Here is a 54,441-nt window from a genome sequence, read left to right on the forward strand (position 1 = left end):
TTTTGTTTTTTAATTTTGAAGCTAAAGCAATACCATCGGCAACTCCCAATTGAGGACCTAAATGTGAAATCATTCCAACAATTTTATATTGCTGCGTACCAAAATGAAATGATCTATCTCTGCCCTTAGTAAAGCCCGAAGCTTTCCCTTGCCATTGTGCAAATAATCTGTATAACGGGATTTTTCTGGTGGTAAAAACACCTAAATTTCTATGCATAGGTAAAATATATTCATCACTATGCATAGCCATAGTAACGCCAACCGAAATAGCTTCTTGTCCAATACCCGAAAACCATTTACTAATTTTTCCTTGACGCAACAAAACAAGCATCTTCTCTTCTATTAGTCTTGGTTTCAGCATATTCCTGTATAAGGACAATAATAGCGTTTCGTCTAAATTATTTATAGAATAGTTAAAGTTTACTGAAGAATTTGTTGGTTTCATAATAAAATCCTTATTTCACTATCAAATATAACATAAATAGAATGCATTATTAACAAAAAATGCCTATTACACAGTACAATTAACTTTGAATGTTTTTGTACATTTGTTGTATTCACACCATAAAATAACAGCAATGAATATCATACCAAGTGTTAATTTAAAGGACTTTCTATCTGATGATCCTGCTAGAAAACAAAAGTTTGTTGAAGCCATAGGTAAGGCTTATGAAGATATTGGTTTTGTAGCACTTAAAGGTCATTTTTTAGATGAAGCTTTAGTTGATAATCTATATAAAGAAATTAAAAGCTTTTTTAGTTTACCAACCGAAACTAAACAGAAATACGAAATACCAGGTATTGGTGGCCAGCGTGGTTATGTTTCCTTTGGTAAAGAAAGTGCAAAAGGTAAAAAAGAAGGTGATTTAAAGGAATTTTGGCATTTTGGACAATACGTTGATGACAATGATGCATTAAAAGCAGAATACCCAGAAAATGTTACGGTTAATGAACTTGCTGACTTTAACAAAATTGGCAAAGAAGCGTACCAAATGCTAGAAAAAACAGCAAAGTATGTATTACGTGCTTTAGCATTGCATTTGGATTTAGAAGAAACCTATTTTGATAATTATATCCATAATGGCAACTCTATTTTAAGACCCATACACTACCCACCTATAACAGAAGAACCTAAAGAAGCTGTTAGAGCTGCCGCCCATGGCGATATTAATTTAATAACCCTTTTAATGGGCGCTCAAGGTCGTGGCTTACAAGTACAAAACCACAATGGCGAATGGGTAGATGCTATTGCCGAACCAGACGAGTTAATGATTAATGTTGGCGACATGCTATCTAGACACACCAATAATAAGTTAAAATCGACTATACATCGTGTAATTAACCCGCCTAAAGAACTTTGGGGTACTTCACGCTATTCTATTCCATTTTTTATGCACCCGATTAGCGAAATGAAATTAGATGTTTTAGAAGGCTGTATTGATGAAAACAACCCAAAACAATTTGATGATATTACCGCTGGCGAATTTTTAAACGAACGCTTAATAGAATTAGGACTAAAGAAATAAAATGAAAGCTCTACCTAGCCTTCCCAAAGGGGATGGAATAACTAGTGAAGAAAATAAAAATTAATAATTAGTTAACAATTAAAACATCAAATACCCCATTTGAGTTTCTCCCTTTTGGGGAGATTAAGAGGGGCTAACATGGATTTACAAGATCAACTTAAAAATTTATTTCCAGAGCATGTTGAAGAGGAAACACCTTCTGAAACCAATGATTCTGAAAACATTTGGATGCAAGACGACCCGATACTTTGCAAGTACGAAAAGCGCAAAGGCAAACCAATAACCATACTTGAAGGTTATACAGGAGCAACCGAAGATTTTAAAATATTGGCAAAAGAAATTAAAACAAAACTTAGTGTAGGTGGCAGTTTTAAAGATGATAAAATTATTATTCAAGGGGATTATCGCGATAAAATAATGCAAATGCTAAAGGATAAAGGTTTTAATGTAAAACGTGTAGGCGGCTAAAACATGAACAAATATCCACTGCATATTACAAACGGAGATCATCTTAATAAATATTTAAATGAACTCGAAATTGTAGGCGAAAAATTGGTTTGGCAAGAAATGCTATGTGAAGGTCCAACTAAGGAAGCCATCCACAGTCAAGAGCATATTGAACTAAGACGCCAGTTTTTTAACGATTTTTATAATGTTGAATTGGACCTAGAACAGGTTGATTTCGTTCTAAACGAGCAACTTGCTAATACAGAACGCTATTCTGAAATTGTACTGTGGTTTGAATATGACTTATTTTGCCATATAAACATGATTGCTGTAATTAGTTTACTGCAGTATAAAAAAATAGATCTTCCTATTTATTTGGTTTGTAGCGGGCGTGTTCCAGGAAGTAAAACTTTAAAAGCGTTAACCGAACTTAATACCGAACAACTTCTAGATCATTATAAAAATAAAATAGCTTTAAACAAAAGTGACATTGATATAGCAACCACAGTTTGGGGTATTTACTGCGGAAAAGATCATAATTTATTAAAGCCTTTTATTGTTAAAAATTCATCGTTTAAATATTTAACAAATTGCTTAAAAGCACATTTAAAACGTTTTCCAGATTCTGTTGATGGTTTAAACACCCTAGAACGAAACATTCTAGAAATTGTGAGAGATAACACCATAAAATCAAAACACCATCTTTTAGGTTATGCTTTAAACTACCAAGGGTACTACGGCTTTGGCGATATGCAACTTAAACGTTTAATAGATAAATTAAGTGTTTTTTACACCGAAGAAAACGATGCTTTAGTTTTAAATAGAACAGGTCATGAAACGCTTATTGGCCAATATAATTCTTCATATAAAATTGATAGTAATATGTGTTTTGGCGGCGTAAATAAATACGAATATCAATTCAGTAAAAAACTAAATAAACTAGTTAAAACAATTACTAATGTCGATTAAAGAATCAGAACTTATTTTAAATCCAGATGGTAGTATTTATCATTTAAATTTAAAACCAGAACACATTGCAGAGACCATAATTTTTGTAGGAGACCAAGATCGAGTTAGTAAAGTAACATCGCATTTTGATTCTATAGAATTTGAAACTCAAAAACGCGAATTTAAAACACAAACTGGTTACTATAAAGGCAAACGTATTACCGTAATGTCTACGGGAATAGGTCCCGATAATATAGATATTGTTTTAAATGAATTAGACGCCCTTGTCAACATAGATTTTAAAACAAGAAAAATAAAAGACACCCTTACAAGCTTAAATATCATAAGAATAGGTACTTCTGGATCTTTACAAAAAGACATTGATGTCGATTCGTTTTTAATAAGCACACATGCCCTAGATTTAAATGGCATGTTACAAGCTTATAAAACAGATACAATTAGAACTCCAGATCTTGAAGCCGCCTTTACCAAACAGACCAATTGGCACCAAGACAAAGCAAGCCCTATTATAATTAAAGGGAGCGCAGATTTAGAAAAGCTGTTTCAAGCCAACCATATACATAAAGGATTAACAGCAACCGCTGGTGGGTTTTACGGACCACAAGGACGCGTATTACGTTTGGCCATTCAGGATGATAATCTAAACGGCAAAATGGACGCTTTTAATCATAATGGCATTAGAATTACCAATCTAGAAATGGAAACCTCTGCAATTTATGGACTTTCAAGTCTCTTAGGTCATAAAGCCATTTCACTAAATGCCATTATAGCAAACAGAGCAATAGGTACATTTAGCAAAGATTCTAATACCGTAATTACAAACTTAATTACTTACGCACTAAACAAAATTACAGATAAAACCGATTGATTAATGAAGAAAGTTAATATTGGCGGTGTGCCAGAGCATTTTAATTTAGCTTGGTACTTAACGCTTAAAAATGGCGAATACAAAGACAAAAACATAAACCTACGTTGGCACGATTATTACGGCGGAACAGGTGCCATGTGTAAAGCCCTTAGAGATGGCGATATTGATATTGCTGTTATTTTAACCGAAGGTATTATAAAAGATATTATAGATGGCAACCCTAGTAAAATTGTGCAGACTTACGTGGAGACTCCACTAATTTGGGGTGTGCATGTGGCTCACAATTCAGACTACACAAACGTAGAAGATTTAAAAGGTACTAAGGCTGCTATTAGCAGATATGGTTCTGGATCTCATTTAATGGCTTACATAAATGCCGAAAATCATAATTGGGATTTGGACCAAGATTTAGATTTTGAAGTTATAAAAAACCTTGATGGCGCAGTTGAAGGATTAACCGATGGACAAGCTGATTATTTTTTATGGGAAAAATTCACAACAAAGCCCATAGTAGATAATGGTGTGTTTAGACGTATAGACAACTGCCCATCTCCTTGGCCATGTTTTGTTATAGCTGTTAGAAATGAATTTATTGAGAATAATAGTGAAGAGTTAAAAACCATTTTAGACATTATTAATCAAACTACTTCAGATTTTAAAGACATTCCTAATATTGATAAAACCATTGCAAATCGTTACGAACAAAAATTAGAAGATGTGCAAGAATGGTTAGGACTTACGGAATGGTCGCAAACACTAATAGAAAAAGAAACCGTTATGAATGTTCAAAAAGAACTGTTTGCCTTAAATATTATTCCAGAAATTGTAGACTATGAAAAGCTAACGCATAAACTATAACCCTACATTTATAATAAATGTTAATTAAAAATCAATTTAACATACAAAACTCAGGTATTTTCTATTTTTGAATCCTGAAAACCTATAACAATGAAAAAACTACTTTTAATAGCGCTTGCAATTAGCGTATTTAATTGCAAAAAAGAAATAAAAACTGCAACCGAAAATCATGCGATTATTTCTGGAAAAATAACAAACAAGCAACCCGGAGAACTTACCATTAACAGCGAAGATCGTACTTTTTCAGCGCCTATAAAAGTTGCTGCAGATGGTACTTTTACTGATACTTTAAGCACAGACATAAAATCTTATGTATTGTATGACGGTAAAAATCCAGTGTTTTTAAATTTAGCTCCAGGCTTTAATTTAAATATAACTTACGATGCTACAAATTTTGATAATACTATTGCAATTTCGGGTAATGGCTCTAAAATAAACAACTATTTTGTAGCCAAAAGAAAAGCAGAAATGGAGCTTGCCAAAAAAAGTGCAGAAATTTTTGTACTTGACGAAGCTAGTTATAAAGCTAAAATGTTAGAGTTTAAAAACACCCAGAAGAATATTTTAAGTAATGCTAAAGATTTACCTTCAGATTTTATTTCAAAAGAAAAAAGAAGCATTAATTATGGCTATTTAAGCAGCCTTAGTAATTTTGAAAGAGCGCATCAATACTTTACAAAAAATAATGACTTTAAAGTTTCAGAAGACTTCTTAAATGATTTAGATGGTATGGATTTTTCAAATGCCGAAGATTTTGAGTTTTCTAGTCATTACAAAGGTATTGTTAACGATCATTATGCTAGTAAAGCTCGCGAATTACAAACTAAAGATTCTATTGCTTACGATTTAGCATTTCTTAAAACCGTAAGTGCCGTAGAAAGTGAACCGATAAAAAACACTTTATTATTTGAGTTCGTAAACTTCAACCTAACGTATTCAAATGATGTAGATGCTTTATATAACACTTTTTTAAAGAATTCTACTAACGAAAAAAACAACACTACTGTAACTGAAAAATACAACAAGCTTACTGCATTAAAAAAGGGGAAACCATCGCCTAAATTTACTAATTACGAAAATCATTCTGGTGGTAAAACATCTTTAGAAGATTTAAAAGGAAAGTATGTTTATATCGATGTTTGGGCTACTTGGTGCGGACCTTGCATCCAACAAATACCACATTTACAAAAAATTGAAAAACAATATTTTGGTAAAAACATTGAGTTTGTAAGTATTTCTATTGATAAGGATAGAGATTACGAAAAATGGAAAACGATGGTGGTTGAAAAAGATTTAGGTGGCATTCAATTATTCGCAGATAGCGATTGGACTTCTGCTTTTATACAAGACTACCAAATTCAAGGTATTCCAAAATTTATTTTAGTGGACCCACAAGGCAATATTGTAGATGCTAATGCACCGAGACCTTCAAGCCCTCAGTTAATCGAATTGTTTAACGAGCTGAATATTTAAACGCTAATTTCGTTATAAAAAAAGCCCTCACTAAAGTTTAAAACTTTAGTGAGGGCTTTTTCTTTTTATAGCTATTGGGCTTGCTGTTTTGCTCCCTCTTCTTGTTGAGGTGGTTGTTCAGGTTGTTTAAATAAATCTAAATAGGCTTCACCTAAATAATCTATAACATGGCTAGCTATTAAACTTTGATATCCAAAATCTTCAACAGCTATATCTGCCGATTTACCATGTAAATACACGCCAAAAATAGCAGCAACCAAAGGATTATACCCTTGCGACACTAAACCCGCAATAATACCCGTTAAAACATCGCCACTACCCGCTGTAGATAATCCAGAGTTTCCTGTAGTATTTACATATAATTTATCATCAAATATCGTAATACTATTAGCGCCTTTTATAATAACTATTACTTTATGCTTTTTCGAAAACGCTTTAACTTTTTTAAGCTTATCAAAATCATCTTTCCAGGTTCCCATTAAACGCTCTAATTCTCTTGGATGCGGCGTTAAAATTGTAGCTTCAGGTAAAAGTTTTAATAAAGATTTCTTTTTAGCCAGTAAATTAATTCCATCGGCATCAATAACCAAAGGCGCTTTGTTGGTTTTTAAAAAGGCTTCAAATGCACTAGCAGTATCCTTATCTGTCCCTGCTCCTATTCCAAAAGCTATAACAGTTGGTTCTATATTAAATTTAATGTTAGTAATCTTTTCTTCATCGCTATCCGTAATTACCATCGCTTCAGGAAAAGCTGTTTGTAATGGATAATACCCACATTTTGGTACAAATGCAGAAACTAATCCTGCACCCGAAGACAACGCAGCTCTACTAGCCAGTGTAACAGCTCCAATTTTACCATAACTACCGCCAACTATTAACGTATGGCCAAATTGCCCTTTATGCGAATATTTTTCTCTAGGAATGTAATTAGATAATACCTCGTGTTTACCAATAAGTTCTACTTCGGTTTGAGTGGTATACAAAAACTCTTTATCTAAGCCTATATCCAAGACTTCCCATTGCACTGTGTATTTAGCAGTTTCTGGCAAAAAGAACACCAATTTTGGCGATGCAAAACTTAAAGTATACCCCGCCCAAACTACAGCATCTTCATCTTCAATAGCCTTATCAGGAAATAATCCCGAAGGGATATCAATAGCCAAAGTAAACGCTTTACTAGCTCTAAAATGTAAAAACAATTGTTTAACCCATTCATCTACAGGTCTATTTAATCCTATACCAAAAATGGCATCAACTATTATATCTTCAGGGTTTATCGAAGGAAAATCTTCGGCACAATTTAAAAGAACAGGCCATTTTTTAGTCACATTCTTAATTCTATCATAATTCACCAAAAAATCTTTGGATCGCTTATCGCTACAATTAATTATAAAAGTATTTACATTATAACCATGCGTTATTAAATGTCGCGCTAAAACAAGGCCATCGCCTCCATTATTGCCAATTCCGCAAAACACATGAATAGGTACTTGTGCTCCTTGCATTCGTGCATGAATCCAATTAAAAATTTGCGTACCAGCACGCTCCATTAATTCGGTTGAGGTAATATTTTGTCTTTCAGCCGTTAGTTTATCTCCTTCGTAAATCTGTTCTTTAGAAAATAGTTTCATTTGTTCTTTTTAATTATATTTTAAAGGTCACATATAGCTTCCACATAGTTTGAATGTTAAGATTTAACTTTTCGTTATGGAAGTTTCATGTGTTATTATAGATTTTTCAATTCTTATTGCAATTTGTCGTTTTTTTTAAACGAATAGCGATTGAAGATAAGAATATTGTAAAAAAGTTATTTTAGTTTTTTTATAAGCCTAAAAGTAATACTTTTGATGGGTATTATATAACTATAATGAATCATTTCAACCAAAATACACTTCAAACTGTTTCTTTTCTAGTAAAAGGAACTACATCTATTTTTGGTACAATTACAAATACTACAACCCTTTGGGGTTACTAGTTATATATATTCCGCACACTTTTTTTGTAATTTTAAAAAATTACAACATCTCAACTATTATTTTTAATTATATAAGACATTAAAACATGAAAGTTTTAAAATTCGGAGGTACTTCAGTAGGCTCTTCAAAAAATATAAATAACGTTATTAACATACTAGTAGATTATAGTAAAACTGATACTATAGCTTGCGTAGTTTCTGCGGTTGGTGGCATTACAGATAAATTACTTTTAGCAGGTAAACAAGCGCAAAATAAAGAGGAAGCCTTTTTAGAAACGTTTGAAGGTATAAAAGACAGACATTTTAACATTATTAAAGAGCTTAATCCAGACAACCATACTGCTATTTTGGAGTTTGTTGAGAATAAACTTGAAAGCCTAAAAAGTTTATTAGAAGGTATTTATTTAATTAATGAATTATCTCCTAAAACATCAGATAAGCTTGTTAGCTTTGGTGAATTATTATCATCTTTTATCATAGCAGAAACTATGAAAAACAGAAGTTTATCTGCCGATGTTAAAAATTCACAAGAGCTTATAGTTACAAATTCCAACTTTACTAAAGCCGAGGTTGATTATACAGTTACAAATACTAATATTCGTGAGTATTTTAAATCTGCTAATCAAAAAATAACAATTCTTCCTGGGTTTATTTCTAAATCTAAACTAGGAGAAATAACAACGCTAGGTCGTGGTGGTTCAGATTTTACGGCAGCTATAATTGCTGCAGCACTACATGTTGAACAATTAGAAATTTGGACGGATGTAAGCGGTATGTTTACAACCAATCCTAAATTAGTAAAACAAGCTTATCCAATCGATAAAATTTCATATCAAGAAGCTATGGAATTATCGCATTTTGGTGCCAAAGTATTATATCCACCAACGGTTCAACCTGTGTTAAGTCTAGAAATTCCTATTCATATAAAAAACACTTTAGAGCCGAGTGCTGTAGGAACTATAATTTCTAATGAAGAAACAACATCAAGTTCGCCAGTAAAAGGTATAAGTAATATTAGCAATATTGCATTATTGACTTTAGAAGGTACAGGAATGGTTGGCATTCCGGGATTTTCAAAACGTTTGTTTGAAACATTATCACAAGAAAAAATAAACGTGATTATGATTACTCAAGCCTCTTCAGAGCATTCTATTTGCTTAGGAATTGAACATAAAGAAGCCGAAACTGCAAAAACAGCAATTGATACCGCTTTTGAAAATGAAATTGCTTTAGGCAAAATAGAACCTATTATTGTTGAAACAGGATTATCTATAATTGCCTTAGTTGGCGATAGCATGAAAAACCACCAAGGTATTAGCGGTAAAATGTTTAGTACTTTAGGGAAAAATAATATTAATATTAGAGCCATTGCTCAAGGTGCTTCAGAAAAAAATATAACAGCGGTTATTAACGAAAAAGATGTTAAAAAAGCTTTAAACACCTTACACGAGCAGTTTTTCGAGTCTAAAACAAAACAAATTAATGTCTTTATAACGGGTGTTGGAAATGTTGGAGAACGTTTGGTAGAACAAATTAAACAACAGAAAAAATACTTAAAGGACAACCTTAAAATTAAACTACGTGTTGCTGGATTATCGAATTCTAGACACATGATTTTTAATGAAGATGGAATCGATTTAAAAAATTGGAAAGAGCAATTAGCACAAGGCGAAAAAGCATCGTTACAAGGCTTTTTTGAAAATACTAAAGCCTTAAATTTACGTAACAGTATTTTTGTTGATGTAACAGCAAATGCGAATGTTGCCGATTTATATGCTCAATATTTAAAAGAGAGTATTGGTATAGTGGCCTGTAATAAAATAGCTTGTTCAAGTGAATTTAAAAATTATAAAAACCTTAAGCAATTATCTTTAAAATATAACGCACCTTTTCTTTTTGAAACTAATGTTGGTGCAGGTTTACCTGTTATAGACACCTTAAATAATTTAATTGCTTCTGGCGATAAAGTAAACTCAATACAAGCGGTATTATCTGGAAGTTTAAACTTTGTATTTAACAACTTTACAGATAAAACTAAGTTTTACGATGTGGTAAAACAAGCTGGAGCTGAAGGCTATACAGAACCAGATCCAAGAATTGATTTAAGCGGTGTAGATGTTGCCCGTAAAATTTTAATTTTGGCTAGAGAAAGTGGTGTTAAAATGAATTTAGAAGACATTGAAAACACATCATTCTTATCGCAAGCTGGATTAAAAAGTGATTCTGTAGATGATTTTTACAAAACTTTAATTGCAGACGAAGCGCATTACCAAAGCTTATACGCTTCGGCTAAAGCAAACAACTGCCAATTAAAATATGTAGCCAAGTTCGATAACGGAAAAGCAAGCGTGAGCTTACAAGAAATTCCAGAAGGACACCCATTTTATAATTTGGAAGGAAGCGATAATATTGTTATGTTCTACACAGAACGCTATGCTAAGCAACCTATGATTATTAAAGGTGCCGGAGCAGGTGCAGAAGTTACGGCTTCTGGTTTATTTGCAGACATTATTAGGCTAGGAAACGATTAAACAATTAAGCGGTTTGCTTGATTAGATTTCCGCCTTTGCGGAAATGACAAAAGAACTTTTGTAATGAACGAAATAAAAATATTTTCTCCGGCAACAGTAGCTAATGTAGCATGTGGTTTCGATGTTTTAGGGTTTTGCTTAGATAGTGTTGGCGATGACATGGTGATAAGAAAAACCGATAAAAAAGGAATTCATATTACTAAAATTGAGAATTTCGATTTACCATTTGAGACCGAATTAAACGTTGCTGGTGTATCGGCATTAGCCATGTACAATGCCATTGATGTTGATTTTGGTTTCGAAATTGAAATTTATAAAAACATAAAACCAGGAAGCGGTATTGGAAGTAGCGCTGCAAGTGCTGTTGGTAGCGTATTTGGAATGAATGAACTTATTGGAAGACCATTTAACAAAACACAATTAACAGAATTTGCCATTAAAGGTGAAGCAATAGCGAGTAAATGCGAACATGCAGACAACCTCGCTCCCGCTCTTTTTGGTGGTTTTACTTTAGTAAAAAGTATTTCGCCTTTACAAATTTTAGAAATACCATCTCCAAATGATTTGTTTGCTACAATTATACACCCCCAAATAGAAATTAAAACATCGGAGTCTAGAGCTGTATTGCCAAAAGAAGTACCATTAAGTGATGCTATAGAGCAATGGGCAAACTTAGGAAGTTTAGTGCACGCTTTACATACTAGCGATTATAATTTAATTAGCAACTCGTTAAACGATGTTATTGTAGAACCTTACAGAAGCCAACTAATTCCGCACTTTAATGAGGTTAAACAAGCTGCATTACATGCTGGTGCTCTAGGAGCTGGAATTTCAGGTTCTGGTCCGTCCATATTTTCGTTAAGCAAAGGTTTAGAAACAGCAACTAAAGTTAAAGAAGCTATGGCTGCTATTTATTCCAAAACCGATATTGCTTTTGAAATACATGTTACTAAAATTAATAATGAAGGCGTTAAGATAATTAGCTAGAATGCTCATTCTCATTAACAAAATTCTTGCTCTATTAGAGTTTAAAAATTAAAAAAATAAAAATAAATTTTCTTTATTGAAAACCAAATAACACCCGTCTTCCGTCAAAGGTCTTCGGTCAACTTATTAAAACAATGAATTACTACTCACTAAATCATCAAGCTCCAAAAACAACGTTTAAAGATGCGGTTATTAAAGGACTAGCGCCAGATAAAGGCTTATACTTTCCTGAAAGCATAACACCATTACCACAATCGTTTTGGGATAATTTTGATAATTTATCGTATTCTGAAATTGCGTTTGAAGCTATAAAACAATTTGTATCTCCAGAAATTCCAGAAGACGTTTTAAAAACTATTGTTAGCGAAACATTGTCTTTTGATTTTCCTGTTGTAAAGCTAAACGAGAGCATTTCAACTTTAGAGTTATTTCATGGTCCAACCATGGCCTTTAAAGATGTTGGTGCGCGTTTTATGGCGCGTTGTTTAGGCTATTTTAATAAAGATAACACAAACGAAGTTACCGTTTTAGTTGCCACTTCTGGTGATACGGGAGGAGCTGTTGCCAATGGATTTTTAGGTGTTAAAGGTGTAAATGTTGTTATACTCTACCCTAGCGGAAAAGTGAGTGATATTCAAGAAATGCAATTAACTACTTTAGGTCAAAATATTAAAGCTTTAGAAGTTAATGGCACGTTTGATGATTGTCAAGCCATGGTAAAAACAGCATTTTTAGATGAAGCGTTAACAAGCCAAATGCAGTTAACCTCTGCCAATTCCATTAATGTAGCACGTTGGTTACCGCAATTATTCTACTTTATGTTTGCGTATAAACAACTTAAAGCTAGCAATAAAGAGATTGTTTTTTCGGTACCTAGTGGGAATTTTGGTAATGTATGTGCTGGTATGATGGCACAACAACTAGGTTTACCAATTAAGCATTTTGTAGCGTCCAATAATGCAAACAATGTTGTTACACGCTATCTAATTTCGGAGTTATACGAACCAAAACCATCTGTACAAACAATTAGTAATGCTATGGATGTTGGTGCTCCAAGTAACTTTATTCGTATTCAAGAAATTTATAAAAACCAATTTGAAACCTTAAAAGAAAACGTGTCGTCTTACAGTTTTTCTGATGATGAAACTCGCGAAGCCATGTTAGAAATTTATAATAATTACAATTATGTTGCCGATCCTCATGGCGCAGTTGGATATTTAGGCTGTAAATCGCATTTAGAGCAAAATCCGAATGCACATTGTGTATTTTTAGAAACCGCACATCCTACTAAATTTTTAGACGTAGTTGAAGAAGTAATTAAAGAAGAGCAACCTTTACCAGAGCAAATACAAGCTGTAAAGGGCAGAAAAAAGGAAGCAACATTAATTTCTAACTATGAGGATTTAAAATCATTTCTTTTAAACTAATCTGGAATGACCTTTGATGACTGGATTGGTTTTTTAGGCGTATTCCAAATTCTTTTAGCATACTTGCTAAATGTTTTAGGTAAAATAGACAATAAGCATTTAGCCTTTATATTATTAAATCTTGTAGGTGCTTCTATGGCTTGTTTAGCCTCAATTTTAATACAATATTGGCCATTTATTATTTTGGAGGGTATTTGGGCTTTAGTGTCACTCTATAGTTTAATAACACTAAAAAAGGCATAATAAACTTATTCTTTACAACACACTTTTACTATCAAAAACTAAGACTTTGCTCCATAAATGTTGGTGCTTATCAACAAACTCTTGATGTATTTTATGTTTTTGATATATAGCTTCATCCTGTTCATTTGCAAAAATGAGCATTTCGGTAACGGAGTAACTATTTTCAACAACATCTCTTTTCTCGGTTGAAGCTGGAACACCAATATGAATATCGGCCACTTGCTCGATGGTTTTCAATTGTTTTATACCTTCAATAAGTTGTTGCTTATCTTCTAAAGATTCTGGATTTTTCAGCCAGAAAAAAACATGATGTACTAGTGGTCCCATATCTTCAATTAATTACCCTGTAAATTTAATAAAATATATAGTTAAAATGCTTATTATTTATTGCTATGCTTATGGTGTGCTTTTAACAATTCCGCGAAAGCGCTATACCCATATTTAAAAAAAATACAGAAAAGTTTTAATTAATGATTAACAGATTTTTTAAACTGTTGCGGTGTCATCATTTCCATTTTTTTAAACTGCCTATTGAAGTAACTGGTATTGTTAAAGCCAGATTTAAAAGCTATTTCGGACATTCTACTGTTTTTACATTCCTTTATAAGTTTTTTTGAAAACTTAATTTTTTCGGAATTAATATAATCTATTGGCGATACACCAAGCGTGTTTTTAAACTGCTTATGAAAATGCGATGCACTCATGTATGCTTTCTTTGCAAGTAAATCTACACTAATATCCTTATTGGTTAGATTCTCCTTAATAAATTTAATAACGGTGCCAATTCGTGTGTCGTTAAATACCTGATTTTGGTTATTAACAATTAAGGATTTAGCCTTGGTTTGTAGCAACCTTACTATTAATTCTTGTATCATTAAATCTAAAAGCACATCTTTAGATTTATTATTATTTGTAAACGTATATGTGAGGCGCTCAATTAAGTGATTTACATCGGTATTATTAATTAAATGCGAAGATGTAGCATCTAAATCCCATGTGTTATTTTCATTTTCAATGGCCACATGTTCATTAAATTTCTCGACTACTTCGTTAATTTTTACGGCATCGATACCAAGTGCTAAACATTGTGTTGGTTTATTTTTTGTGGCCACAGGAAAGTCAATAATCATTTCTTTGCGACTTGGCATAACCACAGATTCTCCCGGAAAAAAATCGAACGACTCAAAACCTTCTAAATGCATAATCTTTTTCCCTGTTAGCATACTAGCTATTATGGGGAAATCGAATTTTAAAGCCACTTTTTCTGCTACAGCATGCGTTTCAAATATGTTAAGTTCTGCATAATCAGCATTATAAGTCGTTCTGTTTTCCACTAAAGTGGTTAGTTTTCTGTTACTTCTATGTTGATTAATAATGGACTTCATACTCAATAATACAAAATTTTAGCACATAACGGTTTAAATAATAGATATGTTCAAGAATATAATAAATATGTTCAAGACAATTAGAATTTGATAAAATATCTTTATAAAAAACAAATATAACACATTTTATATATTCAATTTTTAACAATTTACTAATTAAATAAGAAATTACATGAGTTATTCGAAACCTAAGTTTAAAGAGAAGTATGGCAATTTTATTAACGGAAAATTTGTTGACCCAATTGGTGGGCAGTATTTTGAAAATACATCGCCAATTGATAATTCATTAATTGCTAAATACCCCCGATCTCAAAAAGAAGATGTAGAATTAGCTTTGGATGCTGCCAATGCCGCAAAAGAATCCTGGGGTAATACATCGGCAACAGAACGTGCTACCTTATTAAATAAAGTGGCTGATATTATAGAGGCTAATTTAGAGGGATTTGCATTGGTTGAAACTTGTGATAACGGTAAACCCATACGAGAAACTTTGAATGCCGATATTCCTTTGGCTGTAGACCACTGGCGTTACTTTGCTGCTTGCATCCGATCGGAAGAAGGTAGTGCTACTGAGTTAGACCAGCATACTTTATCTATGAATATTAAAGAACCTTTAGGGGTTGTTGGACAAATAATTCCGTGGAATTTCCCTTTACTAATGTTATCATGGAAATTACCGCCAGCTTTAGTTACTGGAAATTGTGTGGTTTTAAAACCTGCAGAACAAACACCATCGTCCGCCACATTACTTATGGAAAAAATTGCAGATGTATTCCCTCCTGGTGTTGTAAATATTATACATGGTTTTGGACCCGAAGCAGGTAAACCATTAGCATCGAGCTCTAGAGTTGATAAAGTAGCCTTTACAGGCGAAACCACAACAGGACAATTAATTATGCAATATGCATCAAAAAACCTTAACCCAGTAACTATGGAACTTGGTGGTAAATCGCCAAACGTGTTCTTTAATTCGGTTATGGATCATGACGATGCTTATTTAGATAAAGCTATTGAAGGCGCTGTTCTGTTTGCTTTTAATCAAGGAGAAGTGTGTACCTGCCCATCTAGAATTTTAGTGCAAGAAGATATTTACGATGCTTTTATGAAGCGTGTAATTGAACGAACAAATGCTATTATTCAAGACAATCCATACGATGTAAATACAATGGTTGGTGCGCAAGCCTCTAACGATCAATACCAAAAAATACAATCGTACTTTAAAATTGGTAAAGAGGAAGGCGCAAAAGTATTAACCGGAGGATCTGCTAATAAACTAGATGGTAATTTGGCAAACGGTTTTTATATTAAACCGACCTTATTAGAAGGTCATAATAAAATGCGAGTCTTTCAAGAAGAAATTTTTGGTCCTGTAGCCTGTGTTACAAAGTTTAAAGATGAAGCCGAAGCTATAGAAATTGCTAACGATACATTATACGGTCTTGGAGCTGGTGTTTGGACACGAGATGCACACCAACTTTATCAAATACCAAGAGCCATAAAAGCAGGTCGTGTTTGGGTAAACTGTTACCATGCATACCCAGCGCATGCACCTTTTGGAGGTTATAAAAAATCTGGTTTTGGTAGAGAAAACCATGTGATGATGCTTAACTATTATCGCCAAACAAAAAACATGTTGATTTCTTATGATAAAAACAAATTAGGCTTTTTTTAGTAGAAACCAATTAATAGCACAAAGGCTGGATTTATTTTAAAGATTCAGCCTTTTTAATATATTTAAATTATGGAAAGAGTTGCAATAACAGAAAAGGCTAAAAAAGTATTAGATACATTAAAATCGAAACATGGCGAATTAATTTTTCATCAAAGTGGTGGCTGTTGTGATGGTTCTGCGCCCATGCTATTTGAAAAATATGATATGTATTTAGATGAAAGCGATATCCTTTTAGGCACCGTACATGGTGTTAATTTTTATATGAATCAAGACCAATTTGAATATTGGAAACACACCCATTTAACTGTTGATGTAACAGAAGGTCGTGGTGCTAGTTTTTCGTTAGAAATACCTTTAGGATTGCGCTTTTTAATACACTCCAGACTTTTAACAGATGAAGAAAACGAGGTATTAAACCCTAAATAACGCCTTGTTTATTAATCTAATAACTCAGGGTTATTAAGTATCAATTCTATCTTTTTAATAATAACCGTAATCTGGTCTAATTGCGATTCAATATTTCTAAAAAAGAGGCTAATATCTCTGTTTACCCAACTTTCCGATATTACTCGTGCTCCTAAACTTATTCGTAATACAGCACTTTGCACGCCATTAGTATATTTAACGTTTACAGCCTGCCCAATATGACACTTCTGTGCAGCCAATCTAAATGTTTCAATAGGAGTGCCTTCAAAATGTTGTGAAATATCGGAGTTTAGCAACTTGTATAGCTTTTTTACCTGATCGACAGTCAAAGGATCTTCATTTTTAAGAATAAAAAACGGGAATATGCTACGCATATTTCGAATTCCAAACTCCTTATTATCGTAAGTATTTGCGCGGGTTACAGTACTGTAAACTGGCTGTAAAAACGGAGCGTCGTTTATCGAGTCTTCAACAAAATTGCAAAACATTTCAATACCCATATTTCTATACAGGATTGGTGTTTTAAAATAACGTTCCATTTCTACCATAGCGGCATTCCATCGCATGTAAGAACCATAATTAAAACCATCGGATAAATCTTTTGAACAAATCCAAGATGTTGGCCAATCGGAAGCATTAAAATATTGCACTAAACCTTTTGGTAATTTACTTTTTACACAATCGATTAGTTTACTAACGCGTTCTGGAAAAATTAAGGCTCCTGAATAAGGAGGTCCTGTAAAGAACTTACTACCAGTAATACTAACAATATATCCGTTTTTTAAATAATTTTGAATATCAGATGGATCTAATCGTAATTGTGCGGCATCAATAATAACTTGCATGGATAAATCCTTTATGCTTTTTAAATCCTGCATCATTTTTTTACTTGGCGATTGATAACCTAGTTTTGAATGATCCATAACATGTAACACCACATGGCGCCCCAATTTATTAGTATCTGATATAGCTGTAAACACTTCTTTGTCTAAAGCTTCAGTGGACTTTAATTGCCCTTTTTCATCTCTAAACGGAATTTTAATTAAATCGACATCCCTAAAGCCTTCCATTTGTTCGCCTTTGGTAATAGGAAAATTTAATGCGGTATTATTTTCGAAATGACATCCTTTTAATGCAGCTGACACGCCACTACCCGTCTCGTCTGATGCTACTAAAACATGAGTAATTTCCTTATCGGTAATAATTTGGGTAATGGCCGCTATTTGTAAAGAAGAATCTGTTCCCGATGGCGAAAAAATAATTTCGCAAGCTTCGTTTAGTTTAAAAATTTTTCTAAGATTGGTTTTTAGTAACTCCGAAAAATCGGTAGTACTAGTTTCAAATCCATTTTTAAGACTGTTTTTTATTAAAATACTTCTAGTCTTATCCGTTTTATCGAATGCAAAATTAGAAACACTAGTTGCTGTAGACGATGCAAATGTAAAGGCATCTGGTCTTGGAAACGGTCGACAACCATACTTATTTAACAATTCAACTTCATCTATATTTAATCTAAAATCGCCACCTGCCATTAATAGATATTCGGTAGGTTTTGCTAAATTTTCAACAATAGGTTTCCAAGATTCTTTAAATACTTTATTGCCGCTTGTTAACCCATGAAATGCTTGTAACTCCTTACTCTTCAGTAAAAAATCAACATCGATAGTGCTATCGTTTTTAATTAAATTAATCAGAAAATAATCAAGGTTTTGTAATTTTTCTTTATCTTCTTTAGGTAATAGTTGGTAAAAAATACGAGTAACTTCAAAGGCTGCTACGTCGCATAAAGCGATATCGTCTTTTTTATTTTCTAAGGCCTTATACCAAAGCTGCCATTCTATACCATACCTTAAATATACTAAGGCTAAAACAGGATTTCTTAAATATAACTCCCCTATTATAATAGATTTGTTAGGTACAATTTTAAACACATTTGGTACACTAGTAGAAGTAATAATTTGAATGTTATTTATTTTAGGTACCGTATTAAACCTTTTTAATACATGTACGAGATAATTAACATTTTCTTTTTCAAATAAAGATGTTCTTTTATATTGATCCTCAATAAGTATATTATTCGTCATAAGCACTTTTATTTAAAACCTTCTAAGTTATTGTGTTACTTTAAACAGTTGTTTACTAATAAAATAACAGAAATAGTCATTGATTTTAAGATTATCATAAAACTATATGTTACAATTTAATAATTAAACCTCTAATATTTAGAAAGTATTTAAATTTTTTAAACCGCACGAAAATAAGGTACTTAAACTAAAAGTTTCTAAAATATTTCCTAAAGTTTAATGATGAGCAAAATTTAATATCCTTGTAATTCGTTTTACAGGTATTTAAACGAAAGCTCCTAACTTTAACAAACCTTTTTATCCTTCCGCGAAAGCGTTAATATAAATTTTCAATACATTTGTTTTTATAACTATGGAAGACATTTTAATTGGAATAATTAAATTTTTCGGAAATACAATCGAAGATATTGTTACCGGTTTTAAAAGGAAGAAAGCTTTATTATCGGGATTTATTATTTTATTAATTTGCTTAATTATTGTTTATTTTTTGACTAAAGATTTTTAAATGAAAAACACAGCCTTAACAGAAACTCACAAAGCGCTAGGAGCGAAAATAGTCCCTTTTGCAGGATACAATATGCCTGTACAATATGAAGGTGTAAATGCCGAACATGAAACCGTACGTAATAGTGTTGGCGTATTTGATGTATCGCACATGGGTGAGTTTTTAATTGAAGGTGCACATGCGCTTGATTTAATACAGAAAGTATCGAGTAATGATGCTTCTAAATTAACTATTGGTAAAGCACAATATAGCTGTATGCCTAATGAAGATGGCGGTATTGTTGACGATTTAATTATTTATAAAATTAAAGACGATGCGTATTTACTAGTTGTAAATGCGAGTAATATAGAAAAGGATTGGAACTGGATTAGGTCTAAAAATGATATTGGTGCAACCATGCGCGATTTAAGTGAAGATTACTCTTTACTTGCAATTCAAGGTCCAAAAGCTATTGAAGCCATGCAAAGCCTTACCAGTCATGATTTATCCGCCATTAAGTTTTATAACTTTATTGTAGGTGATTTTGCGGGTATCGAACATGTTATAATTTCGGCAACGGGTTATACTGGTAGCGGTGGTTTTGAAATTTATTGTAAAAACAACGAAGTAAAACAAGTTTGGGATAAGGTTTTAGAAGCAGGTGCCGATTTTGGCATTAAGCCTATTGGACTTGCGGCACGCGATACACTCCGTTTAGAAATGGGGTATTGCCTTTACGGAAATGATATAGATGACACCACTTCGCCTATTGAAGCAGGTTTAGGATGGATTACTAAATTCACTAAAGATTTTACAAACTCTGAAGCTTTAAAGGCCGAAAAAGAACGAGGTACCGAACGTAAACTTATTGCGTTTCAATTGGAAGAACGTGGCATACCACGCCAAGGTTACGATATTGTTGATGGCCAAGGAAAAACTATTGGTGTTGTAACTTCAGGAACCATGAGTCCGTCGTTAGGAAAAGGCATTGGCTTAGGTTATGTTCCTACTGTTTTTGCCGATGTAAATAGTAAAATAAATATACAAATACGTAAAAACGCTGTTCCTGCCACGGTCGTTAAATTGCCGTTCTACAAATAATTATATGACAGATTTTCAAGCCGTATTAAACAGCATTTATCAGGATGCTATTCAAGCTACTGATAAAGGTGTTGTAGCCTCTTACATTCCAGAATTAGCGCACGTAAACAAGGAAAACTTTGCTATTCAATTACGAACAGCTACAGGCGAATGTTATGGCGTTGGCGATTATAATAAACTGTTTTCTATACAAAGTATATCGAAAGTTTTAGCCTTATCCAAGGCCATGTCACTTATTGGAGAAGATATATGGAAACGTGTCGATGTAGAGCCATCTGGACACCCATTTAACCAATTGGCTTTATTAGAAATTGAAAATGGTATTCCTAGAAATCCGTTTATAAATTCTGGGGCTATTGTAATTGCAGATATTTTGGTATCTCATTTAAAAAACCCAAAGGAAGATTTTTTAAATTATGTACGAGAACTAGCTGGCGATGCTTCTATTAATTATAATATTGATGTAGCGCTATCGGAGCAATCTACAGGGTTTAAAAATTTTGCAGCAGCCAATCTTTTAAAATCATTCAAAAACTTAAATAATCCGGTCGATGTTGTATTAGATTTCTATTTCTATCAATGCTCAATAGAAATGACATGCAGCCAATTATCAAACACTTTTTACCTCTTTGCAAATAATGGTAAATGTTTACAGAATAAACTACATATTACCGACAGGCAAGTAAAACGTGTAAACGCTTTAATGCTTACTTGTGGATTTTACGACGAAGCTGGAGAGTTTGCTTTCGAGGTAGGTTTACCCGGAAAAAGCGGTGTTGGTGGTGGCATTGTAGCCCTTTTACCAGACCATTTTGTAATTACAACGTGGTCGCCTGGTCTTAACAAGAAAGGAAATTCTAAACTTGGCATGCAAGCTCTAGAGCAATTTACGACTAAAACTAAGCAGTCCATTTTTTAGTACATCTTCATTGGTGAAATTTGATACATGATAAAGCGAGAAGGTAAACATAGAATACTAATAATAGGCGGAAGCGGGTTTTTAGGAAACTCGATTTACAAAGAGCTCTACCCCTATTTTAGAACCTTTGGAACCTATAATACTGCAAATAATCCATTTGAAAAAAACCATCAATTTTTTCAATATAATATTGAAGAAGATGACATTTACGAAATACTCGACATTGTAAAACCTACTATTATTATTTCTGCTTTACGTGGGGATTTTTCTAAGCAAGTATTAATGCATCAACATCTTGCAGAATATGTACTAATTCATGGTGTAAAAATTATTTTCATTTCATCTGCCAACGTTTTCGATGCTTATATAAAATACCCAAGTTTCGAATACGATAAAACATACAGTAATAGCGTTTATGGGCATTTCAAAATAAAAATTGAAAACATGCTATTACGTTTACCTAAAAAACAAGTCGTTATTTTAAGGTTACCTATGGTATTTGGGGCGCATTCTCCGAGAGTGCAAGACATTATTAAGCTTACCAACGAAAAGGAACCTATTGAGGTTTTTCCTAATTTAATAATGAATGTTACTACGGCATCGAAAATTACACAACAAATTCATTATATCATTAACCGAAATAAATTTGGTATTTACCATCTAGGAAGTAACGATTTGGTACATCATGAAGATTTTATAAAAGAAATAGTAAACTCTTTAGAACTCCTAAGTCAACCTATTTACAAAAGGGTTTATACCACAAATGACGATAGGTATTTAGCTGTTTTACCCAAATTCAACACGCTACCAAAACATTTACAAATTAAGAGTGACGATATTCTAACAGATTTAAAAATATAGTTTATTTTTAATAAGAATTACTAAAACCATAAGTATGAATAAACTATCAGACGACGATATAGAGAAAAAATTACTTCGATTTCCAGATTGGGAATACTACGATAATGCCTTACACGGCGAATTCGAATTCGAAAACTTTAAAGATTGCTTTAGTGCTATGAGCCGAATCGCTTTTGAGTGCGAAGCTTTAAACCATCATCCCAATTGGAGCAACACATATAACGTACTTACCATATCGTTATCAACTCACGATGCCGATGGTGTTACTAATAAAGATTTTTTATTAGCCGAAGCTATAGAGAACATTGTGGAACCAGATGAAGAATAAAGTAACTGGCAACTCTAAACACTAGTTAGTAAATTAAACTTTATAAACATTTAAAGGAGCTCAATTAGTAGATTTTTTTAAATTTGCTACATTGAAAATTTTAAATGAACTTAAATAGTTCTGATTCGTCGGAAATAAAAAATAACTTATATTATTATGGGAAGAGCTTTCGAGTTTAGAAAAGCAAGGAAAATGAAACGTTGGTCTGCTATGAGCAAAGCCTTTACACGTATTGGTAAAGATATTGTAATGGCTGTAAAGGAGGGTGGCCCAGATCCGGATAGTAACTCGCGTTTAAGAGCAGTTATACAGAATGCGAAATCTGTAAACATGCCAAAAGACAACGTTGAGCGCGCTATAAAAAAAGCAAGTGAAAAAGGTCAAGGTGATTATAAAGAGGTTATTTTTGAAGGCTATGCACCACATGGTATTGCAATTTTAGTTGAAACAGCCACCGATAATAATACAAGAACCGTTGCCAATGTGCGTAGTTATTTTAATAAGTGCGATGGTAGTTTAGGAACTTCGGGCTCAGTGGTATTTATGTTCGACCATACTTGTAATTTCCGAATTAATGCCGAAGGATTAGACCCTGAAGAATTAGAACTAGAATTTATAGATTTTGGTGCCGAAGAGGTTTTTGCAGACGACGATGGCATTTTAATATATGCACCTTTTGAAAGCTTTGGAGCTATTCAAGCCGAATTAGAATCTAGAGAGATTGAAATATTATCTTCTGGGTTTGAGCGCATACCGCAAGTCACAAAACCATTAAATGCAGAACAAGCAGCAGATGTTGAGAAACTGCTTGAAAAACTTGAAGAAGATGACGATGTACAGAATGTATATCACACCATGGAAGAAACAACAGAGTAAATTAAATTATAAAGTAATTAAAAAGAGAACTAATCGGTTCTCTTTTTTTAATTTCTAAATTATCAAATTATCAAATTATGAATTGGGGATTTATAGGATGCGGAAGCGTAACCGAGGTTAAAAGCGGACCAGCATATCAACAAACAAAAGATTTTAATGTAGTTGCTGTTATGCGTCGCAACGAAGAAAAATTATTGGATTATGCTAAACGACATAACATACCAACTACGTATACCGATGCCGATGCTTTAATTAACGACCCCAATGTAGATGCCGTGTATATTGCCACACCACCAGATACCCATAAATTCTATGCGCTAAAAATAGCCGCTGCTGGCAAACCTTGTTGTATAGAGAAACCGTTAGCACCTAGTTATATAGATAGTTTAGAGATTCAAAAGGCATTTCAAGAAAAAAACATACCCTTGTTTGTTGCATATTACAGACGTTCACTACCTCGGTTTTTAAAGGTTAAGGAATGGCTAGATAACCAACTTATTGGAGACGTAAGACATATAAACTCACATTTAAGCAAACCCGCAAGCGAACTAGACACCTCGAAAAATTATAACTGGCGAACAGATAACAACATTGCGCCAGCAGGCTATTTTGATGATTTAGCAAGCCATGGTTTAGATTTATTTGCCTTCTTTTTGGGTGATATTAGCAATGCTAAAGGCATTAGTTTAAACCAACAAGATTTATACTCTGCAAAAGATGCCGTTACAGCGTCGTGGCTGCACGACAATGGTATTACGGGTTCGGGAACATGGAATTTTGGATGCCATCAACATATAGATCTAGTAACCATTTATGGCAGCAAAGGCACTATTAAGTTTTCAGTATTTCATGAAAATCCTATTTACTTAGAAACGGATACACTAAAGGAAGAACTTTTTATAGACAACCCAAAACACATCCAAAAATATCATGTACAGAATATGCAAAACTATTTTAAAGACCATGATAAAACCCATCCTTCAACAGGGCAAACAGCCTTACATACCAGTTGGGTTATGGATAAAATTTTAGGTGCTATTTAATATTTAACCAACCAATTTTAATATCATTTTTAGATAAAAATTTTTTATAAAAATATTTTTATTATTTGTAAAACATATTCTAAAAAAGAATAATTTTACTTAAAATCCACATGGGTTTGTTTTACTAAAAATGAACAAATATATTGTTGTAAATCAGACAGATAAATGGAGTTTTTCCATTGAAAATATTAAAGTAATTTCATCACAAGATTACCTTACTAATCCTGATTTTTCAAAAATTAAAAAAGCAAGAATCTTTAATCTCTGTAAAGATTACTCCTACCAATCAAAGGGCTATTATGTATCTCTTTTAGCCGAAGCTCGCGGACATTCAGCCATACCTACAGTTAAAAATATTGTAGATTTAAAAACCATTAAATTGGTTAGAATGGTGTCTGATGAGTTTGAAGAAACAATTCAAAAAAGTTTAAAAGGCATAAAGTCTCAAGAGTTTACCTTAAGTATTTATTTTGGGCAAAACGTAGCTAAAAAATATAAGGAATTAAGCGGCTTATTTTACAAGCATTTTCAAGTGCCCTTTTTAAGGGTGAAGTTTAATTACACTACCAAATGGAACATTCAAAGTATTAAAGCTATTTCAGAATCGCAAATACCCGAAGAGCATATGGAAAGTGTTCATGTATTTGCTAATCAATTCTTTTCTAAAAAACGCTACGATACACCAAAAGTAATCAATTCAGATTTCGATTTAGCCATTTTAGTAGACCCTAATGATCCTGCGCCACCAAGCAACCCTAAGGCTATTAAAAAGTTTATAGATATTGCTGAAAAAATGAATATTTATGCTGAAGTTATTGAGCCAAAGGATTTATCACGCTTAACTTCTTTTGATGCCTTGTTTATAAGACAAAGCACCGATGTAAATAATGAAGCCTATGCCTTTGCTAGAAAAGCCCAACAATTAGGCATTGCTATTGTAGATTACCCAGATGCTATTTTAAAATGCTGCAATAAGGTGTATATGGCCGAAGCTTTACAGAATGCAAATATTGCAACTCCTAAAACTATAATAGTACACAAAGATAATAGAGACACCATTTTAGAACACACGGGTTTACCTTGTGTTTTAAAAGCGCCCGATTCCACATTCTCGTTTGGTGTAAAAAAAGCAAAAAACGAAGCCGAATATAATACGTTGGTAAACAACATGCTTAAGGAATCTGATTTGATTATTGCACAAGAATTTTGCCCTTCTACCTACGATTGGCGCATTGGTATTATAGACGACAAACCCTTTTTTGCTTGTAAATACTATATGGCCAAAGGGCATTGGCAAATCTATAATTGGAATGCCAAGAAAAAAAACGAGCAAGATGGCGATGCGGATTGTTTACCCATAGAAAAAGTGCCTAAAAACATCTTGAACATGGCTATAAAATCGGCTAAACTTATGGGTAAAGGGCTTTACGGAATAGATATAAAAGTCGTTAATAAAAAGCCTATGGTTATAGAAATTAATGATAACCCAAATATAGATTTTGGTGTAGAAGACGAATATTATGGAGACAACATATATATTGAAGTTTTAAATGCCTTAAAAAAGCGATTAGAATAAAACCACTTTATAAGCGGGCAAAACAAACACTAACTCCACAAAACACACACACGAGGTAAATCTCTAAATTTTAAAATTTTAAAAGTAAGGTAATGGGTAAAAAATATCATTTATTTGAAGTTTATGGTATCGAATTAGAATACATGTTAGTCAATCAATCTAACCTAAAGGTAGCGCCTATAGTTGATGCACTTTTAACAAACAAGAATGGTGAGCTAACTTCCGATATTGAAAATGGCGCTATTGCTTGGAGCAACGAATTGGTAGCTCATGTTGTAGAAATAAAAACCAATGGACCAACAGCTAACTTAAATAACTTATCTAAGGAGTTTCATAAAAACATAGTAGAAATCAATGCGTTATTACAACCTTTAAACACGCAATTATTACCAACGGCCTCACATCCGTTAATGAATCCGTTAACCGACACACAACTTTGGAAACACAGTTATAGTGAAGTGTATGAGCTTTACAACAGGATTTTTAATTGTAAAGGTCATGGTTGGAGCAACGTACAAAGCACTCATATTAATTTACCGTTTTACGACGATAATGAATTTGAAAAACTACATGCTGCCATACGAATTCTGCTACCACTTATTCCTGGTTTATGTGCAAGTTCTCCAATTCTTGAAGGGCAATCTACGGGCTTTAAAGATACCCGTTTAGAATATTATCAAACCAACCAAAAGGAAATACCAGAAATGACAGGTTTTGTAATTCCGGAACAAGTTTTTAGTAAATCTGATTATCATAAAACCATTTTCGAACCTATTAAAAAAGCAATCAAACCTTTTGATACCCAAAATATACTGGATCATCATTTTTTAAACTCAAGAGGTGCTATTGCTAGGTTTGATAGAAATGCTATAGAAATTAGGTTAGTAGATATACAAGAATGCCCAAAGGCAGATATGGCTATTTGTGTCCTTATAATTGAAGTTTTAAAACATCTTGTTAATGACGGTTTTACTTCGCTTTCAAATCAAAAAGAATGGTCGAATGTATCCCTTTTTAATCTTTTAAACCCCATTATAAAATCGGGTGAAGCTTATATAGTTTCAGATGTTAATTATTTAGACTTATTTGGAATACATGAACCTTTAAGCATTCAAAATATTTGGAAAAAAATATACGACGACGTAAAACCTAATATTGATACATCTCATTATGAAGCCTTAGATATTATATTAAATGAAGGTACTTTATCAACCAGAATATTAAAAGCAATTGACAATAACTTTTCAGAAGACAACATTAAAACCATTTATTTTGACTTAGCAAATTGTCTACAAACTAACAGCTTGTTTAGAGCATGAAACTCATTTTAACTTGCGAACATGGAGAATGCTTTATTCCAGAAAATTTTCAGAATTATTTTGAAAACGCTCAAGATGTGTTAAATACACACCGAGGTTACGATTTAGGTGCACTAGACCTCTTTACAGCCTTACAACCTCTTGCCTATTTTTCGAAATCTAGTAAGGTAAGTAGGCTTCTTATAGAGCTTAACCGTTCGTTACACCATGCCAAGTTATTTTCAGAATTCAGTAAAAACCTCACAAAGCTTGAAAAAGACAATGTAATAGAGCACTATTATTCTCTGTACAGACATGATGTTGAATCGCAAATAAAGAAGTTAATAAGTGCAAATGACACAGTTCTACATATTTCGGTACATAGCTTCACTCCTATTTTGAATTCTACAGAAAGGCGTTGCGATATTGGTTTGCTATTTGACTCTAGAATTAAAAAAGAAAAGGTCTATTGCACCTTATTAAAAAAGGAAATCAGTAGGCTCTATCCTGATTTTAATGTCCGTTATAATTATCCTTATTTAGGAAAAGCAGACGGTTTTACAACCTATTTACGCAAACAATTTCCTAAAAACTATATTGGTGTTGAATTTGAATTGAATCAAAAATTTGCAAATAATAACAAAGTACCTTTTAATATTAAGCAAGTACTTTACAACGCTATTGAAAGCACTATTTATTCTTAACAAAAATCAATTTGAATCGTCCGTTAGTTTGGTCGCGTTGTTCCAACTCAAATTGTGGCAACGATTTAAAAAGTGGTGTTAATTTTTGAAATCCAAAGTTTCTAGAATCAAAATTAGGTTGTTTTTTAAGGATTAAAGAACCTACATCGCCTAAAAATGCCCAACCATCATCGTCGGCAGCATCATCAACCGAGTTTTTAAGTAATTTAATAACCTTTGGTGTAATGTTGTAAAGATTTGCCTTTTTAGGTTTATTAGATTGCTTGTCCTTTGGATCTTCATCTTCATCAAGAGCTAAAATTTCTAAATAAATAAACTTGTCGCAAGCCACAATAAAAGGATTAGGCGTCTTCTTCTCGCCCATTCCATAAACTACCATAGCAGCTTCTCTTAAACGCGTAGCAAGTTTAGTAAAATCACTATCGGAAGACACTAAGCAAAAACCATTCACCTTTTCGGAATATAAAATATCCATTGCATCAATAATCATTGCAGAATCGGTAGCGTTTTTACCTGTAGTATAGCCATATTGTTGTATGGGTGTAATGGCATTTTCAAGCAATACATTTTTCCATTTAGATAGATGCGGCTTAGTCCAATCTCCATAAATACGTTTAATGGTGGGCGTACCATATTTGGTAATTTCCTCCATCATTTCTGTAATGTATTTTGACGGGATATTATCTCCATCAATTAATACGGCAATTTTAGTGTCTTTAATCATATGGTTAAAGGTAAAAAATAAAAAATTATAGTAAAACCTTACAATAACATTTATTTTAACTTTTATTTTGGTGAAGGAATATTGGTTTATACCTATTTTTACTGCGACTAATTCAAATAACTAGGTGAAATCCTAATAAATCACAAAATCTCCCTATGAAATTAAATCAAATTACTTTTAAGCTTATCCCCATTTCTTTCTTAATCTTACTTCTTTTAGCACCATTTTGTGCAGAAGCTCAAAATAAAAAAAAGAGGAATAAAAAAAATGCTATTGAAGCTACAAAAAACAACCCTATTAAAAAGTTAAAAGAAAAATCTATTGCAGACTTAACAAAATCAAGTAAAAAAATTGAAGGTTTGTTTACTGTTTACCAAGACACTATTACAGGTGAAATACAAATGGTTATAACAAAAAATCAATTAGACAAAGAGTTTATATACTTTAGCCAAATTGCGGATGGTGTTTTAGATGCCGGAAGAATAAATAGAGGCTCTTATAAAGGTTCTAAAGTGTTTACAGTATCAAAATACTTTAATAAAATAGAGTTTACAACTCAAAATACTTCGTTTTATTTCGCCCCTAATAATGCTATTTCAAAATCGAAAGACGCCAATATTAGCCAAGGTATTATGGCCAGCTTAAAAATTGAAGCCACTAACGCGGATGAAGGTTTGTACCTAATAAAAGCTAACGATTTGTTTTTAAAAGAAACATTTTCGCAAATAAAACCATCTTCGAGACCAGGAACATCTCCTAGCTCTTTTAAATTAGGAGGCTTGGATAAAGGAAAGACAAAAATTAATGACATAAAAAACTATCCTGAAAATGTAAATTTAGAGGTGGAATATGTGTATTCGGCTCCATCCGTTTTAAATGGTGGTTCTAGTGCTGTTTCCGATGGCAGAAATGTTAGTATAAAGGTGTTTCATAGTTTAATCGCCATGCCAGAAAATGATTTTGAACCTAGATTCGACGATCCTCGAGTTGGTTACTTCACTACTGAAATCACAGACCAAACTTCAACTAGTGTAACGCCATATCGCGATTTAATAAACCGATGGAACTTAGTTAAGAAAAACCCAGAAGCCGAATTATCTGAACCGGTAAAACCTATTACTTGGTGGATGGAAAACTCAACCCCTATACAATGGCGAGAAACTATAAAAAATGCTGTATTACAATGGAATGTAGCTTTTGAAAAGGCTGGTTTTAAAAACGCAATTGTGGTTAAACAACAACCTGATGATGCCGATTGGGATGCTGGTGATATTAGATATAATGTATTACGATGGACCGCTTCTCCAACACCGCCATTTGGAGGCTATGGGCCAAGTATGAAAAACCCAAAAACTGGTGAAATTTTTGGAGCGGATATCATGCTTGAATATAAACACTTTACAAATCGTGTTTTTTATGAAAAAGTTTTTGAAACCTCTTCGAATGAATCCCTTAATAACACTATAAATCATCAAGAGGACTTGTATTGTTCTTTAGGTCATGAACTGCATAATGAAGTTATGTTTGCAAGTACTGTTGCCTCTGTAGCTGGAGGATCAGATTTAGAAATGGAACGTATTAAAAAAGAGTCTATGACGGCTTTAATTATGCACGAAGTTGGGCATACTTTAGGTTTAAATCATAATATGAAGGCGAGTCAGTTGTTTTCTCCTGAGCAACTTGCAGATGCCGATTTTATTAGGGGAAAATGTTTAACAGCTTCCGTAATGGATTATGCGGCTTTAAATGTTACTAGAGACCGCAGTAAACAAGGTCAATATGATGATGTTGCTGTGGGACCATACGATATTTGGGCCATTCAATTAGGTTACAGACCTTTTAAAACAGAAGCCGAACGTCAAGCCTTATTAAACGAATCGACGAAACCTGAACATATTTTTGGAAACGATGCAGATGACATGCGTTATCCTGGTAAAGCTATTGATCCTAGAGTAAATGTGTCCGATCAATCTAACAATCAAATTAAATGGGCTGTTGATAGAATAGAACTATCTAACGATTTAATGAAAGATTTAAAATTTAAGTTTATAAAAACCGGCGAGTCTTACCAAGAATTAAGATCTGTTTATTATTTATTAAGTGGTCAAAAAGCTTCTGCTACAAATACCATTTCTAGATTTATTGGAGGTGTTTATGTAGATCGTTCTATGGCGGGCCAAGACCAAGCCAGTCAACCTTATACTCCTGTGAGCTTAAAAGACCAAAAAAGAGCCATGAGCGCTTTAAAAATTTATGTATTTGCACCAGATGCCTTTCAAGCTCCAAATGATTTATATAATTATTTAGCAAAACAACGAAGAGGGTTTAATTTTATGAACGCTCCTGAAGACCCTAAAATTCATAACCAAGTTTTGGGTTATCAGAAAAACGTATTAAGTCAACTTTTACACTATAATACATTACAACGAATTACTGATTCTGAGTTATATGGAAATGAATACACCTTATCTTCCTTTATGGTCGATTTAAATAATGCAATTTTTAAATCGGACATCTATGGTTCTGTAAATTCATTTAGACAAAATTTACAATTAGAATATACTAATATGCTAATTGATATGCTTACAGGTAAACAAAATACTAAGTATACAAACACAGCTAAATCAATGGCTCTGTATAATCTTAAAGCGATTAGGTCTATGGCTGCTCCTTCTGGAAATATAGCATCTAGAGCACATAAACAACACTTAAGAACCTTAATTGATAACGCTGTTAAAGAGATAAAATAAGCGAAATAAATAGTAATAAAAAAAAGCTACTTCATTAATGAGGTAGCTTTTGTTGTTTTAGGGAAGCTCATGTTTCTTTTTAGGTACAAATAATTGTTTACTTTATGTTTCATGCGCTTACTTATCAAGAAAACAATAGTTGTGCCAAAATTTAAAAAGTGAATAAAGGATTATGAATAATCAGGCTTTTTTCCAACTACGTCTTTATAGAAATTATGCATAAATTCAAAATCGGCTTCCATATTATCAGTTGGATAAAATGGCTCAGAAATTACATTCTGTTTATTCTTAAAATCAAGTGTAAACATTATAATAGGAACGTTAGCTTGTTTTGCTATATAGTAAAAACCTGTACGCCATTTGTCTACTTTTTTTCTAGTGCCTTCGGGCGCTAAAGTCATTCTAAACTCATCGTGTTGTGCAAATAATTTAGCAATGCTATCGACTTTGTTTTCATTAGATTGCCTATTTAAAGGTGCACCACCTAAAGCCCTAAAAAAATAACCAAATGGAAAAATAAACAACTCCTTTTTGCCTACAAAATTGGTTTTTACACCCGTTACTTTACGCAACAGCACACCAACGTAGAAATCGTGCCAACTTGTATGCGGTACCGCTATTATAACAGCCTTTTTAATAGTATTTTGTGAAAATGAAGTGTTACCAATAACTTGCCAACCTAAAATTTTAAAATATATGAGTTTTGCAAGCCATTTCATACTACATTTTTTGGTATAAAGCTTTCAACTTTTGTTTATTCATAGTTTTTTTCCAATTTTTACCAAGCGCGTTTTCCCAAAGCGGTTCTAGACCCAAGGCAACATCAATCATAATATCGAATTCGCTATCGCTTAAATCGGCACAAATGCCAGTTGGTAGTGTAATGTTATGTTTGGCTTTCATTTGTTTAAAAACCTTAACACCTTCTGGATAAAATTCTTCTAAATGATCAAAAACAATACAATTCCCAATACCGTGTTTAGTACCTAGTAAATAAGATAAACCATAACTCATAGCGTGGGCAACACCTACTTGAGAATATGCAATACTCATTCCTCCATGCCACGAGGCCATCATTAATTTTTCTTGAGACTCCGTGTCTGAAAGACTATCACTTAAAAATATTTCATTACACAACTCCAAGGCCATTTGCCCATAAGTTTCACTAAAGGTATTTAAATACGTACCGGTTAAAGATTCTATGCAATGTACATAACAATCCATACCTGTGTAAAACCATTGATCTTTTGCAACGTCTTTAGTCAATTCTGAATCTAAAATAACTTGATCAAAAGGTGTGTAATCTGAATTTATACCTAATTTTTTATCTGGTCCGGTAAGTACCGTAGTTCTTGAAACTTCGGCTCCTGTTCCAGAAATTGTTGGAATACCCACATGATATATAGCAGGATTTTTTACTAAATCCCAACCTTGATAATCGGCTGCACCACCATCATTAGTAATCATGATAGAAACTGCTTTTGCTAAATCTAATAAGGTACCTCCTCCAATACCAATAATACCAGAAGGACGCTGTTTAGATTGTAATATAATATCTTCAACAAGGGCATCAACTTGAGATGTTTTAGGTTCTTCTTTTGCTGAAACAAAAATTATTCTATCGTCATAAGACAATGATATTCTTGAAGTAATCCATGGATTGCTTTTAAATACATCATCTATTAAAAAAATGAAAGGCGCATGAAGTCCAAGACGTTTTGGGGCCAAAATATCATTTAATTGATTAAAACCACCTCTGCCAAACATAACTTTTGGCACCATTGGAAAGTTCTTATAAGTCATTTATTTAATTTCTTTATAAAAGGTAAAAATACCATTATTTATTTTCTATTGGTTTAAATACTGCTGAAATTTCTCTGAAAAAAGTCCAACATGGTAACCATCTATTAAAGCATGATTAACATTTATAGCTACGTTAATCATTAATTCATTGTCTACCTCTGATATTTTACTAAAAGCAATTTTAGGTACTGATTCAATTTCCCCTGAAACAGGCTCCTTGTGTCCGGTAAAATTTAGCCACGGCATTGCAGAACAATGAATACAATTTAGTCCATTTTTAGGAGGAAACAGATCGTTAGAATTTTTAACGCGTTCTTTTTCTGCTTCCAAATTATCAAGAAATGTACCAAGATTTTCATTATAATCAATAAACGAAAAAGCAATTGTTTTATCCTCCCTCATAATTGTTGAAGAAGCATGAATAACATCGTGCTCTACTACATTCCCGTTCTCGATTCTGTATTTAAAATTCTCAACCTCATTTATGGCTCGCATGCAAGCATGCAAATACTTTCCGAAAAAAGATATTCCTTTTTCTTTAGAAAAATAATACGCTTTAGTAACGTTAAAAGGAATTACTAATCCAAAATAAGGATCTGTTAAAGCAGAAAAATGTTCGTAATGCTGCTTTCTGTTCCAAGTATTTACATCAATAATCTTCATACTATTTAAGAATATTTAATACCTTATCTATTGAAGTTAACGTTTTGTAAGCTTTACCATTTTTTTCGGCCTCGGTAACCTCTTCATGTGCCCAAGTGGTGTGAAACGGTACATGTATAGCATGGGCTTTAATATTTATTAATGGCAAAACATCAGATTTTAAGGAATTACCAATCATTAAAAACTCGGAAGGATTTATATCTAAATGATTCAATAGGTTGGAATAATTAGCTTCTTTTTTATCACTTAACACCTCGATATGATGAAAATAATCTGTTAACCCCGATTTTTCTAACTTGCGTTCCTGATCGAGTAAATCGCCCTTAGTTGCTAAAATTAATCGGTACTTTTTTGATAAAGTTTTTAAGACTTCTTCCACCCCATCTAAAAGTTCGACAGGTTTATTAAGCATAACTTTTCCTATATTTAATATGGCTTCAATGGTTTTTGTAGACACATTATAATTAGAAATCTCCAAAGCCGACTCGACCATTGATAGCGTAAAGGCTTTAACACCATAACCGTATAGCGGCAAATTATCAATTTCCATTCTAAAAAGTTCTTGGTCTATTTTATTAACCGTTTCGTATTTAGATAACAGCTTTGCAAACTCTTTTTCGGCATCGCGAAAATAGGTTTCATTTACCCAAAGCGTATCATCGGCATCAAAACCAATAACCTTAATGTTTTGGTAGTCTATTTCCATAATTTAATTGCACGTTCTAAATCTTCGGGAGTATCAATCTCAATGCCTTCAACATCTGTTTCCACCATTTTTATGCGCTTGCCATATTCTAGATATCGCAACTGTTCTAGCTTTTCTGAAGCCTCTAAAACTTGCATTGGTAGTTTATAAAAGTCTAAGATGGCTTGTTTTCTAAAGGCATAAACCCCTTTATGTTTATAATATTTAACAGCCACACTTTTATCTCTAGGAAACGGTATTGGACTACGTGAAAAATATAATGCAAAGTCAGATTGATCGATAACCACTTTTACTGTATTTGGGTTATTAATCTCTTCGGTATTTGTAATGTGCACCATTAAGGATGCAAGATCGACTTCTTGGTTAGCATCCACTTTAAAAACATCAATAAGTTTAATTAAAGACTCTTTATCGGTAAAAGGTTCATCGCCTTGAACATTAACTACAACATCAATATCCATGTTCTCTACAGCTTCGGCTATTCTGTCGCTGCCGCATTCATGTTCCTTTTTACTCATTATGACGTTACCTCCAATACGCTCTATTTGTTTATAGATTATATCGCTATCGGTAACTACAAAAACATCATCGAATAACTTTGTGGCAACGGTAGCCTCATACGTTCGTTGAATAACCGTTTTACCACCTAAATCTTGCATAAGTTTACCTGGAAAGCGCGATGCTGCATAGCGAGCAGGAATCATGGAAATAATTTTCATCTATTAAGTTTACTGATTTAAATTCTATAAAAACAATTAAAAATACTCATAGTAAGCTCAAAAATACTACAAATAAATAGAGTTTACACTTTTGAGGTTTTAAACTTTTTGTACAGCTTAAAAATTATAAATAAAATTACAATAACCAAAAAGACTGCTAGAAACGGTAAAAAAATGGAAACCACAGACATAACCACTGATGTTCCCGTTTCTACTGTTGAAACTAAAGGGTTAGCAACACCTCCGGTGGTAACTGTTGATGCAAAACGTGCCGTACTTGATGTGCCTGCAACAGCTGCGGCTGTACCTCCGCCAGCAATAATGGCTAAGGCCCAGGTTATAACGGGACTTAAATCGGCCACAGTAGATAGCATAATCGCGGTGCCTGCAAGAGCTGCCAATGGCACAGCAATACTATCTAACACATTATCTATGTAAGGAATAAAATAGGCAAAAACCTCTACTAGTGTTGCAGCACCTAGAGTAATTATAGCGGCAGTACTGCCTATCCATTGCCAAGATTCGTTGAGTTGCCATACATCAAAATAAGATGCCAAGCTTAGTGCAAAAAGAGGTAAAAAGACTCTAAAGCCTACGGATGCGGCTAAACCTACACCTAAACAAATACTAATTATGGTTTCGAATGTCATAGAAGAAGCGCCTAAATCTCCGTAAAGGATTTTTGTTTTTAATTAATAATTATTCAAAGTTACGTAAATTCTTGATTTTTGAAACTTTGGACGAAAATCTGAAAAGTCGAAACGAGAAGGAAAAAATGTAAAATGTTAGTGAACACTGCTATTTATATTAATGTTTAATGTTGGCGGATACCTGCGCCAGGGATAGAAAAGGAAAGCCCACAGCCCGACGTAGGAGGTGCGAGGACTTGTATTGGATAGCCCGACCCTTTGGGTGGCGCCCAAAAATTATTCTTCGAAAAACTCGTCTTTAAACCCTATTAAATATAATTTTTCTTTGGCTCTGGTAACCGCTGTATATAACCAACGTAAATAATCTTTATCGATGCCGTTTGGTAAATAAGGTTGCTCTACAAAAACAGTATCCCACTGGCCACCTTGCGATTTATGACACGTTATGGCGTATGAAAACTTAACTTGTAAGGCGTTAAAATGTTTGTTGCTTTTTACTTTTAAAAACTTTTTATACTTGCTGGTTTCGTCCTCGAAATCTTTCATAACTTCTTGATACAGCCTATTGGAATCCTCGTAAGGTAAGGACGGTGTTTCGGCATCGATAGTATCGAGCATTAAAACGGTTTCGAAGGGTGCCATTTTTGGGTAATCGACCATGCGTATTTTTACCTCGGCAAACCGGAAGCCATATAACTCTTGTATGCCAAAAATTTCAAGCACTTCAATAATATCGCCATTGGCAATAAAACCGGCTTCGGTTGTGGGTTTTATCCAGAAATAGTTGTTTTTTACCACCATTAAATAATCGCCAGCGGTTAGCTCGTGCTCGTTAAATAAAATTCGGTTTCTAATTTGCTGGTTATACAAATTAGCGCGTTTATTACTCCGTACTATAATTGCGGTTTCTTCTTTACCCAACTCGCTATAGGAGTCGTTTATAGCATCCATTATTTCGTAGCCATCAACTAACCTTATAATATCTGCAAAACCCTTAATATCGAACTTAAAAGACTCGAAAAAGTTACTAGACAAGGTATCTCTTAATATAGTTGCATTTACCAAGATACCCGAATCTTGTTCTTGTCGTACTACTTCATCCAATTCCATTCTTGTGACTTCCTTGTCGTAGTTTAAGGCTAGTGTACGCTCATCCAAGGCTGGACTAATATCTAATTTTACAGGAGGCAACTGTGCCGTATCTCCTATTAAAAGTAATTTACAGTTATGGCCACCATATACATATTGAATTAAATCGTCTAGTAACGAGCCACTATCCATTTGTTTAGAATCTGTTGGAGTATCTGGAATCATAGATGCCTCATCTACTATAAAAATGGTGTTTTTATGCTTATTGGGCTGCAAAACAAACTTTACACCACCAGATTTTTCCTTTTTAGGAAAGTATATTTTTTTATGGATGGTAAAGGCTTCTTTTTTGGAATAATTAGAGATAACTTTAGCTGCTCTACCCGTTGGAGCCATTAATACCGCGCTTTTTTTTGCCTTCCATAAATTAGATACTATAGCGCCTACAATGGTTGTTTTTCCTGTACCTGCATAGCCTTTTAATAAATATAAGTCGTTTGAGTTTTTTGAAAAAATAAATTCTGCCAATTGCTGAAGGACAATATTTTGTTTAATCGTAGGTTGAAACGGAAACTGCTGTTTTATAAGGGAATAGAATTGAGATGCTGTCATTAATGATTGTCCTAATTAAAAATTATTCAAATATAGAAATGATTTTTATGTCCTTAGGTTTTAACGATTAAAAAAAAATTGTAGATTTGCTAAAACCATTAACGAATTTTTAATAAATAGATACTATGACATTTTTCTTAATTGCATTAGCAGTGATTCTTGGTACAATTGGCTTGGTAAAGTTAGTTGACAAATTTATCCCGTCTAAACTTAAACCTGTTTTGACTATAGCACTTTGGTTATTAATCGCCTTTTTAGGGTACCAAACTTATATGTCTATTTATGAGCCAATAAAATTTAACAAGGAAAAAAACAAACGCTATGCAGTTGTTATTGAAAGCTTAATTGATATTAGAGATGCTCAATTAGCGCACAGACAAGTTACAGGGAAGTTTGCTAAAACTTTTGATGGCTTAATTAAATTTATTGACACAGCTGAATACACTTTAACACAACGTAGAGATTCTAGTGTTATCGATAAAGAATTAACTAGAAGATATGGTGTAGATACTACAAAAGATATTGTTATTATCGATACTTTAGGTACTGTTCCTGTAAAAGATTCGTTATTTAAATCTTCTAACCGTTACAAAACAATGATGAACGTTCCTGTTGGTCAAGAAGGTGCTAAGTTTAAAATGGATGCTGGATTTGTTGAGCAAAACAACATTAACATTCCAGTTTTTGAAGCTTCTGTAAAAAAGGATGTTTTATTATACGATCAAAACAGAGATTTAGTAATACAAGAAAACCAAATAATATCTGTTGACGGTGTTAATGGAGATGCATTAAAGGTTGGTTCTATGGACGAAGTTAAAACTGGTGGTAACTGGCCAAAAACTTATGGCGATAGCGAATAATATTACTAAAACAAATACTAATATAGAATTGTCCATTCAAATAAGCTTGAGTGGACTTTCTTTTTCTATACTAAATAGAGACTCCAAAACTATTGTGGTTTTTAAGTGCTATAATTTTGAAAAAAAATTAAACCCTATTGAAGTTTTAGATCAATTAAAGCAGCTATTTGCAAGAGAAACTGTTTTACAAGGACACTTCGGTAATATTATTATTATTCATGATAACGACTTATCTACCCTTGTACCAAAATCACTATTTAATGAAAGTCATTTGGCAGATTATTTAAAGTTTAATTCTAAAATTTTAAAATCTGATTTTATAGCCTATGATACCATTAAAGAAAACAACAGCGTCAACGTATATGTACCTTACATAAATATTAATAATTACATTTACGATAAGTTTGGCGCCTTTACTTTTAAGCATGTTTCCACTATTCTAATAGAATCTATTCTACAAACAGAAAAAGAATCGAATACCACTAACATGTATGTTAATGTAGGCGACAATCATTTTGAAATTGTAGTAGTAAGTAACAGTAACCTACAACTATACAATAGGTTTTCGTACCATACTAAGGAAGATTTTATATATTACATTCTGTTTACGGCCGAACAACTAAATTTAAACCCAGAACATTTAAATTTAGTTTTACTTGGCGCTATAACCAAAGAAAACGATTTGTACCATATAGCCTATAAGTACATTCGAAACATAACGTTTGGTGCAAGAAAAGAATCCTATAAATACCTTGGCAGCCAACCATCAAAATATTCTAATTTCACTTTACTAAATAGCTTTTAATGCGCATTATATCAGGTTTATACAAAAGTAGAAAAATAGTAGCACCAAAAAACCTTCCTGTACGCCCTACTACAGATATGGCCAAGGAATCACTATTTAACATTATTAACAACCTGTATTATTTTGATGATATTTCGGTTTTAGATTTGTTTGCCGGCACCGGAAATATAAGCTACGAGTTTGCCTCTAGAGGCACCGAACAAATTACTTGCGTAGACCAAGACTTTGGTTGTATTAAGTTTATAAACAAAACTGCCGAAGCTTTCGGTATGCCTATTCAAACTATTAAAAGCGATGTGTTTAAGTTTTTAGAAAAAGCAACCATACAAGCTAATATTATTTTTGCAGACCCGCCTTATAATTTCGAGTTAGAGCAGTTCTCTAAAATACCAGAATTCGTTTTTAAAAACAACTTATTATTAGAGGATGGTGTATTAATTGTAGAACATTCCAAGCACACTAATCTTTCTAGTTTAGAAAACTTCGCCTATTCAAAAAGCTATGGTGGCAATGTATTTAGTTTTTTCGAAAAAGGATAAACTAAATATATTTTTATAACCCGTTTTTTTTCAGTACATTAGAAGTCTCCTTAAGAGCCTCCCCGGCTCTACACAAATTTCATCTCTCAAATAAAGGGCATACCTTTTTCTTGATATTGTTTATGGTTAATTGTTAATACTAACTTTTAAAACCATAAATTAAAATGAAAAAACTTTTTTTATTAGGGCTTGCACTCTATCTATTTGTTGCTTGCCAAGACAAACAGCAAACACGTTATTTCGAAAGTTCTCCAGAAATTGAAACCTTTAAGGCTAATATTAAAGCCTACGAATCTCAAGATTGGGAAACATGGAAAGCCAATTATGCAGATACTGCAAAAATTTATCATAATGCCAATAAACAAGCATCGCCAGAAGAAACCATGAATGGTATGATACAAACACTTTCCAATTTTTCTGAGTATAAATTATTAGATGATGCTACCGAAATTGAAATGATAATAGATAAAGAGGGCAACACCTGGGTAAACTACTGGAACGGTTGGGCGGCTAAAGCAAAATTAACAGGTAAAACCATAACTGTGCCCATACATATAACAGCGCAATTTATAAATGGTAAAATAGTAAATGAATACGCCTATTACGATACTTCAAGTATGCGAGCAGCCATAGCAGAAGTAAAAGCTACTAGAGAAAGTAATACCACAAATAAGTAAATTTTAAGTTACCTAACCATTAAACACTAATAATATGAAAACAATTAAAACAACGTTACTACTTAGTCTATTGTTATGTTTCACGACTTATATTTGTCAAGCACAAAAAATGTTTACGGTCCATCAAGACAATGTAAAACCTTCCATGATTATGGAATATGAAGCTGTTGCTAAAAAACTACTTGAAGCCTCTAAAAAGCATAATGTAAAAACCTCCTGGACTGCCATTACCACAAACGAGTTAAAATATTTATACCTAACACCTATTAATAATTTTGCAGCATTAGATGAGCGCCCTTTCGCAGATATGGCAAAAGCCATGGGAGACGATTTTGGTAAAATGTTCGATGAATTTGATATGTGTTACGATTCGCATACCGATTATAACATAACTTTGGTAGAAGACCTCTCATATATGGAAGAAGGTGCGCCCATAATTCAAGAAGGAGAAAATTTCCGAAAATTTTATTATCTATATTTCACACCAGCTAATGCAGCTAAAATTCGCGAAGGGATAGAGGCAGTAAAAGCACTATATATTGCAAAAGGATCAACAGAGTATTATAGAATTTACAGAAGCGGCTTCGGAAATCCAGAACAATTTTATCTAGTAGTAGTATCTGCTAAAGATGAAATAGATAGCGCCACAAAATCTAAAGCAAATGATAAGGTTTTAGGGCTAGATAAATGGGATGCTTTTAGTAAAGTTATAAATAATACTAGTCGTGTTCAAGAACAATCAGGAGAAATTCGTCCAGATTTATCCTATGCACCAAAAGAATAAACAATAAAGCCAACCAATTAAACAATAACCAACCCTTTTTTAAACCTCAAACCCTTCCTGAAAATTTCAAGAAGGGTTTGTATATTTAAGTAAATCTATAAGCCGAATTCTGTACTTTTTTATCACTAAAAAAGCCCTTATCATTTATCTACGTGCATTGTTACCAATACACTTTAGCTGCCTACCCTCCAACAATCGAGCGTGCCGCCCTCAAACGTTGGTTTACATGACATTGCACCACATAGAGTTTACCTGGTTTCACTACAGCTTGACCTGTACATACTTTCTGTTGCACTTTTCCTAACCTCACGGTTGGTGGTTATTAGCCACTATGTTGCACTACGGTGTTCGGACTTTCCTCCATCTTGAATAAATCAAAACAGCGATAAGGCGATTTACTGCCGCGAAATTACAATAAACTAAAAGTATAATCTAAATAAATTTGAATATTTGGGCGTTACCCTAAAAAGGGTCAGGCTTTCACTACTCGCTTCCTCCTATAGTCGGCGAGCTCAAACATGCCGTTCAATCCTTAACGCAAGTATCTACTAACATTAAGTTAAACTATAAGTCCTTTTTGTATTTAATAACATAATAACTTATGCAAGAATTTAAACTAAATAGCCTTGAAACTTCTCACTAGTTAAAATCCATTAAAACATCTGATATTCATAAAATTATGCTTATCCTAATATTTCAGAAAACGGATTTTTTTTTATATTTATTAAGGATTATGTTAACTGTATTTTGAAAAACATTAAAATGATATTACTAACCAAAATTTCAAATTCTAAGAGTGTACAAAGAATTATAAACCAATTTTAATATCTGTTATACAACTTTTTTACAAAATTATAAGTACCCGTAAAATGTAAAATTTTGAAAAGAATTAATTTATTTTTTTTCGAAAGAAACAAATAAATCTCATTTAGTTTACGCTTGCTTTCTAAACTCGACATATATGTTTTTACGTCACCGTAATCACTTATAGGTATACGATCTAAATCTCCCTTAAATTTAAATGCAGACATAACAAATTGATTTCCATAAATTAATTCAAAACCATGTTTATTAAATAAATTAGTTAAAGAATTTAAAGTAAAATGAAAGGTATGTGCATTTTGAAAATACTTTAAAATATCATAATTATAATTTTTATGTATTTCCTTTATACCTGGAACTTCTATATAAACAATTGTCTCCGGCTTTATATGCTTTTTTAGCAAAGACAATTCATAATTAAGATCAAGAATATGTTCTAAAACATGAGAGTATATTATTAAATCGGGTTTTACCTCTAATGTAATATCTTTTAATGAACCAACTTCTAGGTCTAAATTATATTTACTTATCCCATAATTAATATATTTTTCACCTAAATCAATTCCCTTAACAAAATGCCCCTCATCCCTAAAATGGTCTAATATCCCTCCTGCTCCACAACCAACCTCTAAAACATTTATCGGTGTTTTACTCAATAAATTATGATTTGATAAAAAAGTATAAATTCTTTTACCAAATTTTTTTTGAAATTGGAAAAAAGTTGGACTAACCTCCTCACTTCCACCATATAATTTTCTGTATTCTAAATTATAAAAAGAATTGTAGGATTCTTGAATCATTCTCGGACTTGTGTATACTAAACCACATTTTTGACACAGATTAGTAGAAAAAAACAACCCATATCTATCTTTTTCACCTATTAAATCTTTATCATTAGAATTACATATAGGACAACTGATATACTCAAAATGATAGTTACCTATTTCCACTTTGTTGTCAATCTGTTTTTTTATCTCAATCTGAAGTTCATTCAACCTTAAAATCGAAACTCCGTCATTCTTTAATCTTCTAGATAACATTTAATTATAATTATGGTTAAACAGATAAAATATTTTAATACAGGGCAACATGAAGTTATATACCGAACAAAGCTAATGAAAACATACAATATTTTGGTAAATAGTCTTAAGAAGAAATTTTAATTAAATTAAAAAAATAATCATCATGAATATTATCATTTCAGTTTGAATATATAATTTAATAAAGTTTTGGATTTAACTATATCGTTTTGTTAATAACTCCTATTAATTTTCAACGTCATAATTCTAAATTCCAAATTGAATTTTTAACTTTGTTATCTCAAGATTTAACTATGGAGCATTTTGTTGTATCGGCTAGAAAATACAGACCAGAAGCGTTTAAAGACGTTGTTGGCCAGCAAGCTATTACAAACACTTTACTAAATGCCATAGATAACAATCATTTAGCTCAAGCCTTATTATTTACAGGACCGCGTGGTGTTGGTAAAACAACTTGCGCACGTATTTTGGCTAAAATGATTAACAGCGACGGTAACGAAACTGGCGATGAAGATTTTGCTTTTAACATTTTCGAGCTCGATGCCGCATCCAATAACTCGGTAGATGATATTAGAAGTTTAACCGACCAAGTTAGAATACCACCGCAAGTTGGAAAATACAAAGTTTATATTATTGATGAGGTCCACATGCTCTCTCAAGCCGCTTTTAATGCCTTTTTAAAGACTTTAGAAGAACCACCTAAACATTGTATATTTATACTTGCAACTACCGAAAAGCATAAAATTATACCTACAATCTTATCGCGTTGTCAAATTTTTGATTTTAAGCGTATTACAGTAAAAGATGCTAAGGAGTATTTAAAATATATAGCAGGCGAACAGGGTATTACTGCCGAAGATGACGCCTTACATATTATAGCTCAAAAAGCGGATGGTGCCATGCGTGACGCCCTTTCTATTTTTGATCGTGTAGTTAGTTTTTCTGGTAAAAATCTAACTAGACAAGCCGTAACAGAAAACTTAAACGTACTTGATTACGAAACGTATTTTACAAGTACAGATTTAATTCTAGAAAATAAGATTCCAGATTTATTACTTCAGTTTAATAATACGCTTTCTAAAGGTTTCGATGGGCATCATTTTATTGCAGGATTAGCCTCTCACTTTAGAGATTTGTTGGTTAGCAAAACGCCCGAAACTATCGCCTTATTAGAAGTTGGCGACCAAACTAAAGAGAAGTACTTAAAACAATCGCAAAAAGCCTCGCAAGAGTTTCTCATGCAAGGCATTCAACTAGCTAACGACTGCGATCTTAAATACAAAACAAGTAAAAACCAACGCTTACTTGTCGAATTAACTTTAATGCAACTTGCCTCTATCACTCATGATGGAGAAAAAAAAAATAGCAAACATTACATAATTCCTGCTTCATATTTCCAGAAAAAAGGCATTACGCCTATTCCGGTTAATGTTCCCAAGAAAACTGAAAACGCTACCCCTTCCGCGAAAGCGCAAACAGAACCATCTGAAACCACAGATAAAAAACCGGCAACGGTTAATAAAACTGAAGATCAAGGACCTCCTAAAATCATTTTAAAACAAAATGCCAAACGTCAATCTGGATTAACGTTATCTAGTATTCGCGCAAAAAAAGAACATCTAATAAAACAAATGGATGTTGTGGTTGACGAGGAAAACCTACCTAAAGAACCATTTGAAGAGCAAGATTTCATTAAAGCTTGGAATACGTATACCGAAAAATTGGTTTCCGATGGGCAACATAATTTAGCTTCCATTTTATCTATAGATGTACCAAAAGTAAAAGGAACTGTAGCGCATTTAGAGTTTCCAAATGCGACAAACAAGGTAGAACTAGAACGTCAGCAATTTAAACTTTTAGGGTATATTAGAAAGGAATTAAGTAATTATGATATTACTTTATCTATAACAGTAAACGAAGTTATGGAAAAGAAATACGCCTATACGCCTCAAGATAAATTTGAAAAACTAAAGGAAAAAAACCCGAATATTGACCTTTTAAGAAAAACTTTCGATTTAGATGTTTAATTTTTTGAAAAACATCAGGTTATCAATATTATTACTACCTGTAATCGTTATGTTTTTTAGCTGCGATGGTCGTGAAAGAAAGCATAAAACAAATGTAGAAGTTTTTAATGCATCGAACCATAAGGATTCAATTTTAGAAAATATAAAGTATTTTCCTGAATCTTATTTTGAGACCATTACCGACACTATTTTATCCAACGGATTTGAAGTTAAAATTAAAACTTATGCCGATATGAATAGTAGCGTTTTAAATGAATTTAAAGTAGATACTATTGTTCACAAACATTATTATAGAGATGCAATTTCAGAAATTACAGTTTTAAAAAATAAGGTAGAAATTGTATCTGAGAAAATTAACAAATCCTATTTCTTAAATCGAGATAAAGAATTAAAACAATATTTTGAAACTGCTAATTTATCTGGAGTTTGGGTAAACCAAAATGATTCTATTTCAGAAAACGAAATAAGCATATATATTATGTTTTGTAAGCCTGAAACCGACAACTATTTTCTAAACGAAATGATAGTTAGTAATAATGGAACATTTTCCATAAAAGAAATTATATAATAAAATTAATACTTATGTTAGGATTAAAACTACCAACCGATCCACGTTGGGTAAACATTGTAGAGAAAAATATTGAAGAAATACTTACCGATCATGCTTTTTGCGAACAGAAAGCAACAAGTACAGCTATTTCGCTTATTGTAAGTTTTCCTGAATACACAGAGTTAGTACAAGAAATGACGGCTTTAGTAAAAGAAGAAATTAGTCATTTTAAAATGGTACACGATAAAATTATAGAACGCGGTTGGGTATTAGGTAGAGATAGACGTGATGATTATGTTATCGCGCTTTTAAAATTCTTTCCTAAAGGTGGCAGTAGAACAACACAACTAGTGCATCGTTTATTATATGCAGCACTAATAGAGGCTAGAAGTTGCGAGCGTTTCAGGTTACTTTCAGAAGAATTAGAAGATAAAGAATTAGCCGAATTTTATAGAAACTTAATGGTTAGTGAAGCCAACCACTACACTATGTTTTTAGGTTTTGCCAGACAATATGGTGAAAAAAAAGAAGTTGATACCAAATGGCAACAACTTCTTGAATATGAGGCTGAAATAATTTCAAATTTAGGAACTAGTGAAGCTATCCACGGTTAAAATTTGTAACCGACACCTAATTGAATATTTCTATTTTTTGCTTCGATACCTAAGTTATCATCGAATACATTTCTAATACCATAATTATATCTAACATCTACAACAATAGCATAATTAATTTTGTAATCGGCACCAATAACTGCCGAATATCCCATGTTTTTCATTCCGTCATCAACTTTTTGAACCTTCCATCCTACTTGTGGGCCGATGCCTGCATGGAATTTCTCACTAAATCTAAATCTAAACAGAATTGGCATTTGTATATAATCTAAATGAAGTTCTTCTTTATTCGCGCCTTCGGCAGAAAACTGTATTTCTGGCACTATAGATAAGGTTCTAGAAATACCCATATTAGCTAAGAAACCAACATACAAACTGTTTCTGTGCTCATTACTAAAAGAAGGTTCATCTTTAAAATCTAAATGAGAAATGGTATAACCTGCTCGAATACCAAATTTAATCCCGCTAGAAGCCGACCATTTTTCTTGAACCTTTGCAGTGTCTTTAACCTTTGTTGAAGATTTAATTTCTATGTCTTCTTGAGCGAAGCCTTGTAATGAAAAACCAAGTAACACTGTAAATAGTAGTAATTTTTTCATCTGTATTTTTATTAAATTAATCTATCAGATGCTAATAGCCCAAAGATTATGAAGTTAAAGCAACATAAACATAGGTTTTACATTATTAATAGATTTGGGTTATTATTAATGGTACTATAGCCTACGAATATATATCATAAATTTAAAAAACGACAACTATACAAGCCAAAGTGCAAAATTTTACTGTGTATTACTAGAAACGGTATCATAGTATATACTTTTTATAATTCCATCGGCAAGACCAATTTTAGGTACATATATGTTTTTTGCTCCAGCCCATTTCATGGCCGAAAGATATATGCGCATAGCAGGAATTATTACATCGGCTCTATCTTGATTTAACGAAAGTTCTGTAATACGCTCTTCGTAGGAATAGGTTTGTAACATGTTGTAATATGAGGTCATATAAAAATAAGAAAGTGGTTTCCCAATTGATTTACCAGATACCTTGAAAATTTTATTAATATTTCCACCAGAACCTAATACATCAATTTTATGATAATCCTTTGTGTGCGTATTAATCCATTCTTGCAACTCTAGCCAAGTTTCTTTTTTAACCATATCATTTAACAAACGTACGGTTCCTATTTTAAAAGATCTTGAAACTACTTGATCTCCTCTATCTATAACAGTAAATTCGGTGCTTCCTCCACCTACATCCACATATAAATAGGTTTTGTTTGCATCTATAAATTTATTTAAATCGGTTGCCGCAATAATTGCTGCTTCCTCTTCGCCTCCAATAACATCAATACTTATTCCAGCATGTTCTAAAACCAAGTCTACTACTTTCTTTCCGTTTTTAGATTCTCGCATTGCAGAAGTAGCACAAGCCTTATATTTTACCACCTTATGAGATTTCATAAGTAATTTAAAAGCAAGCATGGTATCGAGAATACGCTGCGTGTTTTCTTTAGAAATTTTTTCTTTTATAAAAACATCTGCCCCTAATCGTATTGGTACACGTACAAGTGAGTTTTTTTTAAATTCAACAGGCTTTCCTTTTTGTTCAATTATATTTGAAATTAACAGTCTTACAGCATTTGAACCAATATCTATGGCAGCATATTTTTTTATTGAAAGCATATTAGTTTTCTAATTTATTAAGGTAATAGTCATAGATAGCAAATTGAGATCTTACTTTTGGCTTATCGTTTACAAGATATTGATTTTCTTGAGAATCATTCAAAACTCTAGCTTTAACATTATCATTCCAACTAATATTAAAGGTATCTATAATTTCTTTTTTAATATCTTCATCATAAATAGGACAACTTACTTCTACTCTATTTTCAATATTTCTAGTCATCCAATCTGCCGAAGAAATATATAGTTTTGCATCGCCATTGTTTCCAAATATATAAACTCTAGAATGCTCTAAAAACTTATCGACCACACTAATAATTTCAATATTTTCACTCATGCCTTTTATACCAGGAATTAAGCAACAAATACCTCTAACTATCATTTGTATTTTTACTCCGGCTCTGCTAGCTTCATACAATTTATCAATCATTGGATAACTTGAAATGCTATTCATTTTTAATCTGATTAGCCCTTCTCTACCTTCCTTTACATTTTCAATTTCATTATCAATCAATTTAAAAACGCTACTTTTTGTAAAATGAGGCGATACCAATAAATGTTTATACCTATAAACCCTATAGTTGGTTTCAAAAAAGCTAAAAATCTGATTTACATCCCTTAAAATCTTTTTATTAGCAGTAAAAAGCGTATAATCCGTATAAATTTTTGCTGTAGATTCGTTAAAATTCCCAGTACTTATAAACCCGTATCGTTTTAGTTTTTTGCCTTCTTCTCGCTCTAAAACACACATTTTACTATGCACTTTAAGACCTGTTACACCAAATATTAAATTGATGCCTTCTTCCTTCATTTGTTGGGCATAATCAATATTAGCTTGCTCATCGAACCTTGCGCGAAGCTCTATTGATACGGTAACAGCTTTACCATTAACTGCAGCGTTAATTAAAGAACTTGCTACATGTGATATTTCTGCAAGACGGTAAATTGTTATTTTAATTGTTTTAACCTTTGGATCTAAGGCCGCTTCTCTTAAAAATTTAACAATGTAAGAGAATGTTTGATATGGCGCATGTACCAAATAATCTTTTTTACTAATGGCATTAAATATACTGTCTTGCATACTTAATCCTTTAACTGGTAGTGCCTCAATTTTATCATATAAAAGATCTGTTCTTCCTAAACTTGGGAATCCCATATAATCTCTTTTATTATGGTAGCGTCCACCTGGGATAATACTATCAGTATCATCAATCCCCATTTTAGACATAAAATAGCGAAGCGTTTCTTTATGAATAGTTTTATCGTAAACAAACCTTACAGCTTCACCTATTTTTCTATGTTTTACACTATCCGATATTTTTTCGATAAAACTTTTACTTAAATCACTTTCAAAATCTAGCTCTGCATCTCTAGTAATCTTGATCATGTGAGCAGAAATAGCCTTGTATTCAAAGATATTAAAGATATCTCCCAAACAATAGCGCAATACATCATCAACCATAATAATGTAGTTCTTATCTCCCTTCTTTGGCAATTCCACAAAACGATCAACCGATTTAGGAATTTCTATTAAAGCAAATTGCTTTGTATCGCCAGACATTAGCATGCGTACTGCTAAATAAGCAGCAGTATCCTTTAAATTTGGTAGTACAACCGAATCATTGAGTATAATGGTAACTAAAGCTGGACTAACCGTTTTAAGAAAATATTGTTTTATAAACTCACTTTGTGCTTCATCAATTTGAGTTTCATTTATAATATAAATATTTTCTTCCTTTAACTTTTTATCTATATTACGCAGTATTTTAACACTTTCACTTTGTTGCTTAATAACAATTTGAGTAATTATTTCCAGCAATTCTTTTGCTTTAATACCACCAAGTTCACTTTTTCCGCCTTTACCAGCTTCTACAATACGTTTTACAGTAGCATATCTTACTTTAAAAAACTCATCTAAATTATTGGAAAATATACCTAAAAAACGCAATCTTTCTATTAAAGGAACCGACTCATCTTCAGCTTCTTGCAATACTCTTGCGTTAAATTGCAACCAGCTTATTTCTCTATTTACATAACTGTTATTTGTTGAGATTTCAGGTTTAGTCATTAACTATAATTTAATTTTTAATATGAAAAACAAATATATTCTATTTAGAACAAATTATTGATATTTTCTTAAGAAGGAATAATTAAATTTTAAACATTTTAATGTTAAATTATTGCTATAAATGTAAATATAGAATGGGCTACTTTAAATCGCGAGGAAATATCGTTTTTAAAGTTTTTCCAGGTTTTAAAGCACTCCATTTTTCGATATCAAACTCAATTATAACCACACCAGATGTAGGAACATTATCTATGTGCTTTGTACCAAAAGTATTAACAAATGCAGTTATGGCATGATTATGACCAAATACCATTAAATTATTAACCGAATCATGCACATCTTTTACAATACGAACTAGATTTTCTCCTGAAAAATCATATAAATTTGGATTGAATTTTACCAAATTTTCCTCTATACCTAAGGCAGAAATAAAGATTTCTGCTGTTAACTTGGTACGTTGTGCATCGCTACAAAGAACTAAATCTATGGTTTTCAAGGCATAACATAATTTTTTAGAAACTAAATTAGCATCTGTTACACCTCTAGATTTTAAAGGCCTTTCATGGTCATTTAAATTAAACTCCCATGAGGATTTAGCATGTCTTATTAAAATTAATTTTTTCAAAATACTCGATTAAATGCTGAATTTTACCGATAAAAAGTTGTTTTTCTCGATAAAAATCAATTTATTTGTTCTTTAAAATGATAAATAAATATATGCCAAAAAACTTTAACAGTTAAAAAGGACGTACTTATTTTATAACATTATTTTTTTTTTGGCACTTAATTTATGATCAGAGAAACTAATGATCAATAAACAATTGATTTACAGTTGGTTATATGTGTGACTAATTTCCATTACTGGGGTCACAATACTATATTTGATTATGTAAGTAGTAAATGAGTGTGTTTAAGTGGCTATAAAGAGAAATATTGTTTTATATTTGTGGACAAAATCTCACATGCCTGAAGCATGAAATATTACCAACAAATTGCTATTAACAAAAAATCTCTATTCTCGACAAAATATAAATAATTTAAGATCACATGGTGTGCTATCACCTTCACCAAAAAAAAATAATCTATGAAAGTATTTTACGTTTTAGTATTAACTATGTTTATTGGAGGTACTACGCTACAAAAAAACGGCTCCACGATAAACACTAAAAACTGTAGCGCAACATTAACGGTGCACAAACACAGAAGTTTTAAATCGGCAACCGAAAACGGCGCTGAGTTTATTTTAACAGGAGCGAGCATGTTATCCGCTCTGCAGGACGTTCAATTAACTATTATTGAAAAAAGTGATAAGCCAAATACAGAAAAAATTCACTTTTATATTTTACAAGTCGCAAACAATACATCTGACTCAATTACCTTTACTTTAACTAGTGAAAATATAGATTGTAACGAGGAAAGTTTTGAGTTGCAGACAGATTTTAATTTTGAATTTTATAACCTAAATCAAACCGAACAAATTAGTGAGGTTACAGTTGCCAATAATAGCGCTGTTAAATTTTACATGAAGAAAATCACTCCAGAAAGCGCACAAAAATCTGCTTGGAATTGCGCACGTATTGAAGCTTCTAATGCGGAAGGAAATTATACATCATCAATAACAATGAAATCTTTAGTACAAGACCCAACAAAGGTTAATTAAATACATGTGCGATTACGAGTTATTCAAAAAAATGGATTTATGAGAAATATTACTATTTTTAGTATTAAAAAATTGGCCGTAGTTGTATTTATTTTTTTAAGTGCAACTGCTGTTTTTTCACAAGTACAACAACAATTTAGCCCTAGATTTAATCAAGTTGTAAGGGGAGATTTTGGTATGGTAGCAAATAACGTACTATCTAGAACATCAACAGGTAATTACAACGGAAACAACGATAATCACGATTACACAGATAATGTTTATGTAGATATTGATAACGATAATAGTACATTTAACTCTAGTAGTGCTAATTTTACTAACCCAAAACCTAGTGCTACTTGTTTATCTGTTATTAAAGCTTATTTATATTGGGCCGCCGCCGATAGAGAACCCTCTACAAATGGAGATAATGAGCCTAACTGGAATTATAATGATGTGAAATTAATGACTCCAGGTCAGTCGAATTATACAACCATAACTGCAGATGAAGTAATTTATAGAGGTCGTAATTTCCATTTTTCGAATGATCCATATATATGTGTCAAAGATATAACCAATTTAGTTCAAAACCTTTCAACACCCTTTGGCAAGTATCAAGTCGCAAATGTTGAAGCTAAAACCGGCGAGCTAATTGCACATGGTAATATTAATGCGGGGACTTCTGGTGGTTGGCAAATTGTTTTTGTTTATGAAAGTCCAGATTTAGTACAGAAAAACATTACTGTATTTGATGGTTATGCACATATTACGAGTTCTCAAAACAATTTTAATATAAATTTTAATGGATTTCAAACTATTTCTAATGGTCCTGTACAATCAAATGTATTAATTGGAGGGTTAGAAGGCGATAGAGACTTAAGTGGTGACCGTTTACAAATCAGAAATACATCAAACAATTTTGTTGATATTGATGCTCCGCAGCGAGATACTAACAACTTTTTTAATAGTAGAATTACTGTAGGTAACAACAATTTTATTGATAGAAACCCATCTAGTACAAATACATTAGGTTTTGACGCTGCATTATTTAGTTTAGATAATAGCGGTAATAGATTAATAGCAAATAATCAGACATCTGCAACTTTCAGAATGACTTCTGACCAAGAGGTTTATGGATTATATTTATTAGGTTTAGCAATAGAAGTTTATAAACCAGATGTTAGCCCAATGGTTTTAACTACGACTTCTAGTACGTCTAATTTTGATCCAGAAGATAGTATTAATTTTAATTTTAACATTCAAAATACTGGCAATGATAATGTTAAAAACTTTATTTTAACAACTCCTGTTGCTCCACAAGTAGAAAACATAAGAGTTAATAATTTACCTGATGGAGTAACGTACACATTCAATTCCAACATACTAACCTTCCAAATTGAAGATGGACTTCTTGATGCATTGGGAAATGGTAATGGTAATGGTAATATATTAAATCTTGATTTCGACTTTATTTTAAAAGATGAATGCTTTTTTTTAGAAGAATCTTGTGATTTAGATTTTAATTTACAATTCACAGCATCTTACACTGGTGCAATTAACCCAGAAGAACAAACAACCATTAGTTCTACGGCTGTTGATGAGTGTAATGTAGAAAATTTAGAACCCTTCGTAGTAAATATAAACCAACCTAGTGCGAGTTGGGTTAGTCAAGTTGGAGAATTAGATAGGACTATTGAATGTAATAATTCAGCAGAATTAGAGAATGTTCAAGCATTACTGCCCGAGGTATCATGTGACAATTTAACCCCAATTAAAACTGCTGGATCTTTTGTTTCTGATGGAACCTGCCGAAATAATGGAACTTATACAAATACTTTTAATTTTATAGATGAATGTGGTGCTACAATAGCTAATTATATACAAGTTATTACTGTTGAAGACACTACTGGTCCAGAATTCACAAATCCGTTACCGGAAAACATAACTGTAGAATGTAGCAATGTACCAGAACCTGCCAATCTTCAAGCAACAGATAATTGCGGAACCGCAGATGTTACTTTTACTGAAACAAAAGAGGATGGGTCTTGTCCTGGAAATTATACACTAACAAGAACGTGGGTTGCTACAGACCAATGTGACCTAACAGTATCACACACACAAACTATAACAGTTGAAGATAAAACGGCGCCTGTATTTGTAGAAAATTTACCAACAAATGAAACAGTTAACATAAATAATATTCCTACTGCTCCTACGCTAACGGCTACTGATGCTTGTGGTACTGCTGAAGTTGTTTTTGAAGAAGAAGAAACTGGTGATATATGTACAGGAAGTTATACTATAGAAAGAACTTGGACCGCAACCGATGAATGTGACTTAACCAATGTCCATACGCAAACAATTACGGTAAATCAACCAACTTTAGAGGCATCAATCGATACGATAACCAATGTATTATGTAACAGCGAAGCCACTGGTGGTATTGATATTACGGTTACTGGTGGTACAGAACCATATCAATTTATTTGGAATGATGCTAATAACTCAACCTCAGAAAATTTATCTAACGTCATCGCCGGCGCTTATAATGTAA

The 54,441-nt window shown here is 32.6% G+C and carries 50 protein-coding genes and 1 other RNA gene (1 of these 51 running past the window's edge); 32 read left to right on the forward strand and 19 right to left on the reverse strand.

Going from position 1 to position 54,441, the window contains the following annotated elements:
- Positions 1–445 carry the beginning of an alpha-ketoacid dehydrogenase subunit alpha/beta gene (locus tag HNQ90_RS09365; protein WP_144117998.1) on the reverse strand. It extends 1,559 nt beyond the left edge of the window, so only the first 445 of its 2,004 coding nucleotides appear in the window; the start codon lies at positions 443–445; its stop codon lies beyond the left edge, outside the window.
- Positions 446–578: 133 nt separating this feature from the next.
- Here HNQ90_RS09365 and HNQ90_RS09370 point away from each other — a divergent pair, with 133 nt between their 5' ends.
- From HNQ90_RS09370 to HNQ90_RS09395, 6 genes are all read left to right on the forward strand, one after another.
- On the forward strand, positions 579–1,526 hold the full coding sequence (locus HNQ90_RS09370) for an isopenicillin N synthase family dioxygenase (protein WP_144117999.1): 948 nt from the start codon (positions 579–581) through the stop codon (positions 1,524–1,526).
- Between the two features lie 138 nt (positions 1,527–1,664).
- Positions 1,665–1,994 carry a translation initiation factor gene (locus HNQ90_RS09375; protein WP_144118000.1) on the forward strand — a complete coding sequence of 110 codons (330 nt, stop codon included), beginning with the start codon at positions 1,665–1,667 and terminating at the stop codon, positions 1,992–1,994.
- 3 nt (positions 1,995–1,997) lie between these two features.
- On the forward strand, positions 1,998–2,942 hold the full coding sequence (locus HNQ90_RS09380; protein ID WP_144118001.1) for a DUF1835 domain-containing protein: 945 nt from the start codon (positions 1,998–2,000) through the stop codon (positions 2,940–2,942).
- Complete coding sequence (locus HNQ90_RS09385; protein ID WP_144118002.1) at positions 2,932–3,810, forward strand: nucleoside phosphorylase; 879 nt, start codon at positions 2,932–2,934, stop codon at positions 3,808–3,810. The genes HNQ90_RS09380 and HNQ90_RS09385 overlap by 11 nt, the downstream gene beginning before the upstream one ends.
- A 3-nt stretch (positions 3,811–3,813) precedes the next feature.
- A complete protein-coding gene (locus HNQ90_RS09390; RefSeq protein WP_144118003.1) occupies positions 3,814–4,668 on the forward strand; it encodes a substrate-binding domain-containing protein in 855 nt (284 codons plus the stop codon).
- A gap of 90 nt (positions 4,669–4,758) precedes the next feature.
- Positions 4,759–6,141 carry a TlpA family protein disulfide reductase gene (locus tag HNQ90_RS09395; RefSeq protein ID WP_144118004.1) on the forward strand — a complete coding sequence of 461 codons (1,383 nt, stop codon included), beginning with the start codon at positions 4,759–4,761 and terminating at the stop codon, positions 6,139–6,141.
- 71 nt (positions 6,142–6,212) lie between these two features.
- Here the strand turns inward: HNQ90_RS09395 and HNQ90_RS09400 are convergent, their stop codons facing one another.
- Positions 6,213–7,772, reverse strand: a complete 1,560-nt coding sequence (locus tag HNQ90_RS09400) for an NAD(P)H-hydrate dehydratase (RefSeq protein ID WP_144118005.1) — start codon at positions 7,770–7,772, stop codon at positions 6,213–6,215.
- A 430-nt stretch (positions 7,773–8,202) separates the two neighbouring features.
- Here HNQ90_RS09400 and thrA point away from each other — a divergent pair, with 430 nt between their 5' ends.
- The 4 genes from thrA (at position 8,203) to HNQ90_RS09420 (ending at position 13,304) form a co-directional block, all read left to right on the forward strand.
- Positions 8,203–10,647 carry a bifunctional aspartate kinase/homoserine dehydrogenase I gene (gene thrA / locus HNQ90_RS09405; protein WP_144118006.1) on the forward strand — a complete coding sequence of 815 codons (2,445 nt, stop codon included), beginning with the start codon at positions 8,203–8,205 and terminating at the stop codon, positions 10,645–10,647.
- A gap of 63 nt (positions 10,648–10,710) precedes the next feature.
- Positions 10,711–11,634, forward strand: a complete 924-nt coding sequence (locus tag HNQ90_RS09410; protein WP_144118007.1) for a homoserine kinase — start codon at positions 10,711–10,713, stop codon at positions 11,632–11,634.
- 134 nt (positions 11,635–11,768) lie between these two features.
- Positions 11,769–13,061: a threonine synthase gene (gene thrC, locus HNQ90_RS09415; RefSeq protein WP_144118008.1), complete on the forward strand. Its 1,293-nt coding sequence runs from the start codon at positions 11,769–11,771 to the stop codon at positions 13,059–13,061.
- 6 nt (positions 13,062–13,067) lie between these two features.
- Positions 13,068–13,304 (forward strand): CBU_0592 family membrane protein, encoded by a 237-nt coding sequence (locus HNQ90_RS09420; protein WP_144118009.1) that lies wholly within the window; start codon positions 13,068–13,070, stop codon positions 13,302–13,304.
- A gap of 12 nt (positions 13,305–13,316) precedes the next feature.
- On the opposite strand, the gene HNQ90_RS09425 is transcribed toward HNQ90_RS09420, so the two are convergent.
- Both HNQ90_RS09425 and HNQ90_RS09430 read right to left on the reverse strand, forming a co-directional pair.
- The gene (locus HNQ90_RS09425) at positions 13,317–13,631 is read right to left on the reverse strand and encodes a Dabb family protein (protein ID WP_144118010.1); all 315 of its coding nucleotides are present in this window, start codon (positions 13,629–13,631) and stop codon (positions 13,317–13,319) included.
- A gap of 140 nt (positions 13,632–13,771) precedes the next feature.
- Complete coding sequence (locus tag HNQ90_RS09430; protein ID WP_144118011.1) at positions 13,772–14,689, reverse strand: AraC family transcriptional regulator; 918 nt, start codon at positions 14,687–14,689, stop codon at positions 13,772–13,774.
- A gap of 172 nt (positions 14,690–14,861) precedes the next feature.
- On the opposite strand from HNQ90_RS09430, the gene HNQ90_RS09435 reads away from it, so the two are divergent.
- Together HNQ90_RS09435 and HNQ90_RS09440 are read left to right on the forward strand one after the other, a co-directional pair.
- Positions 14,862–16,361: an aldehyde dehydrogenase family protein gene (locus HNQ90_RS09435; protein WP_144118012.1), complete on the forward strand. Its 1,500-nt coding sequence runs from the start codon at positions 14,862–14,864 to the stop codon at positions 16,359–16,361.
- A gap of 69 nt (positions 16,362–16,430) precedes the next feature.
- Entirely contained in the window at positions 16,431–16,787 is a 357-nt protein-coding gene (locus HNQ90_RS09440) for a DUF779 domain-containing protein (RefSeq protein WP_144118013.1), read from the forward strand.
- A gap of 11 nt (positions 16,788–16,798) precedes the next feature.
- Here HNQ90_RS09440 and HNQ90_RS09445 read toward each other — a convergent pair whose 3' ends face one another.
- On the reverse strand, positions 16,799–18,871 hold the full coding sequence (locus HNQ90_RS09445; RefSeq protein ID WP_144118014.1) for a hypothetical protein: 2,073 nt from the start codon (positions 18,869–18,871) through the stop codon (positions 16,799–16,801).
- Positions 18,872–19,376: 505 nt separating this feature from the next.
- On the opposite strand from HNQ90_RS09445, the gene gcvT reads away from it, so the two are divergent.
- From gcvT to HNQ90_RS09490, 9 genes are all read left to right on the forward strand, one after another.
- Complete coding sequence (gene gcvT, locus HNQ90_RS09450) at positions 19,377–20,456, forward strand: glycine cleavage system aminomethyltransferase GcvT (RefSeq protein WP_144118015.1); 1,080 nt, start codon at positions 19,377–19,379, stop codon at positions 20,454–20,456.
- Positions 20,457–20,460: 4 nt separating this feature from the next.
- A complete protein-coding gene (locus HNQ90_RS09455) occupies positions 20,461–21,375 on the forward strand; it encodes a glutaminase (protein WP_144118016.1) in 915 nt (304 codons plus the stop codon).
- A gap of 27 nt (positions 21,376–21,402) precedes the next feature.
- Entirely contained in the window at positions 21,403–22,236 is an 834-nt protein-coding gene (locus HNQ90_RS09460; protein ID WP_144118017.1) for a sugar nucleotide-binding protein, read from the forward strand.
- Between the two features lie 34 nt (positions 22,237–22,270).
- Positions 22,271–22,564, forward strand: a complete 294-nt coding sequence (locus HNQ90_RS09465) for a 4a-hydroxytetrahydrobiopterin dehydratase (protein ID WP_144118018.1) — start codon at positions 22,271–22,273, stop codon at positions 22,562–22,564.
- A gap of 156 nt (positions 22,565–22,720) precedes the next feature.
- A complete protein-coding gene (locus HNQ90_RS09470) occupies positions 22,721–23,440 on the forward strand; it encodes a YebC/PmpR family DNA-binding transcriptional regulator (RefSeq protein WP_092853724.1) in 720 nt (239 codons plus the stop codon).
- Between the two features lie 77 nt (positions 23,441–23,517).
- Positions 23,518–24,483: a Gfo/Idh/MocA family protein gene (locus tag HNQ90_RS09475; RefSeq protein ID WP_144118019.1), complete on the forward strand. Its 966-nt coding sequence runs from the start codon at positions 23,518–23,520 to the stop codon at positions 24,481–24,483.
- Between the two features lie 130 nt (positions 24,484–24,613).
- Positions 24,614–26,059 (forward strand): RimK family protein, encoded by a 1,446-nt coding sequence (locus HNQ90_RS09480; RefSeq protein ID WP_144118020.1) that lies wholly within the window; start codon positions 24,614–24,616, stop codon positions 26,057–26,059.
- A gap of 92 nt (positions 26,060–26,151) precedes the next feature.
- Positions 26,152–27,378, forward strand: a complete 1,227-nt coding sequence (locus HNQ90_RS09485) for a glutamate-cysteine ligase family protein (protein WP_144118021.1) — start codon at positions 26,152–26,154, stop codon at positions 27,376–27,378.
- Positions 27,375–28,061, forward strand: coding sequence for an N-formylglutamate amidohydrolase (locus tag HNQ90_RS09490; protein ID WP_144118022.1), 687 nt, complete (start codon positions 27,375–27,377; stop codon positions 28,059–28,061). Before HNQ90_RS09485 ends, HNQ90_RS09490 begins: the two co-directional genes overlap by 4 nt.
- On the opposite strand, the gene HNQ90_RS09495 is transcribed toward HNQ90_RS09490, so the two are convergent.
- Positions 28,048–28,785, reverse strand: a complete 738-nt coding sequence (locus HNQ90_RS09495) for an NYN domain-containing protein (protein WP_092853734.1) — start codon at positions 28,783–28,785, stop codon at positions 28,048–28,050. The two genes, HNQ90_RS09490 and HNQ90_RS09495, sit on opposite strands and share 14 nt — an antisense overlap.
- Positions 28,786–28,940: 155 nt before the next feature.
- Here HNQ90_RS09495 and HNQ90_RS09500 point away from each other — a divergent pair, with 155 nt between their 5' ends.
- Positions 28,941–31,535, forward strand: a complete 2,595-nt coding sequence (locus tag HNQ90_RS09500; protein ID WP_144118023.1) for a zinc-dependent metalloprotease — start codon at positions 28,941–28,943, stop codon at positions 31,533–31,535.
- Between the two features lie 170 nt (positions 31,536–31,705).
- Here HNQ90_RS09500 and HNQ90_RS09505 read toward each other — a convergent pair whose 3' ends face one another.
- From HNQ90_RS09505 to HNQ90_RS09535, 7 genes are all read right to left on the reverse strand, one after another.
- The gene (locus HNQ90_RS09505; protein WP_144118024.1) at positions 31,706–32,254 is read right to left on the reverse strand and encodes a 1-acyl-sn-glycerol-3-phosphate acyltransferase; all 549 of its coding nucleotides are present in this window, start codon (positions 32,252–32,254) and stop codon (positions 31,706–31,708) included.
- A 1-nt stretch (position 32,255) separates the two neighbouring features.
- A complete protein-coding gene (locus HNQ90_RS09510) occupies positions 32,256–33,338 on the reverse strand; it encodes an iron-containing alcohol dehydrogenase family protein (RefSeq protein WP_144118025.1) in 1,083 nt (360 codons plus the stop codon).
- Between the two features lie 45 nt (positions 33,339–33,383).
- A complete protein-coding gene (locus tag HNQ90_RS09515; RefSeq protein WP_144118026.1) occupies positions 33,384–34,001 on the reverse strand; it encodes a CatA-like O-acetyltransferase in 618 nt (205 codons plus the stop codon).
- A 1-nt stretch (position 34,002) separates the two neighbouring features.
- A complete protein-coding gene (locus tag HNQ90_RS09520; protein WP_144118027.1) occupies positions 34,003–34,707 on the reverse strand; it encodes an HAD family hydrolase in 705 nt (234 codons plus the stop codon).
- A complete protein-coding gene (gene kdsB / locus HNQ90_RS09525) occupies positions 34,698–35,426 on the reverse strand; it encodes a 3-deoxy-manno-octulosonate cytidylyltransferase (RefSeq protein WP_144118028.1) in 729 nt (242 codons plus the stop codon). The genes HNQ90_RS09520 and kdsB overlap by 10 nt, the downstream gene beginning before the upstream one ends.
- 83 nt (positions 35,427–35,509) lie before the next feature.
- Positions 35,510–36,076 (reverse strand): DUF4126 domain-containing protein, encoded by a 567-nt coding sequence (locus HNQ90_RS09530; protein ID WP_144118029.1) that lies wholly within the window; start codon positions 36,074–36,076, stop codon positions 35,510–35,512.
- A gap of 276 nt (positions 36,077–36,352) precedes the next feature.
- The gene (locus HNQ90_RS09535; RefSeq protein ID WP_144118030.1) at positions 36,353–37,777 is read right to left on the reverse strand and encodes an ATP-dependent DNA helicase; all 1,425 of its coding nucleotides are present in this window, start codon (positions 37,775–37,777) and stop codon (positions 36,353–36,355) included.
- A 125-nt stretch (positions 37,778–37,902) separates the two neighbouring features.
- Between HNQ90_RS09535 and HNQ90_RS09540 the strand changes: the two genes are divergently transcribed.
- From HNQ90_RS09540 to HNQ90_RS09560, 5 genes are all read left to right on the forward strand, one after another.
- A complete protein-coding gene (locus HNQ90_RS09540; RefSeq protein ID WP_144118031.1) occupies positions 37,903–38,637 on the forward strand; it encodes a hypothetical protein in 735 nt (244 codons plus the stop codon).
- Entirely contained in the window at positions 38,621–39,442 is an 822-nt protein-coding gene (locus HNQ90_RS09545; protein WP_144118032.1) for a DUF3822 family protein, read from the forward strand. Before HNQ90_RS09540 ends, HNQ90_RS09545 begins: the two co-directional genes overlap by 17 nt.
- On the forward strand, positions 39,442–39,981 hold the full coding sequence (rsmD, locus tag HNQ90_RS09550; protein ID WP_144118033.1) for a 16S rRNA (guanine(966)-N(2))-methyltransferase RsmD: 540 nt from the start codon (positions 39,442–39,444) through the stop codon (positions 39,979–39,981). Before HNQ90_RS09545 ends, rsmD begins: the two co-directional genes overlap by 1 nt.
- A gap of 164 nt (positions 39,982–40,145) precedes the next feature.
- A complete protein-coding gene (locus HNQ90_RS09555; protein WP_144118034.1) occupies positions 40,146–40,658 on the forward strand; it encodes a nuclear transport factor 2 family protein in 513 nt (170 codons plus the stop codon).
- Between the two features lie 34 nt (positions 40,659–40,692).
- Positions 40,693–41,442 carry a hypothetical protein gene (locus HNQ90_RS09560; RefSeq protein ID WP_144118035.1) on the forward strand — a complete coding sequence of 250 codons (750 nt, stop codon included), beginning with the start codon at positions 40,693–40,695 and terminating at the stop codon, positions 41,440–41,442.
- Positions 41,443–41,524: 82 nt separating this feature from the next.
- On the opposite strand, the gene rnpB is transcribed toward HNQ90_RS09560, so the two are convergent.
- Together rnpB and HNQ90_RS09570 are read right to left on the reverse strand one after the other, a co-directional pair.
- Positions 41,525–41,844, reverse strand: an RNA gene (gene rnpB, locus HNQ90_RS09565) — RNase P RNA component class A.
- A 419-nt stretch (positions 41,845–42,263) separates the two neighbouring features.
- Positions 42,264–43,304: a class I SAM-dependent methyltransferase gene (locus HNQ90_RS09570; RefSeq protein WP_144118036.1), complete on the reverse strand. Its 1,041-nt coding sequence runs from the start codon at positions 43,302–43,304 to the stop codon at positions 42,264–42,266.
- Between the two features lie 293 nt (positions 43,305–43,597).
- Between HNQ90_RS09570 and dnaX the strand changes: the two genes are divergently transcribed.
- The 3 genes from dnaX to HNQ90_RS09585 are packed head-to-tail and all read left to right on the forward strand — an operon-like array spanning position 43,598 to position 46,495.
- Positions 43,598–45,331, forward strand: coding sequence for a DNA polymerase III subunit gamma/tau (gene dnaX, locus HNQ90_RS09575; RefSeq protein ID WP_144118037.1), 1,734 nt, complete (start codon positions 43,598–43,600; stop codon positions 45,329–45,331).
- A gap of 49 nt (positions 45,332–45,380) precedes the next feature.
- Complete coding sequence (locus HNQ90_RS09580; protein ID WP_144118038.1) at positions 45,381–45,899, forward strand: hypothetical protein; 519 nt, start codon at positions 45,381–45,383, stop codon at positions 45,897–45,899.
- A 14-nt stretch (positions 45,900–45,913) separates the two neighbouring features.
- Complete coding sequence (locus HNQ90_RS09585; protein ID WP_092853762.1) at positions 45,914–46,495, forward strand: MiaE family protein; 582 nt, start codon at positions 45,914–45,916, stop codon at positions 46,493–46,495.
- Here the strand turns inward: HNQ90_RS09585 and HNQ90_RS09590 are convergent.
- The 4 genes from HNQ90_RS09590 to HNQ90_RS09605 all read right to left on the reverse strand — a co-directional run bounded on the left by HNQ90_RS09590 (position 46,492) and on the right by HNQ90_RS09605 (position 50,873).
- Positions 46,492–47,094: a porin family protein gene (locus tag HNQ90_RS09590; RefSeq protein WP_144118039.1), complete on the reverse strand. Its 603-nt coding sequence runs from the start codon at positions 47,092–47,094 to the stop codon at positions 46,492–46,494. The two genes, HNQ90_RS09585 and HNQ90_RS09590, sit on opposite strands and share 4 nt — an antisense overlap.
- 180 nt (positions 47,095–47,274) lie before the next feature.
- Positions 47,275–48,180 (reverse strand): Ppx/GppA phosphatase family protein, encoded by a 906-nt coding sequence (locus HNQ90_RS09595; RefSeq protein WP_144118040.1) that lies wholly within the window; start codon positions 48,178–48,180, stop codon positions 47,275–47,277.
- 1 nt (position 48,181) lies between these two features.
- On the reverse strand, positions 48,182–50,248 hold the full coding sequence (ppk1, locus tag HNQ90_RS09600) for a polyphosphate kinase 1 (RefSeq protein WP_144118041.1): 2,067 nt from the start codon (positions 50,246–50,248) through the stop codon (positions 48,182–48,184).
- A gap of 139 nt (positions 50,249–50,387) precedes the next feature.
- A complete protein-coding gene (locus HNQ90_RS09605) occupies positions 50,388–50,873 on the reverse strand; it encodes a SixA phosphatase family protein (RefSeq protein WP_144118042.1) in 486 nt (161 codons plus the stop codon).
- A gap of 459 nt (positions 50,874–51,332) precedes the next feature.
- Between HNQ90_RS09605 and HNQ90_RS09610 the strand changes: the two genes are divergently transcribed.
- Positions 51,333–51,908 (forward strand): hypothetical protein, encoded by a 576-nt coding sequence (locus HNQ90_RS09610; RefSeq protein WP_144118043.1) that lies wholly within the window; start codon positions 51,333–51,335, stop codon positions 51,906–51,908.
- A 39-nt stretch (positions 51,909–51,947) separates the two neighbouring features.
- A partial coding sequence (locus HNQ90_RS09615) for a SprB repeat-containing protein (RefSeq protein WP_183822323.1) occupies positions 51,948–54,441 on the forward strand: 2,494 nt, incomplete at its 3' end.

The sequence above is a fragment of the Algibacter amylolyticus genome (genome assembly GCF_014202225.1).
GTDB classification, from domain to species: domain Bacteria; phylum Bacteroidota; class Bacteroidia; order Flavobacteriales; family Flavobacteriaceae; genus Algibacter_B; species Algibacter_B amylolyticus.

Bases quoted from the DNA above. Each gene is read 5' to 3' on its own strand.
- HNQ90_RS09495 (WP_092853734.1), bottom strand. From the start codon at position 28,785: ATGATTAAAGACACTAAAATTGCCGTATTAATTGATGGAGATAATATC.
- HNQ90_RS09445 (WP_144118014.1), bottom strand. From the start codon at position 18,871: ATGACGAATAATATACTTATTGAGGATCAATATAAAAGAACATCTTTA.
- kdsB (WP_144118028.1), bottom strand. From the start codon at position 35,426: ATGAAAATTATTTCCATGATTCCTGCTCGCTATGCAGCATCGCGCTTT.
- HNQ90_RS09440 (WP_144118013.1), top strand. From the start codon at position 16,431: ATGGAAAGAGTTGCAATAACAGAAAAGGCTAAAAAAGTATTAGATACA.
- HNQ90_RS09590 (WP_144118039.1), bottom strand. From the start codon at position 47,094: ATGAAAAAATTACTACTATTTACAGTGTTACTTGGTTTTTCATTACAA.
- gcvT (WP_144118015.1), top strand. From the start codon at position 19,377: ATGAAAAACACAGCCTTAACAGAAACTCACAAAGCGCTAGGAGCGAAA.
- ppk1 (WP_144118041.1), bottom strand. From the start codon at position 50,248: ATGACTAAACCTGAAATCTCAACAAATAACAGTTATGTAAATAGAGAA.
- HNQ90_RS09455 (WP_144118016.1), top strand. From the start codon at position 20,461: ATGACAGATTTTCAAGCCGTATTAAACAGCATTTATCAGGATGCTATT.
- HNQ90_RS09530 (WP_144118029.1), bottom strand. From the start codon at position 36,076: ATGACATTCGAAACCATAATTAGTATTTGTTTAGGTGTAGGTTTAGCC.
- HNQ90_RS09470 (WP_092853724.1), top strand. From the start codon at position 22,721: ATGGGAAGAGCTTTCGAGTTTAGAAAAGCAAGGAAAATGAAACGTTGG.
- HNQ90_RS09425 (WP_144118010.1), bottom strand. From the start codon at position 13,631: ATGGGACCACTAGTACATCATGTTTTTTTCTGGCTGAAAAATCCAGAA.
- HNQ90_RS09485 (WP_144118021.1), top strand. From the start codon at position 26,152: ATGGGTAAAAAATATCATTTATTTGAAGTTTATGGTATCGAATTAGAA.
- HNQ90_RS09430 (WP_144118011.1), bottom strand. From the start codon at position 14,689: ATGAAGTCCATTATTAATCAACATAGAAGTAACAGAAAACTAACCACT.
- HNQ90_RS09535 (WP_144118030.1), bottom strand. From the start codon at position 37,777: ATGACAGCATCTCAATTCTATTCCCTTATAAAACAGCAGTTTCCGTTT.
- HNQ90_RS09375 (WP_144118000.1), top strand. From the start codon at position 1,665: ATGGATTTACAAGATCAACTTAAAAATTTATTTCCAGAGCATGTTGAA.
- HNQ90_RS09480 (WP_144118020.1), top strand. From the start codon at position 24,614: ATGAACAAATATATTGTTGTAAATCAGACAGATAAATGGAGTTTTTCC.
- HNQ90_RS09510 (WP_144118025.1), bottom strand. From the start codon at position 33,338: ATGACTTATAAGAACTTTCCAATGGTGCCAAAAGTTATGTTTGGCAGA.
- HNQ90_RS09410 (WP_144118007.1), top strand. From the start codon at position 10,711: ATGAACGAAATAAAAATATTTTCTCCGGCAACAGTAGCTAATGTAGCA.
- HNQ90_RS09390 (WP_144118003.1), top strand. From the start codon at position 3,814: ATGAAGAAAGTTAATATTGGCGGTGTGCCAGAGCATTTTAATTTAGCT.
- HNQ90_RS09395 (WP_144118004.1), top strand. From the start codon at position 4,759: ATGAAAAAACTACTTTTAATAGCGCTTGCAATTAGCGTATTTAATTGC.
- HNQ90_RS09370 (WP_144117999.1), top strand. From the start codon at position 579: ATGAATATCATACCAAGTGTTAATTTAAAGGACTTTCTATCTGATGAT.
- HNQ90_RS09505 (WP_144118024.1), bottom strand. From the start codon at position 32,254: ATGAAATGGCTTGCAAAACTCATATATTTTAAAATTTTAGGTTGGCAA.
- HNQ90_RS09435 (WP_144118012.1), top strand. From the start codon at position 14,862: ATGAGTTATTCGAAACCTAAGTTTAAAGAGAAGTATGGCAATTTTATT.
- HNQ90_RS09555 (WP_144118034.1), top strand. From the start codon at position 40,146: ATGAAAAAACTTTTTTTATTAGGGCTTGCACTCTATCTATTTGTTGCT.
- HNQ90_RS09475 (WP_144118019.1), top strand. From the start codon at position 23,518: ATGAATTGGGGATTTATAGGATGCGGAAGCGTAACCGAGGTTAAAAGC.
- rsmD (WP_144118033.1), top strand. From the start codon at position 39,442: ATGCGCATTATATCAGGTTTATACAAAAGTAGAAAAATAGTAGCACCA.
- HNQ90_RS09460 (WP_144118017.1), top strand. From the start codon at position 21,403: ATGATAAAGCGAGAAGGTAAACATAGAATACTAATAATAGGCGGAAGC.
- HNQ90_RS09595 (WP_144118040.1), bottom strand. From the start codon at position 48,180: ATGCTTTCAATAAAAAAATATGCTGCCATAGATATTGGTTCAAATGCT.
- HNQ90_RS09380 (WP_144118001.1), top strand. From the start codon at position 1,998: ATGAACAAATATCCACTGCATATTACAAACGGAGATCATCTTAATAAA.
- dnaX (WP_144118037.1), top strand. From the start codon at position 43,598: ATGGAGCATTTTGTTGTATCGGCTAGAAAATACAGACCAGAAGCGTTT.
- HNQ90_RS09490 (WP_144118022.1), top strand. From the start codon at position 27,375: ATGAAACTCATTTTAACTTGCGAACATGGAGAATGCTTTATTCCAGAA.
- HNQ90_RS09420 (WP_144118009.1), top strand. From the start codon at position 13,068: ATGACCTTTGATGACTGGATTGGTTTTTTAGGCGTATTCCAAATTCTT.
- HNQ90_RS09570 (WP_144118036.1), bottom strand. From the start codon at position 43,304: ATGTTATCTAGAAGATTAAAGAATGACGGAGTTTCGATTTTAAGGTTG.
- HNQ90_RS09465 (WP_144118018.1), top strand. From the start codon at position 22,271: ATGAATAAACTATCAGACGACGATATAGAGAAAAAATTACTTCGATTT.
- HNQ90_RS09585 (WP_092853762.1), top strand. From the start codon at position 45,914: ATGTTAGGATTAAAACTACCAACCGATCCACGTTGGGTAAACATTGTA.
- HNQ90_RS09515 (WP_144118026.1), bottom strand. From the start codon at position 34,001: ATGAAGATTATTGATGTAAATACTTGGAACAGAAAGCAGCATTACGAA.
- HNQ90_RS09540 (WP_144118031.1), top strand. From the start codon at position 37,903: ATGACATTTTTCTTAATTGCATTAGCAGTGATTCTTGGTACAATTGGC.
- thrA (WP_144118006.1), top strand. From the start codon at position 8,203: ATGAAAGTTTTAAAATTCGGAGGTACTTCAGTAGGCTCTTCAAAAAAT.
- HNQ90_RS09560 (WP_144118035.1), top strand. From the start codon at position 40,693: ATGAAAACAATTAAAACAACGTTACTACTTAGTCTATTGTTATGTTTC.
- HNQ90_RS09385 (WP_144118002.1), top strand. From the start codon at position 2,932: ATGTCGATTAAAGAATCAGAACTTATTTTAAATCCAGATGGTAGTATT.
- thrC (WP_144118008.1), top strand. From the start codon at position 11,769: ATGAATTACTACTCACTAAATCATCAAGCTCCAAAAACAACGTTTAAA.
- HNQ90_RS09520 (WP_144118027.1), bottom strand. From the start codon at position 34,707: ATGGAAATAGACTACCAAAACATTAAGGTTATTGGTTTTGATGCCGAT.
- HNQ90_RS09610 (WP_144118043.1), top strand. From the start codon at position 51,333: ATGAAAGTATTTTACGTTTTAGTATTAACTATGTTTATTGGAGGTACT.
- HNQ90_RS09500 (WP_144118023.1), top strand. From the start codon at position 28,941: ATGAAATTAAATCAAATTACTTTTAAGCTTATCCCCATTTCTTTCTTA.
- HNQ90_RS09580 (WP_144118038.1), top strand. From the start codon at position 45,381: ATGTTTTTTAGCTGCGATGGTCGTGAAAGAAAGCATAAAACAAATGTA.
- HNQ90_RS09400 (WP_144118005.1), bottom strand. From the start codon at position 7,772: ATGAAACTATTTTCTAAAGAACAGATTTACGAAGGAGATAAACTAACG.
- HNQ90_RS09545 (WP_144118032.1), top strand. From the start codon at position 38,621: ATGGCGATAGCGAATAATATTACTAAAACAAATACTAATATAGAATTG.